At 73.9% G+C, this 49,323-nt stretch carries 43 protein-coding genes and 1 pseudogene; 15 read left to right on the top strand and 29 right to left on the bottom strand.

The annotated features are described in order from the left end of the window. Positions 1-194 precede the first annotated feature (194 nt). Positions 195-1,793, bottom strand: coding sequence for a multicopper oxidase family protein (locus ACIGW4_RS35115; RefSeq protein ID WP_399585543.1), 1,599 nt, complete (start codon positions 1,791-1,793; stop codon positions 195-197). Next, the gene (locus ACIGW4_RS35110) at positions 1,786-2,172 is read right to left on the bottom strand and encodes a hypothetical protein (RefSeq protein ID WP_359589291.1); all 387 of its coding nucleotides are present in this window, start codon (positions 2,170-2,172) and stop codon (positions 1,786-1,788) included. The genes ACIGW4_RS35115 and ACIGW4_RS35110 overlap by 8 nt, the downstream gene beginning before the upstream one ends. 106 nt (positions 2,173-2,278) lie before the next feature. Between ACIGW4_RS35110 and ACIGW4_RS35105 the strand changes: the two genes are divergently transcribed. Next, positions 2,279-3,169 (top strand): LysR family transcriptional regulator, encoded by an 891-nt coding sequence (locus ACIGW4_RS35105; protein WP_398712617.1) that lies wholly within the window; start codon positions 2,279-2,281, stop codon positions 3,167-3,169. A gap of 48 nt (positions 3,170-3,217) precedes the next feature. Here ACIGW4_RS35105 and pepN read toward each other — a convergent pair whose 3' ends face one another. From pepN to ACIGW4_RS35085, 4 genes are read right to left on the bottom strand one after another with little or no spacing between them, the layout of a single operon-like run. Further along, positions 3,218-5,719, bottom strand: a complete 2,502-nt coding sequence (pepN, locus tag ACIGW4_RS35100; protein ID WP_123451271.1) for an aminopeptidase N — start codon at positions 5,717-5,719, stop codon at positions 3,218-3,220. A gap of 51 nt (positions 5,720-5,770) precedes the next feature. Continuing rightward, positions 5,771-6,757, bottom strand: coding sequence for an asparaginase (locus ACIGW4_RS35095; RefSeq protein ID WP_399585540.1), 987 nt, complete (start codon positions 6,755-6,757; stop codon positions 5,771-5,773). Further along, positions 6,757-7,080 (bottom strand): chorismate mutase, encoded by a 324-nt coding sequence (locus ACIGW4_RS35090; RefSeq protein WP_123451275.1) that lies wholly within the window; start codon positions 7,078-7,080, stop codon positions 6,757-6,759. Before ACIGW4_RS35090 ends, ACIGW4_RS35095 begins: the two co-directional genes overlap by 1 nt. 11 nt (positions 7,081-7,091) lie before the next feature. Beyond that, the gene (locus ACIGW4_RS35085; RefSeq protein ID WP_123451277.1) at positions 7,092-7,979 is read right to left on the bottom strand and encodes an AraC family transcriptional regulator; all 888 of its coding nucleotides are present in this window, start codon (positions 7,977-7,979) and stop codon (positions 7,092-7,094) included. Between the two features lie 81 nt (positions 7,980-8,060). Between ACIGW4_RS35085 and ACIGW4_RS35080 the strand changes: the two genes are divergently transcribed. Continuing rightward, the gene (locus ACIGW4_RS35080; protein ID WP_399585537.1) at positions 8,061-9,806 is read left to right on the top strand and encodes a beta-galactosidase family protein; all 1,746 of its coding nucleotides are present in this window, start codon (positions 8,061-8,063) and stop codon (positions 9,804-9,806) included. A gap of 84 nt (positions 9,807-9,890) precedes the next feature. Here the strand turns inward: ACIGW4_RS35080 and ACIGW4_RS35075 are convergent, their stop codons facing one another. Then, a complete protein-coding gene (locus ACIGW4_RS35075) occupies positions 9,891-10,658 on the bottom strand; it encodes a trypsin-like serine protease (protein ID WP_123457259.1) in 768 nt (255 codons plus the stop codon). Between the two features lie 191 nt (positions 10,659-10,849). Between ACIGW4_RS35075 and ACIGW4_RS35070 the strand changes: the two genes are divergently transcribed. Together ACIGW4_RS35070 and ACIGW4_RS35065 are read left to right on the top strand one after the other, a co-directional pair. Continuing rightward, positions 10,850-11,734, top strand: coding sequence for a hypothetical protein (locus tag ACIGW4_RS35070; RefSeq protein WP_399585536.1), 885 nt, complete (start codon positions 10,850-10,852; stop codon positions 11,732-11,734). 46 nt (positions 11,735-11,780) lie between these two features. Further along, positions 11,781-13,250, top strand: coding sequence for an ankyrin repeat domain-containing protein (locus ACIGW4_RS35065; protein ID WP_359589287.1), 1,470 nt, complete (start codon positions 11,781-11,783; stop codon positions 13,248-13,250). A 10-nt stretch (positions 13,251-13,260) separates the two neighbouring features. Here the strand turns inward: ACIGW4_RS35065 and ACIGW4_RS35060 are convergent. Both ACIGW4_RS35060 and ACIGW4_RS35055 read right to left on the bottom strand, forming a co-directional pair. Continuing rightward, positions 13,261-13,359 (bottom strand): annotated as a pseudogene (locus tag ACIGW4_RS35060) (ribonuclease); the annotation flags it as partial. A 24-nt stretch (positions 13,360-13,383) separates the two neighbouring features. Then, the gene (locus tag ACIGW4_RS35055) at positions 13,384-14,766 is read right to left on the bottom strand and encodes an MFS transporter (protein ID WP_359591799.1); all 1,383 of its coding nucleotides are present in this window, start codon (positions 14,764-14,766) and stop codon (positions 13,384-13,386) included. Between the two features lie 113 nt (positions 14,767-14,879). On the opposite strand from ACIGW4_RS35055, the gene ACIGW4_RS35050 reads away from it, so the two are divergent. Both ACIGW4_RS35050 and ACIGW4_RS35045 read left to right on the top strand, forming a co-directional pair. After that, a complete protein-coding gene (locus tag ACIGW4_RS35050) occupies positions 14,880-15,386 on the top strand; it encodes a MarR family winged helix-turn-helix transcriptional regulator (protein ID WP_398712630.1) in 507 nt (168 codons plus the stop codon). Positions 15,387-15,644: 258 nt separating this feature from the next. Continuing rightward, positions 15,645-16,544, top strand: a complete 900-nt coding sequence (locus ACIGW4_RS35045) for a tyrosine-protein phosphatase (RefSeq protein ID WP_399585531.1) — start codon at positions 15,645-15,647, stop codon at positions 16,542-16,544. Here ACIGW4_RS35045 and ACIGW4_RS35040 read toward each other — a convergent pair. The 6 genes from ACIGW4_RS35040 to ACIGW4_RS35015 all read right to left on the bottom strand — a co-directional run bounded on the left by ACIGW4_RS35040 (position 16,469) and on the right by ACIGW4_RS35015 (position 21,708). Then, the gene (locus ACIGW4_RS35040; protein WP_399585529.1) at positions 16,469-18,211 is read right to left on the bottom strand and encodes a DEAD/DEAH box helicase; all 1,743 of its coding nucleotides are present in this window, start codon (positions 18,209-18,211) and stop codon (positions 16,469-16,471) included. The two genes, ACIGW4_RS35045 and ACIGW4_RS35040, sit on opposite strands and share 76 nt — an antisense overlap. 298 nt (positions 18,212-18,509) lie before the next feature. Beyond that, on the bottom strand, positions 18,510-19,148 hold the full coding sequence (locus ACIGW4_RS35035) for a TetR/AcrR family transcriptional regulator (protein WP_399585526.1): 639 nt from the start codon (positions 19,146-19,148) through the stop codon (positions 18,510-18,512). A 41-nt stretch (positions 19,149-19,189) separates the two neighbouring features. Next, positions 19,190-19,759 carry a pyridoxamine 5'-phosphate oxidase family protein gene (locus ACIGW4_RS35030; protein ID WP_399585524.1) on the bottom strand — a complete coding sequence of 190 codons (570 nt, stop codon included), beginning with the start codon at positions 19,757-19,759 and terminating at the stop codon, positions 19,190-19,192. A gap of 104 nt (positions 19,760-19,863) precedes the next feature. Continuing rightward, entirely contained in the window at positions 19,864-20,244 is a 381-nt protein-coding gene (locus ACIGW4_RS35025; RefSeq protein WP_359591804.1) for a VOC family protein, read from the bottom strand. Between the two features lie 158 nt (positions 20,245-20,402). Further along, positions 20,403-21,122 carry a vWA domain-containing protein gene (locus ACIGW4_RS35020; protein ID WP_399585521.1) on the bottom strand — a complete coding sequence of 240 codons (720 nt, stop codon included), beginning with the start codon at positions 21,120-21,122 and terminating at the stop codon, positions 20,403-20,405. Further along, positions 21,103-21,708 (bottom strand): PadR family transcriptional regulator, encoded by a 606-nt coding sequence (locus ACIGW4_RS35015; protein WP_398712639.1) that lies wholly within the window; start codon positions 21,706-21,708, stop codon positions 21,103-21,105. Before ACIGW4_RS35015 ends, ACIGW4_RS35020 begins: the two co-directional genes overlap by 20 nt. A gap of 86 nt (positions 21,709-21,794) precedes the next feature. Here ACIGW4_RS35015 and ACIGW4_RS35010 point away from each other — a divergent pair, with 86 nt between their 5' ends. Then, positions 21,795-22,913, top strand: a complete 1,119-nt coding sequence (locus tag ACIGW4_RS35010) for an LLM class flavin-dependent oxidoreductase (RefSeq protein ID WP_359591805.1) — start codon at positions 21,795-21,797, stop codon at positions 22,911-22,913. A gap of 100 nt (positions 22,914-23,013) precedes the next feature. On the opposite strand, the gene ACIGW4_RS35005 is transcribed toward ACIGW4_RS35010, so the two are convergent. The 3 genes from ACIGW4_RS35005 to ACIGW4_RS34995 all read right to left on the bottom strand — a co-directional run bounded on the left by ACIGW4_RS35005 (position 23,014) and on the right by ACIGW4_RS34995 (position 30,292). Beyond that, positions 23,014-24,474, bottom strand: a complete 1,461-nt coding sequence (locus tag ACIGW4_RS35005) for a glutamate synthase subunit beta (protein ID WP_123451300.1) — start codon at positions 24,472-24,474, stop codon at positions 23,014-23,016. Further along, the gene (gene gltB, locus ACIGW4_RS35000) at positions 24,467-29,029 is read right to left on the bottom strand and encodes a glutamate synthase large subunit (RefSeq protein ID WP_123451302.1); all 4,563 of its coding nucleotides are present in this window, start codon (positions 29,027-29,029) and stop codon (positions 24,467-24,469) included. Before gltB ends, ACIGW4_RS35005 begins: the two co-directional genes overlap by 8 nt. Before the next feature lie 534 nt (positions 29,030-29,563). After that, on the bottom strand, positions 29,564-30,292 hold the full coding sequence (locus tag ACIGW4_RS34995) for a VIT1/CCC1 transporter family protein (protein WP_123451305.1): 729 nt from the start codon (positions 30,290-30,292) through the stop codon (positions 29,564-29,566). A gap of 252 nt (positions 30,293-30,544) precedes the next feature. Between ACIGW4_RS34995 and ACIGW4_RS34990 the strand changes: the two genes are divergently transcribed. The 7 genes from ACIGW4_RS34990 to ACIGW4_RS34960 all read left to right on the top strand — a co-directional run bounded on the left by ACIGW4_RS34990 (position 30,545) and on the right by ACIGW4_RS34960 (position 38,835). Further along, entirely contained in the window at positions 30,545-31,540 is a 996-nt protein-coding gene (locus tag ACIGW4_RS34990; protein WP_123451307.1) for an ADP-ribosylglycohydrolase family protein, read from the top strand. A 275-nt stretch (positions 31,541-31,815) separates the two neighbouring features. Then, positions 31,816-33,300, top strand: a complete 1,485-nt coding sequence (locus tag ACIGW4_RS34985) for an ADP-ribosylglycohydrolase family protein (RefSeq protein ID WP_399585515.1) — start codon at positions 31,816-31,818, stop codon at positions 33,298-33,300. Then, complete coding sequence (locus ACIGW4_RS34980; RefSeq protein ID WP_399585512.1) at positions 33,281-34,432, top strand: ADP-ribosylglycohydrolase family protein; 1,152 nt, start codon at positions 33,281-33,283, stop codon at positions 34,430-34,432. The genes ACIGW4_RS34985 and ACIGW4_RS34980 overlap by 20 nt, the downstream gene beginning before the upstream one ends. Further along, positions 34,429-35,811: an ADP-ribosylglycohydrolase family protein gene (locus ACIGW4_RS34975; protein WP_399585510.1), complete on the top strand. Its 1,383-nt coding sequence runs from the start codon at positions 34,429-34,431 to the stop codon at positions 35,809-35,811. Before ACIGW4_RS34980 ends, ACIGW4_RS34975 begins: the two co-directional genes overlap by 4 nt. Then, positions 35,808-36,728 (top strand): ribokinase, encoded by a 921-nt coding sequence (rbsK, locus tag ACIGW4_RS34970; protein WP_399585507.1) that lies wholly within the window; start codon positions 35,808-35,810, stop codon positions 36,726-36,728. Before ACIGW4_RS34975 ends, rbsK begins: the two co-directional genes overlap by 4 nt. After that, the gene (locus tag ACIGW4_RS34965) at positions 36,725-37,963 is read left to right on the top strand and encodes a CaiB/BaiF CoA-transferase family protein (protein WP_123451317.1); all 1,239 of its coding nucleotides are present in this window, start codon (positions 36,725-36,727) and stop codon (positions 37,961-37,963) included. Before rbsK ends, ACIGW4_RS34965 begins: the two co-directional genes overlap by 4 nt. Continuing rightward, positions 37,960-38,835: an HpcH/HpaI aldolase/citrate lyase family protein gene (locus tag ACIGW4_RS34960; RefSeq protein ID WP_398712645.1), complete on the top strand. Its 876-nt coding sequence runs from the start codon at positions 37,960-37,962 to the stop codon at positions 38,833-38,835. The genes ACIGW4_RS34965 and ACIGW4_RS34960 overlap by 4 nt, the downstream gene beginning before the upstream one ends. A 69-nt stretch (positions 38,836-38,904) precedes the next feature. Here the strand turns inward: ACIGW4_RS34960 and lgt are convergent, their stop codons facing one another. From lgt to hisI, 11 genes are all read right to left on the bottom strand, one after another. Further along, a complete protein-coding gene (lgt, locus tag ACIGW4_RS34955; RefSeq protein WP_398712647.1) occupies positions 38,905-39,942 on the bottom strand; it encodes a prolipoprotein diacylglyceryl transferase in 1,038 nt (345 codons plus the stop codon). A gap of 77 nt (positions 39,943-40,019) precedes the next feature. Continuing rightward, on the bottom strand, positions 40,020-40,844 hold the full coding sequence (locus ACIGW4_RS34950; RefSeq protein ID WP_123451323.1) for a thioredoxin domain-containing protein: 825 nt from the start codon (positions 40,842-40,844) through the stop codon (positions 40,020-40,022). 64 nt (positions 40,845-40,908) lie between these two features. Beyond that, complete coding sequence (gene trpA / locus ACIGW4_RS34945; protein WP_123451325.1) at positions 40,909-41,730, bottom strand: tryptophan synthase subunit alpha; 822 nt, start codon at positions 41,728-41,730, stop codon at positions 40,909-40,911. Next, a complete protein-coding gene (gene trpB / locus ACIGW4_RS34940; protein ID WP_123451327.1) occupies positions 41,727-43,010 on the bottom strand; it encodes a tryptophan synthase subunit beta in 1,284 nt (427 codons plus the stop codon). Before trpB ends, trpA begins: the two co-directional genes overlap by 4 nt. 420 nt (positions 43,011-43,430) lie before the next feature. Beyond that, positions 43,431-43,655, bottom strand: coding sequence for a tryptophan biosynthesis modulator TrpM (trpM, locus tag ACIGW4_RS34935; protein ID WP_398712712.1), 225 nt, complete (start codon positions 43,653-43,655; stop codon positions 43,431-43,433). A 64-nt stretch (positions 43,656-43,719) separates the two neighbouring features. Then, positions 43,720-44,529 (bottom strand): indole-3-glycerol phosphate synthase TrpC, encoded by an 810-nt coding sequence (trpC, locus tag ACIGW4_RS34930; protein WP_123451331.1) that lies wholly within the window; start codon positions 44,527-44,529, stop codon positions 43,720-43,722. A 144-nt stretch (positions 44,530-44,673) separates the two neighbouring features. Next, positions 44,674-45,132: a DUF2752 domain-containing protein gene (locus tag ACIGW4_RS34925; RefSeq protein ID WP_398712650.1), complete on the bottom strand. Its 459-nt coding sequence runs from the start codon at positions 45,130-45,132 to the stop codon at positions 44,674-44,676. 380 nt (positions 45,133-45,512) lie between these two features. Beyond that, the gene (locus ACIGW4_RS34920) at positions 45,513-45,767 is read right to left on the bottom strand and encodes an HGxxPAAW family protein (RefSeq protein ID WP_123451335.1); all 255 of its coding nucleotides are present in this window, start codon (positions 45,765-45,767) and stop codon (positions 45,513-45,515) included. A gap of 134 nt (positions 45,768-45,901) precedes the next feature. Next, the gene (locus ACIGW4_RS34915) at positions 45,902-46,552 is read right to left on the bottom strand and encodes a TIGR02234 family membrane protein (RefSeq protein ID WP_123451337.1); all 651 of its coding nucleotides are present in this window, start codon (positions 46,550-46,552) and stop codon (positions 45,902-45,904) included. A 14-nt stretch (positions 46,553-46,566) separates the two neighbouring features. Then, a complete protein-coding gene (locus ACIGW4_RS34910; RefSeq protein WP_123451339.1) occupies positions 46,567-48,069 on the bottom strand; it encodes an anthranilate synthase component I in 1,503 nt (500 codons plus the stop codon). 11 nt (positions 48,070-48,080) lie between these two features. Then, complete coding sequence (hisI, locus tag ACIGW4_RS34905; protein ID WP_123451341.1) at positions 48,081-48,449, bottom strand: phosphoribosyl-AMP cyclohydrolase; 369 nt, start codon at positions 48,447-48,449, stop codon at positions 48,081-48,083. An 84-nt stretch (positions 48,450-48,533) separates the two neighbouring features. Here hisI and ACIGW4_RS34900 point away from each other — a divergent pair, with 84 nt between their 5' ends. Further along, positions 48,534-49,169, top strand: a complete 636-nt coding sequence (locus ACIGW4_RS34900; protein WP_123451343.1) for a TIGR03085 family metal-binding protein — start codon at positions 48,534-48,536, stop codon at positions 49,167-49,169. The last annotated feature ends 154 nt before the right edge of the window (positions 49,170-49,323 follow it).

Here is a 49,323-nt window from a genome sequence, read left to right as displayed (position 1 = left end):
GGTCCAGGCACAGAAGCCTCGGGCGCCGGCAGGGCGCGGGTCCGTTGTGCCCACCCGTTCCGCCCCAGCGGAACGACTGCCCACAACGGGGGCGGGCGGGGGCACCGGTCCAGCGGGCGCAGCCCACAACGGGGGGCGCGGGGGTGGGCACCGCCCCGCGGGCGCAGCACACAACGAGGGGCGGGGCGGCGGAGCTAGGTCACCTGGAGGTTGGCCATCATGCCCATGTCCTCGTGTTCCGCGTTGTGGCAGTGGAAGAGGTAGCGCCCCCTGTACCCCTCCCACCGCGTGATGATCTCCGCCGATTCCCCCGGCCGCAGCGACACCGTGTCCTTCAGGCCCCCGTCGTGCGCGAAAGGCGCCTCGCCGCCCCGGGAGAGGATGCGGAAGCCCGTCAGGTGGAGGTGGACGGGGTGGTGGACGTCCGCGACCAGGCGCCAGATCTCCACGTCGCCCAGGCGGACCGTCACGTCCGAGCGGGCCGGGTCGAAGGGGAGGCCCCCGATCAGCCAGCCGTGGCCGCCGTCCTCGCCCATGCGGCCCGCGCGGAAGGAGAAGTCCCGTGTCCGGACCGCCTCCGAGCGCCGCCAGGTGGGGAGGTCGGTCGAGAGGACGGCGGGGACCCGGCTGTCGTCGGCGGCCTTGCGCGCGACCCTGAAGGCCATCACCTCCCGCGTGCGCCCGGAGCCCAGCCGGTTGACGAGCTTGACCAGCGTGCCGACCGGGAAGCGCGAGAAGTCGACGACCACGTCGTAGCGTTCGGCCGGGGCGACGGGCAGGGCGGAGTGCTTCACCGGTGCCGCGAGCAGGCCCTGGTCGGCGCCGATCTGGACGAACTCGACCGTGCGCCCGTCGTCTTCGTCGACGAACGCCAGCTCGTAGTGCCGGGCGTTCGAGGCGTTCAGGAGGCGCAGCCGGTAGCGGGCCGCGTCGACCTCGTGGACGGGCCAGGGGGCGCCGTTGACCAGGACGACGTCGCCGAGGACGCCGGCGAGGTAGGGCTCGCGGACTCCGGGGCGGCCGCGCAGGGTGGGGTCGAGGGACGGGTAGTCGAGGCTGCCGTCGGCGGCGAACGCCCGGTCCGCGATCATCAGCGGCAGTTCCCGCGGTCCCGCCGGCAGTCCGAGGGCCTCCTCGGCGTCGTCGCGCACGATGTGCAGCCCGGCGAGGCCCCGCCAGATCGCCGGGGCGGTGAAGTCCATCCGGTGGTCGTGGTACCAGAGCAGCGTCGGCCGCTGGTCGAGGGGGAAGGTGTAGTCCCGGGTGAGGTCGGTCGTCACCGCCCGCGGGTCGTGCATGGCGTGCCCCTGTCCGTGGCCCCCGTGTCCCCCGTGGCCGCCGCTCCAGCCCTCCGGCAGCACCAGGTCCGTCGGATAGCCGTCCGACGCCGCCGGTGTGCGTCCGCCGTGCAGGTGCACGACCGTCGGAACCGGCAGTTCGTTGCGGTGCGAGACGGTGACCGGGCGGCCGCGGCGCGATTCGATCGTGGGGCCGGGGAAGGTCCCCCCGTACGTCCACAGCCGTGTCCGCACGCCGGGCAGGATCTCCGCCGTCACCTCGCGCTGGGTGATCTCGTAGCGGTCGACGCCGCCCGTGGTGGCGACCGGCTCCAGGACGGCCGGGAGCGGCAGCGGCACCCGGAACGGGGGCGGCAGCGGTACCGCGCTGCGGAGTTCGGCCCCGGTGGCGGCCGGGCGGCGGGAGAGTCCGGCGGCGGCCGTCAGCCCGCCCGCCGCCATCAGTCCGAGCGCCCCGCCGACGGCCAGGAGCCGGCGCCTCGTGAGCTCAGGCATCGACGGCCTCCAGAGCCCCCCGGCGGTCCAGCGGTCGCAGCCAGACCGCGGTGAACAGCACGACGACGGCGGCGACGGTGAACACGCCCAGGGGGATGTGCAGCCACAGCGCCCCGGCCGTCCCGGCGAAGTACTGCGCGGTCTCGGCGACCGCGAGCGCCAGCGTGACGTAGAAGGGCCAGGACCGGCGCAGCCGTGCCCAGACCACGATCGCGACGACGAGCTGTACGAGGCAGAGGGAGGTGACGACGTCGGCGCCCACCCCGTGCATGCCCAGTCCGTCGAAGTCGCCGCTCAGATAGACGCCGGCGAACACCGGCTGTCCGAAGACCGCCACCACGTGCGCCGTGACGACGGCTCGCCACACGCTCCTCAGCATGCCGCGCCCTCCCCCTTGTTGTCGGTGCGGGAACGCTCACGACGCTAGGACCCGGCCGATACCCTGTCCAAGATCAATATCGTTATCGGGCTATGTCCCCGGGGGCATGATGGATCTCCACGCGCTCAGGCAGTTCGTCGTCGTGGCCCGCCTGGAGCATCTCAGCCGGGCGGCCGAGGAACTCCGCGTGGCGCAGCCGTCGTTGAGCCGTACCGTCGCCCGCCTGGAGAGCGAGCTGGGCACGCCGTTGTTCGACCGGGTCGGCCGGCTCCGGCTGAACGACGCCGGGAAGGTGTTCCTCCGGCACGTCGAGCGCTCCCTCGGGGAGCTCGACGCGGGGCGCCGGGCCGTCGCCGCGCTCGCGGGCGGGAAGTTCGGCACCGTACGGCTGGCCTCGGAGACCTTCCTCACCCTGACCGGGCCGCTCGGGGCGTTCAAACGGGCCCACCCCGGCATCGAGGTCGAACTCCACCAGATGGCCGCCGAGGAGATGGCCCGCGGCCTGCGCGGTCAGGAGGTGGACCTCTGCGTCGCCTCGCAGCCCTTCGCGCCCGACGGCCTGGAGGCGGTGCGGCTGCTCGACGAGGCGGTGTGGGTGGTCGCGCCGCTCGACCACCCCCTGGCGGGCCGCGCCTCGGTGACCGTCGGCGAACTCGCCGACGAGCCCTTCGTCACCACCCGCACGGGCCACTGGCAGCGCAGGCTCCTCGACCGGCTCTTCACGGGGAACGGCCTGGCGCCCCCGAGGATCGTCTGCGAGGGCGACGAGCCCAGCGCGACCGCGATCCTGGTCGCCGCGGGGCTCGGCGTCGGCCTCATCCCGGACATGGCCCGGCGCAGCGCCACCCGCGCCCCCGTCTCCTGGATAGCCGTCGACAGCCCCGACTGCCGGCGCACCCTCACCCTGCTCCGGTACGCCGACGGCCACCCGACGGGCGCCGCGCGCCTGATGCACGCGGCGCTGACCGGCTGGGACTGGACGTCCGGCCCGGTCTGACCCGCCGGACTCCCCCGGGGCCCGGCCCGGCCCGCCGGGCAGACGGCGCTACTTTCCGGGTACCCCCTGGCCGCGCACGCGCAGTGCCCGGCGCAGGTCGTCCAGTTGGTCCACCAGCTTGCGGTGGAGGGCCGGGATCATGGTGTCCTCCGCGAGGTGGGACTCGCCCAGGGACAGGGACTCCTCGTCGATCGCGTACGAGGGGAAGGCGTAGCGGCCGGCGGCCTCGGCCATCGCGGGGCCCCGGCGGTCGCCGAGCGCGACGGCCGCCTCGTAGAAGCGCGGCACGTACTCCCGTACCAGCTCGGCCTGTTCGGGCTGCCAGAAGCCCTGGGCGGTGGCGGTGAAGAGGTAGTTGGAGAGGTCGTCGGAGCCGAAGAGGGACGACCAGGCCGCCTCCTTCGCCTCCGCGGACGGCAGGGAGGCCCGGCAGCGGGCCGCGCCCTCCTGGCCGGTGGCGCTGGGGTCCCGCTCCAGCTCGGCCGCGATCACGGTCTCGTCGGTGGCGCCGAGGACGGCGAGGCGGGCGAGGATCCGCCAGCGCAGCTCGGGGTCGAGCTCGGGGCCGCCGTGGACGGTGCCCTCGTCGAGCCAGGAGGCGATCTTGTCGGGGGTGGTGGCGCTGTCGATGCAGGCGCGGACGGCGGTGAGGCGCAGTCCGGGCTCCTCGCCGTCCTCGGTGCGGCGGAGCAGGGCGCGGGCGATCTCGCCGATGCCGGCGAGGGCCGCGGGGCGCTCCTCCTCGGTGACGTACCGGTCGGCGATCTGGGTGCGGGCGAAGCCGAGGATGCCCTGGACGAGGGCGAGCTCGGTCTCCTCGGGGAGGTGCGCGAGGGCGGCCTCCAGGTAGGCCGCGGGCTCCAGTTCGCCGTCGCGGACCATGTCGCGCAGAGCGTTCCAGATCACGGCGCGGGTCAGCGGGTCGGGGACGCGGGAGAGGCCGCGCAGGACGGTCTCCTCGGAGACCTCGTCGAAGCGGAGCTTGGTGTAGGTGAGGTCGCCGTCGTTGAGAACGACGAGGGCGGGGCGCGGGCCGGTCAGTTCGGCGGGCGCCTCCTGCGGGACGTCGAGTTCGCGGCGCTCGCGCAGGGTGAGTTCGCCGTCGGGCTGCCGGTCGTAGATCCCGGCCCGGATCCGGTGCGGGCGGCTGCCGTCGCGGTCGACGTGGAGCAGCCAGTGGGTGCCCTCGCCTTCGAGGCGGGGGGTGAGGGTGTCGACGCCGGTGGTGCGCAGCCACTGTTCGGCCCAGGCGTGGACGTCGCGGTCGGTGGCGGCGGCGAGGTTGTCGATGAAGTCGGCGAGGGTGGCGTTGCCGAACTTGTGGCGCTTGAAGTGGATGTTGATGCCGGCGAGGAAGTCCTTCTCGCCGAGCCAGGCGACGAGCTGGCGGAGCGCGGAGGCGCCCTTGGCGTAGGAGATGCCGTCGAAGTTGAGGAGGGCGGAGGCGGTGTCGGGGACGGCCTCCGGGTCGGGGGCGACGGGGTGGGTGGAGGGACGCTGGTCCGCCTCGTACCCCCAGGCCTTGCGGGTGACGCCGAAGTCGATCCAGGTGTCGGGGAAGAGGTCGGAGCAGGCCTCGTTGACGGTCTGGAAGCCCATGTACTCGGCGAAGGACTCGTTCAGCCAGATGTCGTCCCACCAGCGCAGGGTGACGAGGTCGCCGAACCACATGTGGGCCATCTCGTGGGCGATGACCATGGCGCGGGTCTGGCGCTCGGTGACGGTGACGGCGGAGCGGAAGACGAACTCGTCGCGGAAGGTGACGAGTCCGGGGTTCTCCATGGCGCCGGCGTTGAACTCGGGGACGAAGGCCTGGTCGTACGAGTCGAAGGGGTAGGGCTCGTCGAACTTCTCGTGGTAGCGGTCGTAGCAGGCCTTGGTGACGGCGAGGATCTCGTCGGCGTCGGCGTCGAGGTGGGCGGCGAGGGAGCGGCGGCAGTGGATGCCGAAGGGCAGGCCGGCGTGCTCGGTGCGGATGCTGTGGAAGGGGCCGGCGGCGACGCAGACGAAGTAGGTGGAGAGCAGCGGGGTGGCGGCGGCCTGCCAGCGGCCGTCGGGCTGCTGCTCGGTGATGCCGTTGGAGAGGACGGTCCAGCCTTCGGGCGCCTTGACGCCCACCTCGAAGACGGCCTTGAGGTCGGGCTGGTCGAAGGCGGCGAAGACGCGCTGGACGTCCTCCATGAACAGCTGGGTGTAGACGTACGACTCGCCGTCGGTGGGGTCGGTGAAGCGGTGCATGCCCTCGCCGGTGCGGGAGTACCGCATGGTGGTGCCGATGCTCAGGGTGTGCTCGCCCTCGGTGAGGGTCAGCGGGAGCCGGTTGCCGTCGAGGGCGGTGACGTCGAGGGGCTCGCCGTCGAGCTCGGCGGAGTGGAGGGTCTCGGGCTTGAGCTCGACGAAGGTGTCCCCCGCGGCGCGGGCCGTGAAGCGGATGAGGCTCCGTGACCCGAAGGTCTCGTCGCCGGTGGTGAGGTCGAGGTCCACGCGGTAGTGGTGGACGTCGAGGAGCTGGGCACGGGTCTGCGCTTCGTCGCGCGTCAGTACGGACATGGGCCCTATGCTGCCCGATCGCTCCGTCCCGGGGCAGGGGGTGTACGCGGCTCAGGCCAGGCCGGAGCCGTTCAGGTGGGCGAAGGCGGCGGTGATGCGGGGCCGGTCGTAGCCGTGGGGGCCCGCGGCGCCGCTGGAGATCAGGGTGTGGAGCAGGATCCGGGCCTTGGCGGGGTCGAGCGGTCCGGCCGGGATCAGTCCGTGGTGGAGCAGGTCGTGCTCGGAGCCGGGGCTGCGGTAGGTGTCGGTGAGGGTCGCGCCGCCGCCGGTGCGGGAGGCGAGGACGACGGGGATGCGCCGGGCGATCTCGGCGAGGGGTTCGACGAGCGGGGCGGGGGCGTGTCCGCCGCCGAAGGCGGCGACGACGAGGCCCTGGAAACGGTCGTCGACGGCGTCGAGGAGCTCGCCGCGGTCGCCGAGGGAGAGGGTCACGAGGGCGACCCGTACGGAGGGGTCGAGGCCGAGCGGGCAGAGCGCGGCGGGGACGGCGGGGCGGAGCAGGATCCGGGGCCGGCCCTCGACGACGGTGCCGAGGGGGCCCGCGCCGGGCGAGGCGAAGGTGGTGACGGAGGTGGTGTGGGTCTTGCGGGCGAGGCGGGCGGCGTGGATCTCGTCGGCGAGGACGACGAGGACGCCGAGGTTCCGGCAGGCGGGGTCGGCGGCGACGGCGAGCGCGGCGGCGAGGTTGGCGGGGCCGTCGGCGCCGGGCAGGTCGGGGCGGCGCATGGCGCCGGTGACGGCGATCGGCTGCTCGGTGGTGCAGAGCAGGTCGAGGAGGAAGGCGGTCTCCTCCAGGGTGTCGGTGCCCTGGACGACGACCACGCCGGAGCCGTCGGCGACGGCCTTCCGCACCTCGTCGGCGAGGGCGGCGAGGTCCTCGAAGGAGAGGGTGGAGCTGGGGACGCGGCGGAAGTCCCGCAGGACGACGTCCTCGGGGGCGCCGAGGCCGGCGAGGACCTCCCGGCCGGTCATGCGGGCCGCGTCACCGCCTCGGGCGGAGATGGTGCCTCCGAGGGTGAAGACCGTGACGCGGCTCATCAGCGTGCTCCGTCCGCAATCGTCTCGTGGTGCCGGATGACCTCGGCGATGATGAAGTTGAGGAGCTTCTCGGCGAAGGCCGGGTCCAGTTTCGCGCTCTCGGCGAGTTCGCGCAGCCGGGCGATCTGGCGGGCCTCGCGGGCGGGGTCGGCGGGCGGCAGCTGGTGGTTCGCCTTGAGGACGCCGACCTGCTGGGTGCACTTGAAGCGCTCGGCGAGCATGTGCACGACCGCGGCGTCGATGTTGTCGATGCTCTCGCGCAGTCGGGTCAGCTCGGCGGTGACGGCCGGGTCGATGGCACTGGTGTCGCTGGTGTCGCTCATGATCTGCGAGCTTAGACGGATCTCGGGGGGATCGTGGGCGGGTGTTCGGGATCCGGAACGCTGTTGCTCCAGCCGCCGTGCACGGACCTCCCCTGCTGCTCGCGGAACCGGATGGGCGCGATGCCGACGCGGCGGGTGAAGAGCCGGGAGAAGTAGGCGGGGTCGTCGTAGCCGACGCGGCGGGCGACGGCGGCGACGGGCAGCTCGGTGGCGGCGAGGAGCTCCTTGGCGCGGCCGAGGCGGACGGTGAGCAGGTAGTCCTTGGGGCTGCATCCGGCGGCGCGGCGGACGGCGGTGCGCAGTTCGGCGGGGGTCATGCCGTGCCGGGCGGCGTGCTCGGCGACGGAGAGCGGCTGGAAGGCGTCGCGGGCGAGGGCGGCGAGGACGGGGTCGCCGTCGGCGTTTGTGTCGGCGCGGGCCCGGCGCAGCGCGACGAGCAGCTCGTGGACGGCGGCGGCGGTCTCGACCTCCAGGAGGGGGTTGCCGGGGCGGGCGGCTCGGGCGATCCGGCCGATGGCGGCGCGGGCGGGCGCGGCGTCGGAGAGGGGGACGACGGGCCGGTCGGGCTCGATGTAGCCGAGTTCGGTGTAGGTGGCGGTGGCGGGTCCGGTGAAGTCGACGAAGGCCTCGTCCCAGCCGGTGCGGGGGTCGGCGGCGTAGTGGTGGGGGGTGCCGGGGGTGAGCCAGAGGAGGGCGGGGGCGGTGACGGTGGTGCGGCGGCCGTCGGGTCCCCGGTACCAGCCGCCGCCGGCGGAGACGACGACGGCGACGTGGTGGTCGAGGGTGCGCGGGCCGACGGTGGGCAGGGTGCCGTGCTGGAGTCCGACGCCGAGGCAGACGAGGCCGAGGCGGTGGTGGACGGGGCTGGGCGTGAAGTAGCGCATCCAGGTGTGGTACATCCGCCGGCCTTTCCTCAACGTCCAAACTGCGACGATCTTTGTCCATGGACGGTGCCGCCGCCAGGGGGCGAGGGTGAGGCCATGAGCACGTTCGCTGTGGGTGACGAGGACTTTCTGCTCGACGGGCGGCCGGTGCGGCTGCTCTCGGGGGCGCTGCACTACTTCCGGGTGCACGAGGGGCACTGGGAGCACCGGCTCGGGATGCTGCGCGCGATGGGCCTCGACTGTGTCGAGACGTACGTGCCGTGGAACCTGCACGAGCCGGAGCCCGGCCGGTACGTGGACGCGGACGCGCTCGGGCGGTTCCTGGACGCGGTGGGGCGGGCCGGGATGCGGGCGATCGTGCGCCCGGGTCCGTACATCTGCGCCGAGTGGGAGAACGGCGGGCTTCCGCACTGGCTGACCGGCCCGCTCGGGCGGCGGGTGCGGAGTCTGGACCCGGAGTTCCTGGCGCCGGTGGAGGCCTGGTTCCGGCGGCTGCTCCCGCAGGTGGTGGAGCGGCAGGTCGACCGGGGCGGGCCGGTGGTCCTGGTGCAGGTGGAGAACGAGTACGGGAGTTACGGGAGCGACCGGGGCTATCTGGAGTGGGTCGCGGGGCTGCTGCGGGACTGCGGGGTGAGTGTGCCGCTGTTCACCTCGGACGGGCCCGAGGACCACATGCTGACGGGCGGTTCGGTGCCGGGGGTGCTGGCGACGGCGAACTTCGGCTCGGGGGCGCGGGAGGGCTTCGCGACGCTGCGGCGGCACCAGCCGTCGGGGCCGCTGATGTGCATGGAGTTCTGGTGCGGCTGGTTCGACCACTGGGGCCGGGAGCACGCGGTGCGGGACGCGGCGGACGCGGCGGCGGCGCTGCGGGAGGTCCTGGAGTGCGGGGCCTCGGTCAATGTGTACATGGCGCACGGCGGGACGAACTTCGGCGGCTGGGCGGGCGCGAACCGGGACGGTGAGCTGCACGACGGTCCGCTGCGGCCGACGGTGACCTCGTACGACTACGACGCGCCGGTCGACGAGGCGGGACGGCCGACGGAGAAGTACCGGGCCTTCCGCGAGGTGCTCGCGGAGTACGCGGAGGGGCCGCTGCCGGAGGTGCCGGAGCCGCCGGCCCGGCTCGGCGCGCCGGTCTCCGGCACGCTGGACGAGTGGGCGCCGCTGGACGGGGTCCTGGAGGTCCTCGGCGGCGAGGAGACGGTGACGCCGGTGCCGCCGACCTTCGAGGAGCTGGGGGTGGACCGGGGGCTGGTCCGCTACCGGGTGGCGGTGCCGGGCCCCCGGCAGCCGTACCCGCTGGGGGTGACGGGGCTGCGCGACCGGGCGGTGGTGTACGTCGACGGACGCCCGGCGGGGGTCCTCGACGAGGAGGACGCGGCGCTTCCCGAGCCGGTGGCGGGCCCGGCGCTCGTGGACCTGTGGGTGGAGTCGCTGGGCCGGGTCAACTACGGGCCGCGCCTCGCGGAGCCGAAGGGGATCACCGGGGGCGTACGGCACGAGCGGCAGTATCTGCACGGAGTACGGGCCCGGGCGCTGCGCCTGGACGCCTTCGGCACGGAGACGGTCGCCAAGGTCCCCTTCGGCCCGCCCGCGGAGGCTCCGGGCCTGTACCGGGGGGCCCTCGCCGTGGCCGGGGCGGGGGACGCCCGGCTGCGGCTGCCGGGCGCGACCCGGGGCTTCGTGTGGGTGAACGGCTTCTGCCTGGGCCGCTACTGGTCGGCGGGTCCGCAGGAGGCGCTGTTCGTGCCGGGGCCGGTGCTGCGGGAGGGCGCGAACGAGGTGTGGGTGCTCGAGGTGGAGGGCGGGGGGCCGTCCTCGGTGGAGCTGGACGTCCTCTGAGTCCTCACGGCGGACGACCTGGTCGAGCACGTGAAGGTGCCCCGGAGCCGAGGCCGCTCCGGGGCACCCGTTCAGGGCGGGCGGCTACAGCGTGGCCGCGGCCGACTTGATCGCGGCGGCGAAGGTCGAGACCTCCGTGTAGACGCCGGGGTAGCCGGCCCGCGCGCAGCCCTCGCCCCAGCTCACGATGCCGACCTGGACCCAGGCTCCGGCGTCGTCCTTGCGGAACATGGGGCCGCCGGAGTCGCCCTGGCAGGTGTCGACCCCGCCCTGGCTGTAGCCGGCGCAGATCTCCTCGGCCGGGACCAGGTCGCTGCCGTAGGCGGCCTGGCAGGTGGCGTCGGAGACGAACGGGACGTTCGCCTTGAGCAGGTAGCGCTGCTGCGCCCCGCCCTCGCGGGCGGCGCCCCAGCCGGCGACGGTGAAGGTGCCGCTGTTGTACGCGGTGGTGTCGGCGATCTTCAGGTTGGGCAGCGAGGTGATCGGGCTGGCGAGCTTGATCAGCGCCCAGTCCTTGCCCTGGCCGTTGTAGCCGGGGGCCTGGAGGACCTTGGTGGACCTGACCTTGATGGCGCTGCTCGACTGGAGGTCGACGACTCCGGCGGTGGCGGTGATGCTCGTGTTGGTGCCGGAGCCGCTCACGCAGTGGGCGGCGGTGAGGACGACCTGAGGGGTGATCAGGGAGCCGCCGCAGCCCATGGAGAGCCTGACCATCCAGGGGAACTCGCCCTGGGCGGCGCGGGTGCCGCCGACGACGGGGGCCGGGGCGGCGGAGGCGGTGGTGGGCTGGAGGCTGACGGCCGCCAGGACGACGGCGCCGGCGGCTGCCAGCTTCTGGAGGGCACGGACCATGCGGTTCTGCTTCACGTGTCTTCCTTCTCTCGTGGGGGGTCGGCCTCGACGGAGGGATGACATGAACGCGATGACATGCGCTCGTCAAGGCATGTCCGGATTATGAGCAGCGGCCAACCGGCGCCACAAGAAAGCCTTTTCGGCCAGACCCGGTGGGGGGACCGTACAGTGGACGCGAAGGGGGATCCGGCATGCCGAACCGTCATGGGGCCGACCGTGTCATCCACGGCTTTCCGCACCGCGCCACGGTGCGGGCCTCGCTCACCGCGCTCTACCGCCGCCTCTCCCCCGACGGCGTGCACCGCTACCCGGCCAGCGTGACCGCCGACGACGTCGCCCTCGACGACGAGGAGGACCTCCACCTCGGCGCCCAGCGGGTGGCCCACGCCCTCGTCCGGCACCTGCAGCTGCCCGAGGCGCGCGTCGTGGTGAGCTTCCGTCCCATGGAGTACGCGGCGGCCGTCGAGCTCACGGCCGGACCCGAGTACTTCGTGGAGCTCAACGACCGCTTCCGCACCCGCCGCAGGGACATCGGCGCGGCCCTCGCCCACGAGATCACCCACGTCCTGCTGCACCGGCTCGGCCTCGGCCTCCCCTCCACCTCGGAGAACGAGGTCCTCACCGACGTGACCACCGCCTACCTGGGCGCCGGCTGGCTGCTGCTCGACGCGTACCGGCAGGACGGCGTCGAGAGCCAGAAGCTCGGCTACCTCACCCCGGAGGAGTTCGGCTACGTCCTCGCCAAGCGGGCCGAGGTCTTCGGCGAGGACCCCTCGCCCTGGTTCACCAGCGCCGTGGCGTACGAGGCGTGGGTACGGGGCCGGGCGGAGGCCGCGCGGGAGCGGACCGCGCCGCCGCTCGCCGGGGCGGGCTGGGCCGAGCGCCGCCGGTACGCCCTGCAGCGGCACCGGGGCCGGGCCTCCGAGGACGCTCCGTACGCCTTCGCGGGCGGGGCCCCGGCGACCGCCGTCTCCTTCTCCTGCCCGGTCTGCCTCCAGCGCCTGCGGGTCCCGACGGGACGCACCCTGCGGGCCCGGTGCGGGGTGTGCGGCTCGGTCCTGGAGTGCACGGCCTGAGGCAATCGATTTGCGCCACGCGCCGACGGCGGGTCAGGGTCGTTGCATGAGCACGTTGTTCGACGCCATCCGGGACGGGGACGAGAACGGGGCCGTGCGGCTCCTGCGGGACGGGGCGGACCCCGAGGGGCGGGAGGACGGGGAGACCGCGCTGTACCGCGCGGCCGTCGGCGACGAGGCCGGCATCGTGCGGGTGCTGCTCGCCGCCGGGGCCGACCCCGCCCGGGGCAGCGGCGAGGACGACGGGGACCTGCCGCTGTGCGGGGCGGCCTGCGGCGGGCACACCGAAGTCGTGCGGGCGCTGCTCGCGGCGGGCGCGGCGGCCGACCAGGAGGAGGCGTACGGCTTCACCGCCCTCGCCTGGGCCCTGCGCCTCGGCCACGCCGACACCGCCCGGGTCCTCCTGGAGCACGGCGCCGACCCGGACCGGCCCGGCCCCGACGGGGTCCTCCCGCTCGTCGCCGCCGCGCGGCGCGGCTCCACCGGCTGCGTGCGGGCGCTCCTCGACCACGGGGCGCGGGCCCGGGAGGCGGCCCTGCGGGAGGCCCGGCGGTGGATCGGCGTCGACATCGCGGCCGAGCTGCGGCGCGGGCTCGTCGCCGGGAACGAGGGCGGGCAGACGTACGAGGCGGCCGTCCGGCGGATCCGGGAGGACGGCGGGATCACGGTCGTCGTCGAGCTGCTGCGGGAGGACGGGGCGCCCGGGCGCGGTGACGACCGGGGAACCGGTCACGCGGCGATCGCCACACTCCTGGAGGCGGCGCTCGGGCTGCGCACCCCGCACGAGGAGCTCGCGGCGCGGGCGCTGCGCCGCGGCGACCCGGAGCTCGACGACTGGACGACGGCGGTGGCCGAGCTGGCGGGCCGGGCCGACGAGGAGACGTTCGTGGCGGCGGCCGGGTGGTGCGCCTACCGCGATCCGCTGCGCCGGGCGCTCGGCGCGCGGGTGCTCGGCGCGCTGCCGGGCTTCGGGCCGAGCGCGGTCCCGGTGCTGCGGCGCCTGGCGGCGGAGGCGGTGCCCCCGGCGCGGGAGCCGCTGCTCTCGGCGGTCCTCGCCCTCGGGGAGTGCGGGGACGCGGCCGCCGTGCCCGAACTGCTCGCGGCGGCCGGGCATCCGGACGCGGTGGTGCGCCGGGCCGTCGCGGCGGCCCTCGCCGGGATCGTGCCGGCCGGGCACGTCGAGGCGCTCGGGGTGCTGCTCGCGCTGAGCCGGGACGGCGACCCCCGGGTGCGGGACTGGGCGACGCTGGCGCTCGCCGAGCTGCCCGACGACACCCCGCTCGTACGGGAGGGGCTCGCCGAGCGGCTCGGCGACTCCGATCCGGAGACCGCGGCGGAGGCGGCACGGGGGCTGGCGATCCGTCAGGATCCGCGTGCCGTCGACGCGCTGGCGTCGATCCTCGCGGACGGGGAGGCGGACGGGGCGCCGCGCGAGACGGCGCTCGCCGCCCTGGAGCACGTCCGCGACCCGCGGGTCAGGACCCGTCTGGAGTGGACGACCCCACGCCGCTCCTGACGACGGGCCGTCAGCAGGCGTGGTCGATCAGGTCGAACGTGGCGTAGTGGTCGGAGGTGTAGTAGTCCTCGTCGGCCGTGCTGCCGGTCACGATGCGGCGGGGGCCCCGGCGCGCGCCGTCCGTGAGGGTGCCTCACCGTCCGCCGGCCGGGAGCCGCAGGCTCAGCAGGGCGGTGCCGGCGTAGGCCGCGAGGACCCAGGGCATCGCGGCGGAGAGGGAGAGGTCCGCGAAGTACGCGGTGCCGATCGCGGCCGCGCCGAGGGCGCCGCCGAACTGCTGGGCGGTGGAGAAGACCCCGGAGGCTCCGCCGGCGAGTTCGGCCGGGGCGGCCGAGAGGACGATGCCGACGAGCGGGACGACGAGGAGGCCGAGGCCGGCGCCCGCGACGGCGAGGCCGGGGGCCAGGGGCCAGGCGCCGGTGTGGACGGGGGCGGCGGCCTCCATCGCGTACCAGACCCAGCCGTACCCCCCGGCCATCAGGAGCGCGCCCGCCACCGGGACGTACCGGCCGAGCTTGACGGCGAGCGGTTCGGCGGCCGGGGCCGTGAGGAAGCCGCCCGCCGAGAAGGCCGCCATCAGGACGCCCGCCTGGGTCGGGGTGTAGCCCTGGCCGCCCTGCAGCCAGATCGCGAGGACCAGGAAGAAGCCCTGCATCCCGAAGGCGAAGAGCAGCTGGACGGCCAGGCCGTACGAGAAGGCCGGGACGGTGAAGACGCGCGGGGGCAGCACCGAGCCGCGCACGGCGACCGCGGCCACCGCGAGGGCGCCGGCCGCGAGGAGGCCCCAGCCCCAGAGCGGCCAGCCCCAGCCGCGGCCCTGGACGAGCGGCAGGACGACGGCGACGAGTCCGGCGGCGAGGACGAGGCTGCCGAGCACCGGGGGCCGGGTGGCGGCCCGCTCCCGGGTGGCGGGGACGAGGACGACGGCGGCGGCGAGAGTGAGGGCGGCGACGGGCACGTTGACCAGGAAGACGCTGCGCCAGCCGAGCCCGAAGAGGTCGGCGTCGGTGAGGACCCCGCCGAGCAGCAGCCCGATCGCGGAGGCGAAGCCGGCCACCGCCCCGTACATCCCGAAGACCTTGCCGCGGTCCCTGCCCCGGAAGAGGCTCTGGAAGGAGCCGAGGACCTGCGGCATGAGCACGGCGGCGGCGACGCCCTGCGCGGCGCGGGCGGCGATCAGCTGGCCGGGGCTCTGGGCGATGCCGCAGGCGAGGCTGGCGAGGCCGAAGCCGGCGGTGCCGGCGAGGAAGAGCGCCTTGCGGCCGTACCGGTCGCCGAGCCGCCCGGCGACGACGAGGGTCGCGGCGAAGCCCAGGAGGTAGGCGGAGACGGTCCACTGCAGGGCGCTCTCGGAGGCGCCGAGCCCGTGCCCGAGGGAGGGCAGGGCGACGTTGACGATGGTGACGTCCACGAGGTCCATCAGGGCGGCGACCATCATGACGACGGCGGCGGCCCAGCGGCGCGGGTGGACGAGGAACGGGTCGCCGGTGGCGGCGGTCGTGGCGGTCGTGGACATCTCCACCCTCCATTTATTTCGTTCGGGCGAACGAAATAAAAATGACACGCACGCTCCCTGGATCGCAAGTGTTTCGTTCGGCCGAACGAAATGAATTTTGCTAGGCTGCCGCCATGAGCGAGCGGGACAGCGGGCGGAACGGCGAGCAGGACCGGGACGGGCAGGACCGGGAACGGAGCGCGGTCGTCGCCGCCCTCACCGCCGCCGGCCGGGACTCCAGCGCCGCCTCCGTCGCCTTCCACTCGGCGATCGCGGCCCAGCAGGACCTGGGCGCCACCGAGACCAAGACGCTTGACCTGCTCGAACGGCACGGCCCCCTCACCGCCAAGGAGCTGGCCGAGCACTCCGGCCTGGCCCCCGCCTCCGTCACCGGACTCGTCGACCGCCTGGAGCGCAAGGGCTTCGTGCGCAGGGTGAAGCACCCCACGGACAAGCGCCGGGTGCTCATCGAGCCCCGCCCCGAGAAGCTCGCCGAGCTCGCCCCGCTCTTCGACGACTGGGCGCGCGAGGTGCACGAGCTCTACGAGGAGTTCACGACCGAGGAACTGGCGACGATCACCCGCTTCCTGACGGGCGCGACCGAACGCCAGCGCGCCGCGACCAAGCGCCTCGTGGAGTAGCGACCCGGAACGCCTCGCCGCGCGGGCCCGCACACCCGGGCCGCGCACCGGGGCCCGCACGCCCACGTCCGTACGCCCACGTCCGCACACCCCTCCCCTTCGGCCCGTCCGGCTGCTACCTTCCTCGCCAGCACGTCACCTAACTAACGTTAGGTGGAGGAGTGTTCCGCGGGCCCGTCCGCCCACGGCTGCCCCACCGAGTCCGTCTGCCGTACGGCCACCGGCCGCACGTCCGTCAGTCCGCAAGGGAGCCCAGCCATGCCCCTGTCCCGACGCGCCCTGCTCACCACCGCCGGCGCCGCGCTGTTCCTCGGCGCCGCGCCGCCCGCGCTCGCCCGCCCCCGCCCCGCGGCCGCCACCGCGATCCGGCAGATCCCGCTCCAGGGCGCGGTCAACGTCCGCGATCTCGGCGGATACGCCACCTACGACGGCAGACGGGTCCGGCACGGTCTCGCCTACCGCGGCGACCACCTCGCCAAGCTCACCGACGCCGACCTCGCCACCCTCGCCGGGCTCGGCCTCGGCACCGTCGTCGACCTGCGGATCCCGCTGGAGGTCGGCCACGACGGCGCCGACCGGCTGCCCGCCGGCGCGGTCCCGGTGGCCCGGCCCGTCACCGACCACGGCCTCTTCGGACAGCTGACGGCCGCGATCGGATCCCGCGACCCGGTGCGGCAGGAGGAGATGCTCGGCGGCGGGAAGGCCGCCGCCTTCATGCGCGAGGTGTACCGCACCTTCGTCACCGACCCCGCGAACCGGGCCGCCTTCGCGGCCACCCTGCGGGACCTGGCCGATCCCCGCCGGGGGTCGCTGCTCCTGCACTGCACCTCCGGCAAGGACCGCACCGGCTGGACGAGCTGGCTCCTGCTCACCCTGCTCGGGGTGCCGGAGCCCTCCGCCCGCGCGGACTACCTCGCCTCCAACACCTTCCGCGCCGCGTACGACGCGCGGGTCCGGGAGGGGCTGAAGCAGGGCGGGCTCATGCAGAACCCGGACCTCATCGTGCCGCTGCAGGAGGTGCGGGCCGAGTACCTGGACACCGCCCTCGACCAGGTCCGCACCTCGTACGGCAGCGTCTTCCGTTACGTGTCGGTCGGCCTCGGCCTGGAGCTGCGCGAGCTCGCGGCGCTCCGCGAACGGCTGGTGCCCGAGGCCTGACGCCCGCCCCGGCCGGCGCCCGCCCCGGCACCGGAACCCGCGCCCCGGCCCGCGGCCGAGCCGCGCCCCGCACCGCCCGCACCGCGTCCGGAGCCGCCCGACGCGCCGGAACCCCGGCCCGTCGGGGTCCCGGAGGAGGAACCCCGGGACGTGGTGCCCGAGCCGGGCGCCCGCCCGGTGGACGGGCCGGAGGCGCGGCCCGGGGCCGGCGCGCCCGTCCCCGTACCTCCGCCGGTCGAACCGCCGGAGGCCGGACGGCGACGGCGACGGCCGCCGCCCGTGCCGTTCCCGGCGGCCGTCGCCTTGCGCGGCGGGGTCGGCTGCGGGACCTCGATGACGACGGGGACGCCCGAGGGCTCCCGGGCACCGGTGAGCTCGGCGAGCTCCTCGTCGCTGGACTTGATCTGCGCCGTGCGGGGGCTGATCCCCGCGTTCGACATCAGCCGGCCCATGTCCCGCTTCTGCTCGGGCAGCACCAGCGTGAAGACGCTGCCGGACTCGCCGGCGCGGGCGGTGCGGCCGCCCCGGTGCAGATAGTCCTTGTGGTCCATCGGCGGGTCGACGTTCACGACCATGTCGAGGTCGTCCACGTGGATGCCGCGGGCCGCCACGTTCGTCGCGACCAGCGTGGTGACCTGGCCGTTCTTGAACTGGTCCAGGGTCCGGTTGCGCTGCGGCTGCGAGCGGCCGCCGTGCAGCCCGGAGGCCCGGACGCCGTTGGCCAGGAGCCGCTTGACCAGCCGGTCCACGGACCGCTTGGTGTCCATGAAGAGGATCGTCCGGCCGTCGCGGGCCGCGATCCGCAGCGTGACGGCCTTCTTGTCGGTCTCGTCCTGCACGTACAGCAGGTGGTGCTCCATCGTGGTCACCGCGCCGGCCGAGGGGTCGACGGAGTGCACGACCGGGTCGTCGAGGAACATCTTGACGAGCTTGTCGATGTTCCGGTCGAGGGTCGCGGAGAACAGCAGCCGCTGCCCGCCCGGCTCGACCTGCTTCAGCAGCTTCGTGACCTGCGGCAGGAAGCCCATGTCGGCCATCTGGTCCGCCTCGTCGAGGACGGTGACGGCGACCTGGTCCAGACGGCAGTCGCCCCGCTCGATGAGGTCGTGGAGCCGGCCGGGCGTGGCGATGAGGACCTCGGCGCCGCGCCGGAGGGACGAGGACTGCCGGGAGATCGACATGCCGCCGACCACCGTGGTGATCCGCAGCCGCAGCGCGGAGGCGTACGGGGTGAGGGCGTCGGTCACCTGCTGGGCGAGCTCGCGGGTCGGCACCAGGACCAGCGCGAGGGGCGCGGTCGGCTCGGCGCGGCGGCCGGCGGTGCGGGCGAGGAGCGCGAGCCCGAAGGCGAGGGTCTTGCCGGAGCCGGTGCGCCCCCGGCCGAGGACGTCGCGCCCGGCGATCGAGTTCGGCAGGGTCGCGGCCTGGATCGGGAAGGGCTCGGTGACGCCCTGCTCGGTGAGCGTCCGCAGCAGCGCGGCCGGCATGTCCAGGTCCTCGAAGGAGGCCACGGGCGGCAGCGCGGGCGTCACCGTCTCCGGCGGAGTGAACTCCTGCGGCGGCGGGGGCGCAGCGGGACGACGGCCGGCGCGGCCCTTCGGCTGGGACGTGGACTTCGCCTGGGCGGTGCGGGGGCCGCGCTTGTGGGGGCGTTCGGAGCGGGTCATTCGTGCCTTTCTGGCCGGTGCGCGGCGCAGCCGGGGCCCGCACCTGCGCGATGCGGGCCCCGGCTGTACCGCCCGGAACACGAGATACGGGCTCCGGCTGTCTCTCCCGGAGCGCGAGACACGGCCCCGGCTGTCTCTCCCGGGACTCGCGATACAGGTCCCGGATGTCTACAGGAACAATAGTGCGCCCCAGGACCTTCCCGCCCCGGCCCCCCGTCCCCGGTCGCCTCGGGACCCTTCCGTCCTGCTCCGTTCCGGACGTCTCAGGGCCCTCCCGTCCTGCCCCGTCCCGGACGTCTCAGGGCCCTCCCGCCCCGGGGCCGCGTACGGCGATTCCGTCCAGGACCATGGACAGGTACTGGCGGGCGATCTCCTCCGGGCTGTGCTGTCCGCCCGGCCGGTACCAGGACGCGGCGACCCACACGGTGTCGCGCACGAAGCGGTAGGTCAGGCGGACGTCGAGGTCGGCGCGGAAGACCCCGTCCGCGACGCCGCGCTCCAGGGTTCCGAGCCAGGCCTCCTCGAACCTGCGCTGCGAGTCGACGAGGTAGCCGAAGCGGGGCTGGTCGACGAGGTGCTGGGACTCCTTCTGGTAGATGGCGACGGCGGCGCGGTGCCGGTCGATCTCCCGGAAGGACTCGGTGACGAGGGCCTCGATGGTCTCGCGGGGACCGAGTCCGGCGCCGAGGACGGCGTCGTACCCCTCCCACAGCTCGTTCAGAAAGGTGGAGAGGATCTCGTCGAGCATCGACTCCTTGGAGTCGAAGTGGTAGTAGAGGCTGCCGGCGAGCATCCCGGCGGCGTCCGCGATCTTGCGGACGGTGGTGGCGTTGTACCCCTGGGCGGCGAACACCTCGGCCGCCGTGTCGAGGAGTTCACGGCGCCGCTCGGGCCCCCCGCTCACTTGGGTCTTCTTCTTGCTTGCAGTGTTCGGCACGCGCCCATTCTGGTCCCCCCGCGCACCGGCCCACCCGGGAGTCAGGGCTCCTGGCGCGGCGGGCTGTCGTCGTTGCCGCGCCGGAGCGTCCGCGTCGGGCGTCCCGGCGCCCAGCTGCGGAAGCAGATCTCCTCGCCCTCCACCCAGGTCCGTACGACCTCGGTCGGCTCCACCCGGAAGAGGTGGAAGGGCTGCGGCGCACCCGTCTCCGCCGCGTACCGGTCCAGGATCCCGGGGTCGGTGACCTCGACCGCGCGGCCGGAGATCCGGACGTCCCCGCCGCCCATGTCGGTGCCGGGGCCCGGGTTGGCGAGCAGCGCGAACCGGGGGTCGCGGCGCAGGTCGAGCGCCTTGCGGGAGTTCGGCATCATGCCCAGCCAGAGCTCCCCGCCCCGGAAGTCGGCCTCGATGCCGCTGAGACGCGGCGAGCCGTCCTTCCGGACGGTGGCGAGGGCGTGGTGGGTGTACTGGCCGAAGCGCTCCCGCACGGTCGCGGCGAGCTCGGGTTCGGCGGCCTCGAAGGCCGGCCAGGTGGTCCCGGTGTCTCGCACGACCGCGCCGCGCGGAGCCGTGCCCCGCGCGGCCGTGTCTTCCACGGCCGTGTCTTTCATGGCTGTGTCTTCCATGGCCGTGTCTTCCATGGCTGTGTCTTCCATGGATCCAGGAGACACCGGATACCCGACAACCACTGTCCGGATTACTCCGGTGACGCGTCTCAGGCGGTGGCGGCGCGCTCCGCCGCGCTGCGCTCCACGCAGAACTCGTTGCCCTCCGGGTCCGCCATGGTGGCCCAGCCGGTGCCGTCGGCGTTCCGTCGGTCGTCGATCAGGGTGGCGCCGAGGCCGAGCAGCCGCTCGACCTCCTCGTCACGGGTGCGGTCCTGCGGCTGGAGGTCGAGGTGGACGCGGTTCTTCACCGTCTTCCCCTCGGGGACCCTGATGAAGAGGAGGTTCGCACCGGGCGACTCGACGAGCGCCTCCGGGTCGCCGGGCTTGTCGTCGTCGGAGAGCTCGGCGTCGAGGACGGCGGCCCAGAAGCTCCCCAGGGAGTAGGCGTCGGCACAGTCGATGGTCACGTGTCGCACGAGAGAGGTCATGGCCCCATGATCGCCTGCGGCGACATCGGGGGCGAGCGGATTACCTTTCTCCGTACCGGAGTTGACGTCCCTCCGTCACCGCCCCGAGCGCCGCGGGCGAGGAGCGGTTCGCCCGCCTCGACGAGGAGCGGTTCGCGCGCCTGGGAGCGGTCTCGGGTTCATGACCGTACGACGCCCTGGGCCCGGGCGGCGGCGAGCCAGGCCGGGAACTCGGAGACGAGCCGGTCGTACAGCTCGGCGTCCGGGACCCGGTTCGGGTCCTGGCCCGCGTGGAAGAAGCCGGCGTTGTCGAGGGGGCGCTTGGCCGGCACGGCCAGGTCGTCGAGCCTGCGCAGGAACTCGAACTGCCGGCTGCCGGGGTCGCCGAAGCCGACGAACTGCCAGAAGATCGGCAGCCGGGCCGCCTTGCAGACGTACCGCTCGGCGGCGAGCCTGTTGATCGGCCCCCCGTCGGTCTGGAAGACGACGAGCGCGGGCGCGGTGGATCCGCTGTCCAGGTAGTGGTCGATGACGGCGTCCATGGCGAGGTGGTAGCTCGTCTTCCCCATGTGGCCGAGACCGGCGACGATGCGGTCGATCCGGCCGGTGTGGTCGTCGAGCCGGATCTCGGTCTCCGCGTCGACGTCGGTGGAGAAGAAGACCACCGGCACCCGTCCGTCGTCGTCGAGGTGCGCGGAGAGCCCGAGGACCCGGTCGGCGAGGGCCTGCACGGTGCCGTTCGCGTAGTACGGCTTCATGGAGCCCGAGTAGTCGATGACGAGGTAGACGGCGACCCGCTGTCCGCCGATCCCGTGCCGCGCCAGCGACGCCCCGGCCTCCTTGTAGAGGCTCACCAGGGCGGGTGCGGTCTCCTCGACCTTACGCAGGCTCAGTGCCATGGCCGTTCCCCTCCAACTCCTCGATGTCCGCGAGCATGGCGTCGGCCAGGTCGCGTTCGGCCGCGTAGTACCGCTCGGCCCACGCGAGGGTCAGCCGGGGGTACGCCCACGCCTCGTCCGCCCCCGCGTCCGCCACGTCCGCCTCGGCGCGCCGCCGCATCCGCTCGGCGTACTCCCGGTGCGCGGCCAGGATCTCGCGCATCCGCTCGGGTTCGAGGAGGTGGCCGAGCCAGAGCCGGAGCATCGGCCCGTGCTTGAGGACGGGCGGGTCGAGGGGGGCGGTGCGGGCCCAGGTGCGGACGGCGTCGAGACCCTCGCCGGTGATGCGGTAGACGCGCTTGTCGCGGGTGCCGGCCTCGGGGGCGACGAGCCGCGAGGTGGCGTAGCCGCTGTTCTCCAGGCGTTTGAGCTCGCTGTAGACCTGGCTGAAGGACGGGCTCCAGTAGAAGAGGCCGAGGGACCGGTCGGCCCACTTCTTGACGTCGTAGCCGGACAACTCCCGCCCGTGGGACAGCAGTCCGAGCACGGCCCAGCTGGTCGCGGGAAGTCCCGGCACGCCTTCTCGGTCCACCACGGAGTCCACCACGGTCGGCAGTCTACGGCCCTTCCCCCCTCCCTCTATGCCTGCTAGAAGTATTTCGATTAGGCATAGACGCCTGGGGAGGAGCTCCCGTGAAGTTCTCCATGATCTTCGAAGCACAGCTCGTCGACCCGACCCCCGCCCGCGAACGCCAGGTCCTCCACGACTGCGTCGAACAGGCCGTCCTCGCCGAGGAGATGGGCTTCGACCGGATCTGGGCGGTCGAGCACCACTCCCTCGTCCAGTACGCCCACATGAGCGCGTCCGAGATCTTCCTGACCTGGGTCGCCGCCCGCACCCGGACCATCCGCGTCGGCCACGGCGTGGTCACCATGCCCTTCGGCTACCAGCACCCGGTCCGGGTCGCCGAACGCGCCGCCATGCTCGACGTGCTCTCCGGCGGCCGGGTCGACGTGGGCGCCGGCCGGGGCGCGACCCGCCAGGAGACCCGGATGTTCGGGGTGCGCCCGGAGGACACCCGCCCGCAGACCGAGGAGGCCCTGCGGATCTTCGCCGCGGCCTGGCGGGAACCGGAGCTGGAGTGGCACGGCACCCTCGACATCGGCCCCGGCGCGGTCCTGCCCCGCCCCGTGCAGACGCCCCACCCGCCGCTCTTCATGGCCTGCTCGCGGCACGAGTCGCTCCGGCAGGCCGCCGAACTCGGCATCGGCGCCCTGGTGATGGGCTTCGCGGGCGCCGAGGACGTCCGGGCGATGCGCGCGGTGTACGACGAGGCGATCGGCGCCAGGGACGGATCCCGGTTCGTCTCCACCGAGGTCAACGACCACTTCTCCGCCCTCTGCCCGACGATCGTCCTCGACGACGCCGCCCGCGCCCTCCGGCTCGGCACCCGGGGCCAGCGCTTCTTCGCCGAGTCGATCGCCCACTGGTACGGCGGGGCCCCCGCCCCCACGGGCCACGCGGAGGACGAGGACCACACCGGGGCGCTCGACGAGCAGCGCCAGAAGCTGATCGCCCGCCTGCACGAGGCGGACGTCCCCGCGCGGCCGGTCGACACGGGCACGTACAACACCGACCACGCCTACGGGGACGCGGCCACCGCGATCGCCTACGTCGAGCGGCTCCGGGAGATCGGCGTCGACGAGGTGATGTGCCTGATCCAGATGGGCACGGTGCCGCAGGAGGTCTGCCTGGAGACGATCCGGCAGTGGGGCGAGCACGTCATCCCGCGTTTCCGCGGGCCCCGGTAGGAACGCGCCGCAGCGCCCCCAGGTCGTCCGGTCGGGGACATTCAGGGGGCGCTGCGCTCAGTTCCGCACGTCGTTGTGCGGGACGTTCGGAGGGGCCGGATCAGACCGTCAGGGCACGGTCCGTCGGGCGGATCGGGGCCGGCAGGGAGCTGGCGCCGGTCAGGTAGCGGTCCACGCCGCGGGCGGCGGAGCGGCCCTCGGCGATGGCCCAGACGATGAGGGACTGGCCGCGGCCGGCGTCACCGGCGACGAACACGCCGTCGACGTTGGTGGCGAAGTCCGCGTCGCGGGCGATGTTGCCCCGCTCGTCCAGCTCCAGGCCGAACTGCGCGACCAGGCCGTTCTCCACGTCCGTGCCGGTGAAGCCCATCGCGAGCGTGACCAGCTGGGCGGGGATCTTCCGCTCCGTGCCCGGCTTCTGGGTCAGCTTGCCGTCGACGAACTCGACCTCGACGAGGTGGAGGAACTGGACGTTGCCGTCCTCGTCGCCCTCGAAGTGGGTGGTGGAGACGGAGTAGACCCGCTCGCCGCCCTCCTCGTGCGCCGAGGTGACCTTGTAGAGCATGGGGAAGGTCGGCCAGGGCTGGCCGGCGCTGCGCTCCTCGCCCGGCTTCGGCATGATCTCCAGCTGCGTGACCGAGGCCGCGCCCTGGCGGTGCGCCGTGCCGACGCAGTCCGCGCCGGTGTCGCCGCCGCCGATGACGACGACGTGCTTGCCCTCGGCGGTGATCGGCGGGGCCACGAAGTCGCCCTCGACGACCTTGTTGGCGAGCGGCAGGTACTCCATCGCCTGGTGGATGCCGTTCAGCTCCCGGCCCGGGACGGGCAGGTCGCGGGCGGTGGTGGCACCGGCGGCGATGACGACCGCGTCGTACCGGTTGCGCAGCGCCGTCGCCGGCATGTCGCGGCCGATCTCGACGCCCGTGCGGAACTTGGTGCCCTCCGCGCGCATCTGCTCGATGCGGCGGTTGATGTGCCGCTTCTCCATCTTGAACTCGGGGATGCCGTAGCGGAGGAGACCGCCGATGCGGTCGGCCCGCTCGTAGACGGCGACCGTGTGTCCGGCCCGGGTCAGCTGCTGGGCGGCGGCGAGACCGGCCGGGCCGGAGCCGATGACGGCGACGGTCTTGCCGGAGAGGCGCTCGGGCGCCTGCGGCTTGACGTCGTTCGCGTCCCAGGCCTTGTCGATGATGGAGACTTCGACGTTCTTGATGGTGACGGCCGGCTGGTTGATGCCGAGCACGCACGCGGACTCGCACGGTGCCGGGCACAGACGGCCGGTGAACTCCGGGAAGTTGTTGGTGGCGTGCAGGCGCTCCTGCGCCGCCGACCAGTCCTCGCGGTAGGCGTAGTCGTTCCACTCGGGGATCAGGTTCCCGAGGGGACAGCCGTTGTGGCAGAACGGGATGCCGCAGTCCATGCAGCGGCCGGCCTGCTTGCTGATGATCGGCAGCAGGGAGCCGGGGACGTAGACCTCGTTCCAGTCCCTGACGCGCTCGCCCACCGGTCGGGTCTGGGCGACTTCGCGCCCGGTGGTCAGGAAGCCCTTGGGGTCAGCCATGGGACGCAGCCTCCATCATCTTCTCGGTGGTCTCGGCCTCGGAGAGACCGGCGAGCTCAGCGGCGTCCTTGGCGGCGAGCACGGCCTTGTACGTGGTGGGGATGATCTTGCTGAACCGGGCCGCCGCGGCGTCCCAGTCGGCGAGGAGCTTCTCGGCGACCGTGGAGCCGGTCTCCTCGAAGTGGCGGCGCACGACGTCGTGCAGCCAGGTCCGGTCGGTGTCCGACAGGGCCTCGACCGCCTCCAGGTTGCCGGAGTTGACGTTGTCCCGGTCGAGGTCGATCACGTAGGCGACACCGCCCGACATGCCGGCCGCGAAGTTGCGGCCGGTCTCGCCGAGGACGACCGCCGTGCCGCCGGTCATGTACTCGCAGCCGTGGTCGCCCACGCCCTCCGAGACGACCAGGGCGCCGGAGTTGCGGACGCAGAAGCGCTCGCCGGTGCGGCCGCGGAGGAACATCTCGCCGCCGGTCGCGCCGTAGCCGATGGTGTTGCCCGCGATGGTCGAGTACTCGGCCAGGTGGTCGGCGCCCCGGTCCGGGCGGACGATCACACGGCCGCCGGAGAGGCCCTTGCCGACGTAGTCGTTGGCGTCGCCCTCCAGGCGGAGGGTGACACCGGCCGGCAGGAAGGCGCCGAAGGACTGGCCGGCGGAGCCGGTGAAGGTGATGTCGATGGTGTCGGCCGGGAGGCCGGCGCCGCCGAACTTCTTCGTCACCTGGTGGCCGAGCATGGTGCCGACCGTGCGGTTGATGTTGCGGATCGCGACCTGGGCGCGGACCGGCTGGGCCTCCTCGGCGGAGGGCGCGTTCAGGGCCTCGGCGGCGAGCTGGATCAGCTCGTTGTCGAGGGCCTTCTCCAGGCCGTGGTCCTGCTCGATCAGGGCGTGGCGGACCGCGCCCTCGGGCAGCTCGGGCACGTGGAAGAGGGGCTCCAGGTCGAGGCCCTGGGCCTTCCAGTGCGTGACGGCCTTGCTGGTGTCGAGCAGCTCGGCGTGGCCGACGGCCTCTTCGAGGGTGCGGAAGCCCAGCTCGGCGAGGAGCTCGCGGACCTCCTCGGCGATGAACTCGAAGAAGTTGACGACGAACTCGGCCTTGCCGGAGAAGCGGTCGCGCAGGACCGGGTTCTGGGTGGCGATGCCGACCGGGCAGGTGTCGAGGTGGCAGACGCGCATCATGACGCAGCCGGAGACGACGAGCGGCGCGGTCGCGAAACCGAACTCCTCGGCGCCGAGCAGCGCGGCGATGACGACGTCGCGGCCGGTCTTCAGCTGGCCGTCGGTCTGGACGACGATCCGGTCGCGCAGGCCGTTGAGCAGCAGCGTCTGCTGGGTCTCGGCGAGGCCGAGCTCCCAGGGGCCGCCCGCGTGCTTCAGCGAGGTCAGCGGGGAGGCGCCCGTTCCGCCGTCGTGGCCGGAGATGAGGACGACGTCCGCGTGGGCCTTGGAGACACCGGCGGCGACCGTGCCGACGCCGACCTCGGAGACCAGCTTCACGTGGATGCGGGCGACCGGGTTGGCGTTCTTGAGGTCGTGGATCAGCTGGGCCAGGTCCTCGATGGAGTAGATGTCGTGGTGCGGCGGCGGCGAGATGAGGCCGACGCCGGGCGTCGAGTGACGCGTCTTGGCGACCCACGGGTAGACCTTGTGGCCGGGCAGCTGACCGCCCTCGCCGGGCTTGGCGCCCTGGGCCATCTTGATCTGGATGTCGTCGGCGTTGACCAGGTACTCGCTGGTGACGCCGAAGCGGCCGGAGGCGACCTGCTTGATCGCGGAGCGGCGCGCCGGGTCGTACAGGCGCTCCGGGTCCTCCCCGCCCTCACCGGTGTTGGACTTGGCGCCCAGCCGGTTCATGGCGATCGCGAGCGTCTCGTGCGCCTCGCGGGAGATGGAGCCGTACGACATGGCGCCGGTGGAGAAGCGCTTGACGATCTCGGAGACCGGCTCGACCTCGTCGATGGAGATCGGGGTGCGGCCCTCGGTGGCGAAGCCGAAGAGGCCGCGGAGCGTCATGAGGCGCTCGGACTGCTCGTTCACCCGCTCCGTGTACTTCTTGAAGATGTCGTACCGCTTGGTGCGCGTGGCGTGCTGCAGGCGGAAGACGGTCTCCGGGTCGAACAGGTGCGGCTCGCCCTCGCGGCGCCACTGGTACTCGCCGCCGATGTCCAGGGCGCGGTGCGCCGAGGGGACGCCGGAGACGGGGTACGCCTTGGCGTGGCGGGCGGCGACCTCCTTGGCGACGACGTCGAGGCCGGCGCCGCCGATCTTGGTGGCCGTGCCGTTGAAGTACGTGGCGACGAAGGCCTCGTCGAGGCCGACGGCCTCGAAGACCTGGGCGCCGCGGTAGGAGGCGACGGTGGAGATGCCCATCTTGGACATGACCTTGAGGACGCCCTTGCCGAGGGCGTAGATCAGGTTCCGGATGGCCTGCTCGGGCTCCAGGCCCTCGATGAAGGTGCCGGCGCGGACCAGGTCCTCGACGGACTCCATGGCGAGGTACGGGTTGACCGCCGCGGCGCCGTAGCCGATGAGCAGGGCGACGTGGTGGACCTCGCGGACGTCACCGGCCTCGACCAGCAGGCCCACCTTGGTGCGCTGCTTGGTGCGGATGAGGTGGTGGTGGACGGCCGCGGTGAGCAGCAGCGAGGGGATCGGCGCGTGCTCGGCGTCGGAGTGCCGGTCGGAGAGGACGATCAGGCGGGCGCCGCCCTCGATCGCCGCGTCGGCCTCGGCGCAGATGGCCTCGATGCGGGCGGCGAGGGCCTCGCCGCCGCCGGAGACCCGGTAGAGGCCGGAGAGGGTGACGGCCTTCATGCCGGGCATGTCGCCGTCGGCGTTGATGTGGATGAGCTTGGCCAGCTCGTCGTTGTCGATCACCGGGAAGGGCAGGGTGACGCTGCGACACGAGCCGGCGGTGGGCTCGAGCAGGTTGCTGCCGGGGCCGAGCGAGGAGCGCAGCGAGGTCACCAGCTCTTCGCGGATGGCGTCCAGCGGCGGGTTCGTGACCTGCGCGAAGAGCTGCGTGAAGTAGTCGAAGAGCAGCCGCGGGCGGGACGACAGGGCCGCGATGGGCGAGTCCGTGCCCATGGAGCCGATCGGCTCGGCGCCGGTGCGGGCCATCGGCGCGAGGATGACGCGGAGCTCTTCCTCGGTGTAGCCGAAGGTCTGCTGGCGGCGGGTGACCGAGGCGTGGGTGTGCACGATGTGCTCGCGCTCGGGGAGGTCGGAGAGCTCGATCTCGCCGGTCTCCAGCCACTCCGCGTAGGGGTGCTCGGCGGCGAGGGCGGCCTTGATCTCGTCGTCCTCGACGATGCGGTGCTCGGCGGTGTCGACGAGGAACATCTTGCCGGGCTGGAGGCGGCCCTTGCGGACGACCTTGGCGGGGTCGATGTCGAGGACGCCGACCTCGGAGGAGAGGACGACGAGGCCCTCGTCGGTGACCCAGTAGCGGCCGGGGCGCAGGCCGTTGCGGTCGAGGACCGCGCCGACCTGGACGCCGTCGGTGAAGGTGACGCAGGCCGGGCCGTCCCAGGGCTCCATCAGCGTGGAGTGGTACTGGTAGAAGGCGCGGCGGTCGGGGTCCATGGTCTCGTGGTTCTCCCACGCCTCCGGGACCATCATCAGGACCGCGTGCGGCAGGGAGCGGCCGCCGAGGTGGAGGAGTTCCAGGACCTCGTCGAAGGAGGCCGAGTCGGAGGCGTCGGGGGTGCAGATCGGGAAGATCCGCTCCAGCGAGCCCTCGCCGAAGGCGGTGGAGTCGAGCTGCGCCTCGCGGGCGGTCATCCAGTTCCGGTTGCCCTTGACGGTGTTGATCTCACCGTTGTGGGCGACGAAGCGGTACGGGTGGGCCAGCGGCCAGCTCGGGAAGGTGTTGGTGGAGAACCGGGAGTGGACCAGGGCCACGGCGGTGGCGCAGCGGCGGTCCGACAGGTCCGGGAAGAAGGGCTCCAGCTGGCCGGTGGTCAGCATGCCCTTGTAGACGATGGTGCGGGCGGAGAGCGACGGGAAGTACGTCGCGGCCTCGCGCTCGGCGCGCTTGCGCAGGACGAAGGCCTTGCGGTCGAGCGCGATGCCGGTGCTGGTGCCGTCGGCCACGAAGAGCTGGCGGAAGACGGGCATGGTGGCGCGGGCGGAGGCGCCGAGCAGCTCGGGGGCGACGGGGACCTCGCGCCAGCCGAGGACGTTCAGGCCCTCTTCGGCGGCGATGGCCTCGATCGCGGCGACGGTCTCGTCGGTGCCGTCCTCGGGGAGGAAGGCGATGCCGACGGCGTACGCGCCGGCCTCGGGGAGCTCGAATCCGGCGACCTCGCGCAGGAAGGCGTCCGGGACCTGGAGCAGGATGCCGGCGCCGTCGCCGGAGTCGGGCTCGGAGCCGGTGGCGCCGCGGTGCTCGAGGTTGCGCAGTACGGTCAGCGCCTGCTCGACCAGCGCGTGGCTGGCTACACCGGTGAGGGTGGCCACGAACCCGACACCGCAGGCGTCGTGTTCGTTACGGGGGTCGTACATCCCCTGAGCAGCGGGGCGACCGTCCATGGGCGACCAGGCGTCGGAACGCATCGGCTCTCCCGTCGTCGTCGTGGCATATGCAACTGCCGAGGGACGACGTTGGCCCTCCGCGAAATTTCGTGCAGGTTACATGATGGCTGGCTTCTCGCGAAGTGGATAGCTCATTCCAACATGCGGACATCGCCGATACGCAGCGATGGTGTGGGTTCACCTATGGGGTTCACCTGTGGGGGTGCGGCGACAGGAGCTGTCCCGCGGGGACGGATCGAGCCCGGAGGTTCTTCGGGACTCCGGTGACCCGTCACTGGGAGTGGGCTTCGTTGCCCGATGGCGCTCAGGCCTCTTTCCCGTTGGTCACGGGTTCGAAACCGCCGAGTAACCGGCTACTTATGTGGCGTCCCGCATAGTGTCTCATCGCCTCGGTGGATCGGACCAGGGATATACGTCACAGCTGCTTCGAGAGCATATGTGCCGAAAAGGCACCCTGAAAAGACCGAGAGGCCCCCCTCGGGGGCCTCTCGGTCTTCTCCGGAGGTGCGGAATCCGCACCCGTCGGCCACGGAATCCGCACCTGCCCCGGTGGGGCTACAACGCGGCCCCGAAGAGCATGCCGAGCCCGTACGTGACGGCCGCGGCGGCACCGCCCAGGACGAGCTGGCGCATACCGCTGAAGAGCCAGCCGCGGGCGGTCACCCGGGCCACCAGGGCGCCGCAGGCGAAGAGCCCGACGAGCGCGAGCAGCACGGCCGGCCAGAGCGCGGTCGCCCCGAGCAGGTACGGCAGGACGGGGAGGAGCGCGCCGAGCGCGAAGGAGCCGAAGGACGAGACGGCGGCGACCATCGGTGACGGCAGGTCCTCCGGGTCGATGCCGAGCTCCTCGCGGGCGTGGATCTCCAGCGCCTGCTCGGGGTCCTTCGACAGCTGCATCGCGACCTCGCGGGCGAGCGCGGGCTCGACGCCGCGGGAGACGTAGAGGGCGGCGAGCTCCTCCATCTCGTCGACCGGGTGCTTGCGCAACTGGCGGCGCTCGACGTCCAGTTCCGCCTGGACGAGCTCGCGCTGCGAGGCGACGGAGGTGTACTCGCCGGCCGCCATGGAGAAGGCGCCGGCCGCGAGCCCCGCGAGGCCGGTGATGACGACGGTCCCCGAGGAGACCGCGCCGCCGGCGACACCGGTCATCAGGGCGAGGTTCGAGACGAGGCCGTCCATCGCGCCGAACACCGCCGGGCGCAGCCAACCGCCGTTCACGTCGCGGTGCGTGTGGTTGTCGCGGTGGGCCTCGTGCAGTGGTGCCTGAGCTTCGATGATGGACATGGCTCTCCCCTCGTTCCGGCGGGCCGGGTCGCACCCGCCGCCCCCAACACCTCGAAAATACGCCCGATGTAAGGGGCGCGCCAGCAAGCCAGGCCGTACTTACTAAGGCCCGCCTCAGTGAGGGCAACCCAACCTGGCGGGGTGTCAGCCGGGTGACAGAGACGTTTCTTCGGCGAGTTCGCGGCCCGTGGTGGCACAGATCCAGGCATCGGGGCGCCGCTGTCGGCGCCCCCGTCGAGGAAGGGGCGCGAGATGGTGACCAGCACGGCCTGCGACACGCGTGAACGGGCGAGAGGAGCGCTCCTCGGCCTCGCCGTCGGCGACGCGCTCGGCGCGCCCGCCGAGAACATGCGGCCCTCCGAGATCCGCCGCCGCTGGGGCCGCATCGAAGGGTTCGTGACGGACAGCCCGGCGGGCACCGACGACACGGAGTACGCCGTCTTCTCGGGCCTGCTCCTCGCCCGGCACGGCTCCGCCCTCACCGTCCACCACGTCGAACGGGCCTGGCACCACTGGATCGCCGACCTCGACGAGGGCCCCTTCCGCGGGGCGGGCTTCTCCGAACGCGGCACCCTGGAGAACCTCCGCCGCGGCCTGGCGGCCCCCATCTCCGCCCAGCACCGCCACGCGTGGAGCGACGGCCTCGCGATGCGCGCCGCACCCTTCGGGGTCTTCGCCGCCGGACGCCCGGCGGAGGCGGCCCGGCTGGTCGCGATCGACGGCAGCGTCAGCCACGACGGCGAGGGCATCTACGGCGGCCAGGCGGTGGCGGCGGGCGTGGCGGCGGCGATGGCGGGAGCGACGGTCACCTCGGTGATCGCGGCGGCCCTGTCCGTGGTCCCCATGGACTCGTGGACGGCCCGCTCGCTGCGCCGCGCGGTCGTCGCGGCCCAGCGCGTCCAGCCGGACCCGCTCACCCGCGAACGCCAGGTCCGCTCGGCGGTCGTCATCGGCGGCTACCCGTGGACGGACCTGGCGCCGGAGGCGGTGGGCCTGGCGTTCGGCGCGTTCGCGGCGGCCCGGGGCGACTTCCGCACGGCCGTCCTCACCGCCGTCAACATGGGCCGCGACGCCGACACGACGGCGGCGGTGGCGGGCGCCCTGGCGGGCGCGGCGGGCGGGACCGGCGCCATCCCGGAGGAATGGGCCTCGGCCATCGCCCCGGTGACGGGCAGTTGCCTCCCCTCGATGCGCGGCTACCACGTCCTGGACATCGCGGACCTGCTCACGTCGGAGGGAGAGTCCTGATGAACGCGGACCTCAGAACGACGGACGGCGTCGACACCGGCGCCGCAGCCACTGCCGCCGTCACCCCGACTGCCGCGGACACCTCCGCCGCCGCATCGAGCGCCACCCCTGCGACGAGCAACGCCGCCGCCTCCGCTGCGGGCGCCACCCCTGCTGTGGACACCACCTCCGCCGTGGACGCCACCCCCGCTGTGGGCAATCGTCCCGCAGGGCGAGGGGGGTCCCCCCTGCTCGAGCGAAGCCGAGAGCTTGGGGGAGGGTGGGCACAGCCCCCGGTGCCGGGCACCGTCCCGGCGGTCGACGCCCTGCTGCCGGGCACCGTCCCGGCGGTCGACGCCCTCCTGCACCCGGCCCCGGTGCCGGACGGCACACCGGCGACCGACGCCCCGCGGGACCCGGTCCCGGTGCCGGGCACCGCCCCCATGGTCGACGCCCTCCTGCACCCGGCCCCGGTGCCGGGCGGCACGCCGGCGGTCGACGCGCTCCAGCCCCTGGCCCCGGCACCGGCCCCCGGCAGCGCCCCGGCCGTCGACGCGTTCCAGGCCCCCGCACCCGTACGGGGAACCGGCTCCTGGGGCGGCGCCCACGAGGTCCCGGCGCCGGCCGCCCGGGCCAGACCGACCCGCGACAGGGTCGAGGGCCTCCTCCTCGGCATCGCCGCAGGCGACGCCGCCGGCTGGCCCGCCGCACGGCACCGCGCCGCCCGCATGCCCGAATGGACCCGCCGTCTCACCCGCGAACTCGACACCTTCGCCGAGGAGAACGCGACGACCACCCTCCCCGTCCCCATCGCCCTCAACCAACCCCCCGAGCCCCTCCGCCTCGGCCCCTCCGACGACGCCGAGTGGGCGGCCTTCACCGCCGAGGCCGTCCTCGCCGCAGCCGGCCCGGTCTTCGCCGGCCTCCCCCAGGACCGCCGGCTCCGCGCCGCCGTCGACCTCGCCTGGAACGCCCTCGCCGGGCAGATCGCCGCCGCGGCCGACCGCGCCCCGGAGGTCGAGTCGGCCGTGCTCCCCCTCCGCGCCCGGATCTCGGTGCGCGCGGGCCTCGGCAACCTCGCCACCGGCCTGCGCCCTCCGGCGACCGGCCACGACAACCCGCACTACTTCGACGACGCGGCCTGCGTCCGGGCCGCCGTCCTGGCCCTGGTCCACCCGGGCGCCCCCGGCGCAGCCGCCGAACTCGCCGAGTTCGACGCCCGGTACACGCAGGACGGCGACGGCGTCCACGGCGCCCGGGCGACGGCGGCGGCCGTCGCCGCGGCCCTCGGCGGGGCGGCGGTCGACGAGGCCGTCGCGGCGGCGCTCGCCGAACTCCCGCCCGCCACCGAGATCGGCCGCAACGCCCGGCACGCCGTGGAGCTGGCCCGGGCCGCCGACTCGGCCTTCGAGCTCGTCCCGCTCCTGGAGCACCAGATCGTGGACCACGTCTACAGCTACGGCATCGCCGCCGCCGAGACCGTCCCGGTCGCCCTGGCCCTCGCCACCGCCGCCCGGGGCGAGATGACGGCGGCGGTACCGGCCGCCGCCTGCCTCTCCCGGGTCGCCGACTCGGCCCCGGCGCTGGCGGGCGCGCTCACCGGCGCGCTGGGCGGCGGCCGTTCGGTCCCGGCGAGCTGGCGCGAGGCGTGCAGGACGCTCGCGGGCTGCGCGCTGCCCCGGCTCGCGGGCACGGACCTGGTGGAACTCGCCGGGCTGCTGGGAGCCACGGAACCGGCCGCCCCAGGTGGACAATTCCGACATGACACCCACACTGGATGACCGGATCACCGGAAGCCTCCTCGGGGCCGCCGTCGGCGACGCGCTCGGCGGCCCCGTCGAGGGCTACACCCCCGAGCAGATCCTGGAACGCCACGGCGGCCGCGTCACCGGGATCGTCGGCCCCTGGAACGGCGGCGACTGGCGCACCGCCCGCCCCATCGCGCCGTACCACAAGGGCGACGGGCACGTCACCGACGACACCTTGATGACCCACGCGCTGATCCGGGTGTACGAGAAGGTCCGCGGCCACCTCGACGCGTACGCGGTCGCGGACCACCTCGTCCCCGAACTCATGGGCGCCCCCGTCTGGATCCCGGAACTGGAGGCCGAGGCGCTGCCCCTCCAGCGGATCTTCCTCGCCGAGAAGTGGATCGTGACCCGGCTCCACTACGGCCACGTCGACCCGCGCGAGGCCGGCAACGGCAACGTCGTCAACTGCGGGGCGGCGATGTACATGGCGCCCGTCGGCCTGGTCAACGCCGCCCACCCGGCGGCCGCCTACGCCGAGGCGATCGACCTGACGGGCGCGCACCAGTCCTCGTACGGCCGGGAGGCGGCGGGTGTCTTCGCGGCGGCGGTCGCCGCGGCGTGCGCGCCGGGCGCGACACCGGCGTCCGTGGTCGAGACGGCCCTGTCCCTGGCGAAGGACGGCACGCGCGCGGCGATCGAGGCGGTCGCCGAAGTGGCCTCCGTCCACACGGACTTCGAGTCCGCCCTCGCCCCCCTCCGCAGGGCGGTGGCCCCCTTCGACACGGTCGGCCCGGACTACCGCTCCCCCTCCCTCGGCGCCCGCCGCCCCTCCCGTCTCCACGCGATCGAGGAACTCCCGATCGCCCTCGGCATGCTGCTCGTCGGCGAGGGCGACTTCCGGCGTACGGTCCTGGGCGCGGTCAACTACGGCCGCGACTGCGACTCGATCGCCACGATGGCGGGCGCGATCGTGGGCGCGTTGTACGGCGAACAGGCCGTCCCCTCCGAGTGGGCGAAGCAGGTGGCGGAGGCGAGCCGTCTGGACCTGCACGCCCCGGCGAGGGCACTGGCCGCGGTGGCCCGCGAGATCTTCGCCTCGGACACCGCCGCCCGCCGAGCCCACGCATCGGCCTTCGCGACGCTGACGAGCGCGGACCGATGACCCTCCGCGTGACCTGGGTCCAGCCGGAGGACCTGGTGGGCCACGAACTCCGCCAGGCCGCGGAGGACGGGCGGGACGCGGGCGCGGCGGCGGCCCGCTGGAGGGCGGCGGGCGGCCCCCCGGCCCCGGAGTCGGCCGGGGCGTCCCCGACCCCCCGCCCGGACCTCCGCCCCCTGGCGGAAGACCTCCTGGACACCTTGGCGACCCTCCCCTCCCCCCTGTCGGCCCAGGAGCCGACCCCCCTCGCCGAGATCCAGGCGGCAACGGCCCACGACGGACGGCGGGGCGCGGGCCTGCCCGTGGGGCCGGAGCCGGGGGACACCGCCCTGCGCGACCGCCTCCACGCCGCCTGGCTGGGTCGCGCCGTCGGGTGCCTGCTCGGCAAGCCCGTCGAGAAGCTCCCCCTGGCAGCCCTCCGCGCCCTCGCCCGCGCCGCCGGCAACTGGCCCCTCACCACCTGGTTCACCGCCCGCGGCGTCCCTCCGGAGCTGCTCGCCGCGCATCCCTGGAACCGTCGCTCCGCCGCCACCTCCCTCGCCGAGAACATCGACGGCATGCCCGAGGACGACGACCTCAACTACCCCCTCCTCAACCTGCTGCTCCTCCAGCGGTACGGCCGCGACTTCACCACCGCCGACGTCGCCCGCCTCTGGCTCGACGAACTCCCCGCCGGCCGCACCTTCACGGCCGAGCGCGTCGCCTACCGCAACCTCCTGGACGGCGTGGAACCCCCGCTGACCGCCGTCCGCCGCAACCCCTTCCGCGAGTGGATCGGCGCCCAGATCCGGGCCGACGTCCACGGCTGGACCCACCCGGGCGACCCGGTGGCCGCCGCCGCGCAGGCGCACCGGGACGCGGTGCTCACGCACACCGCGAACGGCGTCTACGGTGCCATGTTCGTCGCCGCCGCCCTCGCCGCCGCGGCCACCGGCACCGCCGACGTCCACCAGGCGCTCGCCGCCGGCCTCGCCGTGATCCCGCCGCGCTCGCGCCTGGCGGCGGCCGTCCGGCGGGGCATCGCGTACGCCGAAGCGGAGACCGACTTCGACACCGTCGTCGACCGGCTGCACGCCGAACTCGGCGGGTACCACTGGGTGCATGCCGTCCCCAACGCCGCGCTGCTCGCCGCCGCCCTCACCCACGCCGACGGCGACTTCTCCCGATCCGTCTGCGCGGCGGTCTCGGGCGGCTGGGACACCGACTCCAACGGCGCCACCGCCGGCTCGCTCGCCGGGCTGCTCGCCGGGCATCCGGACCGGCTGCCGGAGCGCTGGACCTCCCCCCTCAAGAACCGGCTCGCGACCTCGGTGCCGTCCTTCGACGGCATCGGCTTCGACACCCTGGCCGAACTGACACACCTGGAGGCAGTACGCCCATGACCAGCATCGTCGTGCTCGGCAGCACGAACATGGATCTCGTCGTCTACGTGCCGAAGGCCCCCGCCCTCGGTGAGACGGTCACCGGCCGCTCCTTCCGTACGATCCCCGGCGGCAAGGGCGCCAACCAGGCCGTCGCCGCCGCCCGCGCGGGCGGCGAGGTGGCGATGATCGGCGCGGTCGGCGCGGACGAGTTCGGGCCCCGGCTCCGCGCCACCCTGGAGCACTGCGCGGTGGACACCGATCTCCTGCGCACCTCCGAGGGCCCCTCCGGCACCGCCCACGTCGTCGTCGACGACGAGGGCCGCAACGCGATCGTCGTCGTCCCCGGCGCCAACGGCACCGTCACCTCCCTCACCCATGGCGACGAGGCCCTCATCGGCACCGCCGACGCCCTGCTCCTCCAGCTCGAACTCCCCCTCTCCGTCGTCGTCGAGGGCGCCGTCACCGCCCGTCGGCTCGGCGTCCGCACCGTCCTCACCCCCGCTCCCGCGCAGCCGCTTCCGCCGGAACTCCTCGCCGCGACCGATCTGTTGGTGCCGAACGAGCACGAGGCCACCGCCCTCACCGGGCTCACCGACCCGCGCGAGGCCGCCCGGGCCCTGCTGCGGGACGTCCCCGAGGTGGTCGTCACGCTGGGCGCGGCCGGCAGCCTGTACGCGGTGCGCGGGGCCGAGCCGATCGCCGTGCCCGCGCCCCGGGTCCGGGCCGTGGACACCACGGGAGCGGGCGACACCTTCGTCGGCGCCCTCGCGGTGGCCCTCGGCGAGGGCCGTCCCGCCCCGGAGGCCCTGGCCTGGGCGCAGACGGCCGCCGCGCTCTCCGTCCGGCGCGAGGGCGCGTCGACCTCGATGCCGTACCGCGTCGAGATCGAGGACGCCTTCCGCTCCCCCGGCACCCTGGAGGCCGACGCCGTATGACCGTCCACGCCCCGGCCACCCCGCCGGACCCCACCGCCGCCGCGCACCCCGCGGCGCCCCTGCACGGACTGCGCGTCCTGGATCTCGCGACCCTCTTCGCCGGCCCCCTCGCCGCCATGATGCTGGGCGACTTCGGGGCCGACGTCGTCAAGGTCGAGCATCCCCGCAAGCCGGATCCGTCCCGTGGCCACGGCCCCGCCAAGGACGGCGTCGGCCTGTGGTGGAAGGTCCTCGGCCGCAACAAGCGGGCGATCACCCTCGACCTGTCCTCACCGGGCGGCCGCGACACCCTCCTCGCCCTCGCCGCCGACGCGGACGTGATCGTGGAGAACTTCCGGCCGGGCACCCTGGAGCGCTGGGGTCTGGGCTGGGAGGAGCTGTCCGCCGTCAACCCGCGTCTGGTCCTGGCCCGGGTCACCGGCTTCGGCCAGTTCGGTCCGTACGCCCACCGTCCCGGCTTCGGCACCCTCGCCGAGGCGATGAGCGGCTTCGCCGCGATCACCGGCGAGCCGGACGGCCCGCCGACCCTGCCTCCCTTCGGCCTCGCCGACTCGATCGCCGCCCTCGCCACGGCGTACGCGGTGATGACCGCGCTCACCGCCAGGACGACGACCGGGCGCGGCCAGGTCGTCGACATGGCGATCATCGAACCGATGCTCTCCGTCATCGGACCCCACCCCCTCTGGTACGACCAGCTCGGTTACGTCCAGCCCCGGACCGGCAACCGCTCCCGCAACAACGCCCCGCGCAACACCTACCGGACCGCCGACGGCTCCTGGGTCGCCGTCTCCACCTCCGCCCAGTCGATCGCCGAGCGGGTGCTGCGGCTCGTCGGCCGTCCGGAGCTGATCGACGAGCCGTGGTTCGCCGACGGCACGGGCCGGGCCGAGCACGCGGACGTCCTCGACGAGGCGGTCGGCGCCTGGATCGCCCGGCGCACCCGCGACGAGGCGATGGCGGCCTTCGAGAAGGCGGAGGCGGCCATCGCCCCCGTCTACGACGTCCGGGACGTCGTGGAGGATCCCCAGTACCGGGCGCTCCGCACCGTGACCGAGGTGGAGGATCCCGAACTCGGCACGATCAAGATGCAGAACGTCCTCTTCCGCCTCTCCGAGACCCCCGGCGCCATCCGCTGGGCCGGCCGGCCGCACGGAGCCGACACCGGCGCCGTCCTCTCCGAACTCGGCCTCACCCCCGCCGAGATCGACGCCCTCCGCGAGCAAGGAGCGGTATGAGCCCCCTCAGCGGCCCCGCGGAGGACGAACGGACGCGTGCCGGCGAACCCGCCGGCGCGCCCTCCCCGGCACGCCCCCTCGCCCCCCTCACCTGGCTGTACGCCCCCGGCGACCGCCCCGAGGTCGTCCGCAAGGCCCTGTCCTCCGGCGCCGACGTCGTGATCGTCGACCTGGAGGACGCGGTGGCCCCGCAGCGCAAGGCGTACGCCCTCGACGCCACGGCCGATCTCCTCGCGGACGTCCACCCCGTCCCGGTCCACGTCCGCGTCCACACCCCGCGCGACATCCCCACCCTGGCCCCCCTCCCCGGCCTCTGCGGTCTCCGTCTACCCAAGGTGACACACGCCACTGACATCCACCGGATCGCCCGCCTCGCCCCGGGCCTGCCCCTCTACCCGCTCCTGGAGAACGCCCTCGCCGTGGAGCACGCCCACGCCATCGCCACCGCCCATCCCTCCGTCCGCGGCATCGCCCTCGGCGAGGCCGACCTCCGCGCCGACCTGGGGGTGCGGGAGGACACCGGCCTGGACTGGCCGCGCGGTCGCGTGGTGGTCGCGGCCCGTGCGGCCGCCCTCCCCCCGCCGGCCCAGTCCGTCCATCCGGACGTCCGCGACCTGGAGGCGCTGGCGGCCGGCTGCGCCCGGGGCCGGGCCATGGGCTTCTTCGGCCGGGCGGCCATCCATCCCCGTCAGCTCCCGGTCATCGAACGCGCCTACTTCCCCACCCCGGAGGAGGTGGAGGCGGCCCGTGAGGTGGTCGAGGCGGCCGCGACCGGGCAGGGCGCCCTCGCCCTGCCCAACGGCCGCTTCGTCGACGCCGCGGTGGTGGAGGGCGCCCACCGGGTCCTCTCCCTCGCCGCCCGCGCCGGCTGACCCGTACCCCCGCACGCGAAAGGGCCGCCGGAACCTCTCGGTCCCGGCGGCCCTCGACGTGCGGCCCGGTCAGCTCTTGGCGGCCGACCCGGCACCGTGACCGGCGCCGTCCCCCTCGGTCTTCCTGGCCTCGTCCTCGGACCCGGCGGTCTTGTCCCCGGGCCCGTCGGCCCGGTCCTCGGCGGTCCCGCCCGTGTCGGCGGTCCCGGTCTCGTCGGCGGCCTCGGTGACCTCGGCGGTCCCGGCGCCCTCGACGGCGTCCGTCTTCCCGGCGGTCCCGGCGGTCTTCTCGGCGGCCCTCGGTTCCACGATCTCCTCGCGGCCCGGCCGGAGGCGGGCCGAGACCACCAGGTAGACGACGGCCAGCAGGCCGACGACGATCGCGGTCCACACGTTGAGCCGCAGGCCCAGGATGTGGTGCGCCTCGTCGACGCGCAGCGCCTCCGTCCACACGCGGCCCGAGCAGTACGCGGCGACGTACAGGGCGAAGGCCCGCCCGTGGCCGAGCTTGAAGCGGCGGTCGGCCCAGATGACGAGGAAGCCGACGGCGACGTTCCACAGGGATTCGTACAGGAAGGTCGGGTGGTAGAGCCCGGCCTCGCGGTTCGTCCCCTCGGTGATCTTCAGGGCCCACGGCACGTCGGTCGGCTTGCCGTAGAGCTCCTGGTTGAACCAGTTGCCCCAGCGGCCGATGGCCTGGGCGAAGGCGATGCCGGGGGCGATGACGTCCGCGTAGACGGGCAGGGAGATCCCGCGCCGACGGCAGCCGATCCAGGCGCCCACCGCGCCGAGCGCGATGGCGCCCCAGATGCCGAGGCCGCCCTCCCAGATCTTGAAGGCGTCGACCCAGTTCTCACCCTCGCTGAAGTACAGCTGGTAGTCGGTGATCACGTGGTAGAGGCGTCCGCCGACGAGGCCGAAGGGCACCGCCCAGACGGCGATGTCGGCCACGGTGCCGGCGGTGCCGCCCCGGGCGATCCAGCGCTTGTTGCCGAGCCAGACGGCGACGAAGACACCGATGATGATGCAGAAGGCATAGCCGCGCAGCGGGATCGGTCCGAGGTGGATCACGCCGGTCGACGGGCTGGGAATGTAGGCAAGGTCCATGACAGGACCGACGCTACCCTGCCGGGAGGGCGGGACGGCAGCCCGCCCGGCAACTTCTGGGTAACCAATCCGGCGCGTCAGCCCGCCGACGGGGAGGCGGTGCCCGGCTTCTTGCCCTTGTTGGCCTCGGCGACCCACTTCTTCAGGTTCGCCGGGGAGATCTGCTCGTTCCCCTTGGTCGGGAAGATCGATTCTCCGTTGAGGAGGACGGACGGGGTGCCGCGGAAGCCGCCGTTCTGGAAGGCCTCGTGCGACTTCTTCACCCAGCCGTCGTGCGTGCCGTCGTTCACGCAGCTGCGGAAGGCCGGCGTGTCGAGCCCCGGCACCTTCGCCGCCAGCTCGATCAGCTTGGCGTTCTTCCCGTAGGCGTCGTCCGTCTCCGGCGGCTGGTTGACGTAGAGCGTGTCGTGGTACGCGGTGAACTTCCCCGCGTCCTGGGCGCACGCCGCCGCGTTCGCCGCGCGCAGCGAGCCGCTGCCGCCCATGTTCCCGTCGATGAGGGTGGCGAGGTGGTAGTCGACCTTGAGCGCGCCGGAGGCCTCCAGCTCGTGGATCGAGTCCCGCATGACGTTCTCGAACTGGGCGCAGGCCGGGCAGCGGAAGTCCTCCCAGACCGCGAGCGTCGACGGGGCGTCCGCCTTGCCCGTGGGGATGGCGGGCTTGCCGTCCTCGTCCGTCGCCGCGGTCGGCGCGACCACCGGTCCCGCCTTGTCCGATCCGCTGTTCTTGTCGCCGCCCGCGGCGATCACGCCGACGACGGCGGCCAGGCCGAGGACGCCGACCACGGCCGCCGACACGATCAGGACGCGTCGCTGCTTCTCACGGGCCTTGTCGCGCTCGCGCTGCTGCTGAAGGCGCTCCCGCGCGCTCCGGTTACCGTCACCACGGTTCTTCTCGCTCACGCCCCAGGCAACGAACCGGGGAGGCACATCCGCGCCTCCCCGGTCCCAGATCCACCCGATCGGGCTACGGGGCGCGGCGGACGCCCTCGGCGAGTTCGGCCGCCAGTTCCCTTACGGCGGTGAGTCCGGCCGCCTCGTCGCCGTCGGCGTCGAGGATCCGCTGCACGAAGGCGGAGCCGACGATGACGCCGTCGGCGAAGCCGGCGACCTCCTTCGCCTGGGTGGCGTTGGAGACGCCGAGCCCGACGCACACCGGCAGTTCGGAGGTGGCGCGGGTGCGGCGGACCAGGTCGGCGGCCTGCTCTCCGACCGACTCGCGGGTGCCGGTGACGCCCATGAGCGAGGCGGCGTAGACGAAGCCGGAGCCGGCGGCGGTGATGGTGGCGAGGCGCTCGTCCTTGCTGCTGGGCGCGACGACGAAGACGGTCGCGAGACCGTGCTTGTCGGCGTGCTCGCGCCAGACGGCGGACTCCTGGACCGGCAGGTCGGGCAGGATGCAGCCCGCGCCGCCGGCCTCGGCGAGCTCCTCGGTGAAGCGCTCGATGCCGTACCGGTCGATCGGGTTCCAGTACGTCATGACGAGGACCGGCTTGCCGGTGGCCTCGTGGGCCTCGCGGACCGTCCGCATGACGTCGGCGATCTTCACGCCGCCGCGCAGCGCGATGTCGTCGGCGGTCTGGATGACCGGCCCGTCGAGGACCGGGTCGCTGTGCGGGAGCCCGACCTCGACCACGTCGGCGCCGCCGTCGAAGACGGCCTTGATCGCGGCGATCCCGCCGTCGACGGTCGGGAAGCCGGCCGGCAGGTACGCGATGAGCGCGGCCCGGTTCTCGGCCTTGGCCTTGGCGAGGGTGTCGCTGAGCAGCTGGATGTTTCCGGTGGTCACTTGGCGTCCCCCTCGATCTCCGCGACGTCGGCGGCGTTCGCGGCCACCTCGGCGTCGGTGTCGTACAGCCCGAAGTAGCGGGCGGCCGTGTCCATGTCCTTGTCGCCGCGCCCGGAGAGGTTCACGAGGAGCAGGGCGTCCTTGCCGAGCTCCTTGCCGACCTCCAGGGCCCCGGCGAGGGCGTGCGCCGACTCGATGGCCGGGATGATGCCCTCGGTACGGGAGAGCAGCCGCAGCGCCTGCATGGCGGCGTCGTCGGTGACGGCGCGGTACTCGCCGCGTCCGCTGTCCTTGAGGTACGCGTGCTCGGGGCCGATGCCGGGGTAGTCGAGTCCGGCGGAGATCGAGTACGGCTCGGTGATCTGGCCCTCCTCGTCCTGGAGGACGTAGGAGCGGGACCCGTGCAGGATGCCGGGCTCGCCGGCGGTGAGGGTGGCCGCGTGCTCGCCGGTCTCGACGCCGTGGCCGGCCGGCTCGCAGCCGATCAGGCGCACGTCCGCGTCCGGGACGAAGGCGTGGAAGAGGCCGATGGCGTTGGAGCCGCCGCCGACGCAGGCGACGGCCGCGTCGGGCAGCCGTCCGGCGCGCTCCAGGATCTGGCGGCGGGCCTCGACGCCGATGACCCGGTGGAAGTCGCGGACCATGGCGGGGAAGGGGTGCGGGCCGGCGACGGTGCCGAACAGGTAGTGCGTCCGGTCCACGTTGGCGACCCAGTCGCGGAAGGCCTCGTTGATGGCGTCCTTGAGGGTGCGGCTGCCGGACTTCACGGCGACGACCTCGGCGCCGAGCATCCGCATCCGGGCCACGTTGAGGGCCTGGCGCTGGGTGTCGATCTCGCCCATGTAGATGGTGCAGTCGAGGCCGAAGAGGGCGCAGGCGGTGGCCGTGGCCACGCCGTGCTGGCCGGCGCCGGTCTCGGCGATGACCCGCGTCTTGCCCATGCGCTTGGTCAGGAGGGCCTGCCCGAGCACGTTGTTGATCTTGTGCGAGCCGGTGTGGTTGAGGTCCTCGCGCTTGAGGAAGATCCGGGCGCCGCCGGCGTGCTCGGCGAACCGGGGCACCTCGGTGAGGGCGCTCGGGCGGCCGGTGTAGTCGACCATCAGGGCGTTGAGCTCGCGGGCGAACTCGGGGTCGGCCTTGGCCTTCTCGTACTCGACGGCGACCTCGTCGACGGCGGCGACGAGGGCCTCCGGGATGAACTTGCCGCCGTAGGCGCCGAAGTAGCCCTCCGGGCTGGGGACCTGGCCTTCCAGGTCCGGGATGAAGAACTCGCTGGACATGCGGATGCTCCTCGCGGGGCGGGTGCGCCCCGGATACGTGGGGTTGGTGGTCACGGTATGCGCGCGACGCACTCACGTACGGCAGCCTCGTCCGTTGTGGACGTGCGTTCCGCCGGGCGGTGCCCGCCCTGGCCCCCGCCCGTTGTGGGCAGTCGTTCCGCTGGGGCAAGGGGGTCCCCCCTGCTCGAGCGAAGCCGAGAGCTTGGGGGAGGGTGGGCACAACGGACCCGCGTCCTTGCCGGCGCCAGAGGCTCCCGCGCCCCGACCCGCACCGGGCTGTGTGCCGCACGTGGGGTGCGGGTTCAGGCGCGGGACGCGGAGGCGCCGCTGAAGGGCGCCGTCCCGTGTGCCCACCCGTCCCGCCCTGCGGGACGATTGCCCACACGGGGGGGGTGGACGGGGGCGCCGCCCGGCGGGGGGCTAGGTGGCGTACGTGAGAATGCGCGCGAGGCGCGGGCGCCATCGCATCCCGTTGACCTGCCCCGGCTCGGAGCCGATCACATAACGGACCCGGCGGCCGTGGACGCGGCGGGCGGGTGCCCGGCAGCCCCGCGGCCGACAGCCGCGGGCCAGCGGGGCGTGCTTGGAGACGGGAGCCGCAGCGGTACGGAGCCGGCTGCGGCGGCCCGGGGCGCCCGCGGGCACGACCGCACCGCCCGGGGCGGTGCCCCGGACGGTCGGCGTGACGCGGACGACGGTCATGGTGCGGTCAGCTCCGCCCGTGGCGGAGCGCCGGGTGGGCGCCGGCGGCGACGAGGTCGGCGACGGCGGCCTTCGGGTCGCGGCCGGTGACGAGGGACTCGCCGACGAGGACCGCGTCGGCGCCCGCGTTGGCGTAGGCGATGAGGTCGTGCGGGCCTCGGACGCCGGACTCGGCGACCTTGACGATGTGCGCGGGGATCTCCGGGGCGACCCGCTCGAAGGTGGAGCGGTCGACCTTGAGGGTCTTGAGGTTGCGCGCGTTGACGCCGATGATGCGGGCGCCCGCGTCGACGGCGCGCTCGACCTCCTCCTCGTCGTGGACCTCGACCAGCGGGGTCAGCCCGATGGACTCGGCACGCTCGATGAGGGAGACCAGCGCCTCCTGCTCCAGGGCGGCGACGATGAGGAGCGCGAGGTCCGCTCCGTACGCCCGCGCCTCCCAGAGCTGGTACGCGGTGACGATGAAGTCCTTGCGCAGCACCGGGATGTCCACCCGGGCGCGGACGGCCTCCAGGTCGGCGAGCGAGCCGCCGAAGCGGCGCTGCTCGGTGAGGACGGAGATGACGGCGGCGCCGCCCGCCTCGTAGTCCGCGGCGAGACCGGCCGGGTCGGCGATCGCGGCGAGCGCCCCCTTGGACGGGCTGGAGCGCTTGACCTCGCAGATCACCTTGACGCCGTCGCCGCGCAGTGCGGCGACTCCGTCCTTGGCCTGCGGCGCCTTTGCGGCGCGCTCCTTGAGCTCGTCGAGGGTGACCCGCGCCTGTCGCTCTGCGAGGTCGGCGCGCACGCCTTCGATGATCTCGTCGAGCACACTCACGCGAGGGGCCCCCTTCCGGGACGGTGACGGTGATGATGAACCAGGTTCAGCCACTTCGATCCTATCCGCAGGACGGCCCGGGAATCGCATCGGCCGGAGACGCGTCCCATCTGCTGGGACTCCCCGGGGGATCCCCGCAGGTGCTCACGGGGCCAGGGCGGAGCCGAAGGGAAGGTTCCGGACCAGGGTGAAGAGGGCGAGGACGACCCCGATCCCCCACCACAGGACCGGGGAGACCGCGAGGCGCATGGGCACCGCGCGGACGGCGCGAACCAGCCAAACGGCCATGACGACGGCGAAGACCACGTAGCCGACGACGGCGAGGGCGTTGTCACCGAGGGCGGTCGGGAGGTCGCCGTGGGCGAAGGCGTGGGCGCTGCGGAGCCCGCCGCAGCCGGGGCAGTAGAGGCCGGTGAAGCGGAAGAGCGGGCAGACGGGGTAGTGCCCGGGTTCGTTGGGGTCGACGGCCCCGACGTAGACGAACGCGGCGACGACCCCGGCGAGGGTGGCGACGGGCGCCGTCAGCCGCCGCGGAAGCGACCGCGCGGGGCCCGTCGGAGGGGCGGGCACGTGGCCCCACCGGGCAGCGGGCTCCTGCGACACGGGCTCCCCGTGCCGACCCCCGGGCCCGAGCGGCACGGGCTCCCCGTACCGGACGCCGGTCCCCGGCGGGGCGGGCGGCCTGTTCGACGTCGTCGGCGATGTCGTCGGAGGCGGACCCGCAGCGCCCGTCAGGGCTGCCCCCTGCGGCGCGGGCGGCGTGGTCGGCGCCGGGGCCGTCAGCGCGGCCCCCGGTGGTGCGGGCGGCGTCTCGGTCCCCCGGGGTGGTGTGGCCGGATTCGGATGGGGGGGTTCACCCGGGCGGGTGGGGGGAGTCTCGGCTTCGGTCGTCGGCTGCGCGTCCACGCGGTGATTCTCGCCGCTGACGCGCGAGGGCGCAGCCCGGCATCGCCGGACCGCGCCCTCGGATGCGGCGTGTCGCGTCAGGCGCGGGCCCGGGCGGTCGTGGTGGCGGCCTCGCGGGCGGCGGCGACTTCGGCGGACTCCTTCGGCATGCCGAGGCCCGCCGCCTTCATCGCGCCGCCGACGATGCCGCCGAGGACGATGACGCCCACACCGGCCCAGAAACCGGGCACGTTGGCGGCCACCATGAAGACGCCGGCGATGCAGAAGCCGATGAAGGAGATGATGACACCGGTCCAGGCGGCCGGGGTGTGTCCGTGGGCGCTGCCCGCCATGAGTTGCTCCTCGTTGCAGTTGCTCGATGGTGAGGTCTCGCGTGCGCGGACACTCGGCGCTCATTGTCCCGCACGCGGGCGCGCGAGGATGAATCGGGGGTGCCCGGACGATCACGCGTCGCGAGCGGAACCGTTCACGCGCCCTGGGTGGGGTCCTCGCCGCGGTCCAGGGCCTTCCACAGGTCCTCGGGCCGGTCGGGGTCGGTCGTGGGGGCCTTGCGGCCGGCGCGCGGGGTGCCGGAGCGCTCGTAGCGGCCGCCCATCGCCGGCCAGTTCTTGCCGAAGCGGAGGGCGAAGAGGCCGGCGAGCAGGATGAGGAGGGCGCCCGCGGCCGTCACGTACGGCCAGACGGTGTGGGTGAGCCCGGCGACGGCGGCGGCGGTGTCGCCGCTGATGCGGGCGGCCTCGGCGTCGAGCGCGGCGCTGTCGGAGGCGCCGAGGAGCGCGGCGAGCGCGGCGCCCGCGCCGCTGAGCGCGAGGAGCGCGGCGACGAGCGTGCGCCCGGTGCGGCGGACGGCGAAGACGGCGAAGAGCGCGGCGAGGCCGACGATCGCGAGGGCGGTCGGCACGCCGGTGACGGTGCCGCCGTCGGCCTCGACGGGGACGCTGCCGCCGCCGACGGACGCGGTGCCCTCCGCCCAGATCTGGCCGGCGGAGAGCAGGACGACGGTGGCGCCGAGGGCGCCGAGGAGGAGGGCCGCGGCCAGGCTGCGGCGGCCGCCGGTGGGGACGGCCGCGCGGGCGGCCCGGGGCTGGGGTACGGGTACGGCACTCACGTACCCCACTATCCCTTACGTGCTCACTTGTCGTTCATCCGGTTGGCGGTGTGGACGGCGCGGAGCACGGCCGCGGCCTTGTTGCGGCACTCGTTGTCCTCGGCGACCGGGTCGGAGTCGGCGACGACACCCGCTCCGGCCTGCACGTACGCCGTTCCGTCGCGGAGCAGGGCGGTGCGGATGGCGATGGCGGTGTCGGCGTCCCCGGCGAAATCGAGATAACCGACACACCCGCCGTAGAGGCCGCGCCGGGAGGGTTCGAGCTCCTCGATGATCTGCATGGCGCGGGGCTTGGGCGCGCCGGAGAGGGTGCCGGCGGGGAAGCAGGCGGTGAGGACGTCGAAGGCGGTCCGGCCCTCGGCGACCTCGCCGGTGACGGTGGAGACGATGTGCATGACGTGCGAGTAGCGCTCGATCGACATGAAGTCGACGACTTCCACGGAGCCGGGCGTGCAGACCCGGCCGAGGTCGTTGCGGCCGAGGTCGACGAGCATGAGGTGCTCGGCGCGTTCCTTGGGGTCGGCGAGGAGTTCCTCGGCGAGGTCGTGGTCCTCCTGCGGGGTGGCGCCGCGGTGCCGGGTGCCGGCGATGGGGTGGAGCATGGCCCGCCCGTCCTCGACCTTGACGAGGGCCTCGGGCGAGGAGCCGACGACGTCGAAGCCGTTCTCGAAGCGGAAGAGGTACATGTACGGGGACGGGTTGGTGGCCCGCAGGACCCGGTACACGTCGAGCGCGGAGGCGGTGCAGGGGGTCTCGAAGCGCTGCGAGGGCACGACCTGGAAGGCCTCGCCCGCGCGGATGCGCTCCTTGATGTCCTCGACGGCGTCCTGGTAGGCCTTTCCGCCCCAGAGGGCGGAGAACTCGGGGAGCTCGGAGGGCGGCAGGGCGGCGGGGGCGGTCTCGGCCGGGCGGGCCAGGTCGGCCTCCATGGCGTCGAGGCGGGCGACGGCGTGCGCGTACGCCTCGTCGACGCCGGTCTCCAGGTCGTTGTGGTTGATCGCGTTGGCGATCAGCAGGACCGAGCCGTCCCAGTGGTCGAGGACCGCGAGGTCGCTGGTGAGGAGCATGGTCAGCTCGGGGAGCTTCAGGTCGTCGCGGCCGTGCTCGCCGATCCTCTCCAGGCGGCGGACGATGTCGTAGCCGAGGTAGCCGACCATGCCGCCGGTGAAGGGCGGCAGACCGCCACCGAGCACTCTGTCGAGGTCGCGCGGGGTGTGGAGGGTCTCCACGGTGGCGCGCAGGGCGGCGAGCGGGTCGCCGTCGACGGGGACGCCGACAGGCGGGGTGCCGAGCCAGTGGGCCTGCCCGTCCTCGACCGTCAGGGTCGCGTCGCTGCGGACCCCGATGAAGGAGTAGCGGGACCAACTGCGGCCGTTCTCCGCGGATTCGAGGAGGAAGGTGCCGGGACGTTCGGCGGCGAGCTTGCGGTAGAGCCCGACCGGGGTGTCGCCGTCCGCGAGGAGCCTGCGGCTGACGGGGATGACGCGGCGATCTGCCGCCAGCTTGCGGAAGGTCTCGAGATCCATGGCACCGGACCTTACTGGGAGACGGGGAGCACGTCGGCGTCGAAGCAGGTGCGGGCGCCGGTGTGGCAGGCGGCGCCGACCTGGTCGACCTTGACGAGGAGGGTGTCGGCGTCGCAGTCGAGGGCGACGGACTTGACGTGCTGGACGTGCCCGGAGGTGTCGCCCTTGACCCAGTACTCGTTGCGGCTGCGGGACCAGTAGGTGCAGCGGCCGGTGGTGAGGGTGCGGTGGAGGGCCTCGTCATCCATCCAGCCCAGCATCAGCACCTCACCCGTGTCGTACTGCTGGGCGATGGCGGGGACCAGGCCGTCGGGGCTGCGCTTGAGGCGGGCGGCGATGGCCGGGTCGAGGTCACTGGGGGTCCGGGGCGTGCTGCTCATGGGGCCATTGTGCCGCGCTCCGGGGCGGTGTCCGGCCGGGCGTCCACTGGGCGGACCGGGCGGGCCGGTCGTACGCTGGCGGGCATGTCGACCCATGCGAAACGTGAACGGCTTCTGCTCGCCGATCTGTTGGAGGCGGCGGGCCCGGACGCCCCGACGCTCTGCGAGGGCTGGCGGACCCGGGACCTCGCGGCCCACGTGGTGGTGCGGGAGCGGCGTCCGGACGCGGCGGCGGGGACGCTCGTGCCGGTGCTGAAGGAACGGCTCGACCGGGTGCAGGCGGAGTTCGCCGACAAGCCGTACGAGGAGCTGATCCGGCTCATCCGTACGGGCCCGCCGCGGTTCTCGCCGTTCACCATCAAGCAGGTGGACGAGGGGGCGAACGTCGTCGAGTTCTACGTGCACGCGGAGGACGTGCGCCGTGCCCAGCCCGACTGGTCGGCCCGTGAGCTGGACCCGGTCTTCGCGGACGCCCTCTGGTCCCGGCTGGAGCGGATGGCCCGGATCCTCGGCCGCAGGGCCCCGGTGGGCCTGGTGCTGCGCCGTCCGAACGGGCAGACGGCGGTGGCGCACCGGGGCACCCCGGTGGTGACGGCCTCCGGGGAACCGGGCGAGCTGATGATGTACCTGTACGGCCGCCAGGACGTGGCGAAGGTGGCGCTGGAGGGCGAACCGGAGGCGATCGAGCGGCTGCGGGAGACGAAGCAGCTGGGGATCTAGGGGCGCCCGGCCCGATCGGCGGGGCACCCTCCGGTGGGGGGGGTTGGGGGGGGGGGGGGGGCGGCGGCCGCCCCCCCCCCGCCCCCCCCCCCCCCCCCGGGGGGCCCCCGGGCGGGGGGGGGGGGGCCGCGCGCGGGGGGCGCCCCCCCCGCGG

The sequence above is a fragment of the Streptomyces sp. NPDC053513 genome (assembly GCF_044544765.1).
Lineage (GTDB): Bacteria > Actinomycetota > Actinomycetes > Streptomycetales > Streptomycetaceae > Streptomyces > Streptomyces litmocidini.
Note: the sequence above shows the minus strand (reverse complement) of the source record. Positions and strands in the feature narration are given on the sequence as shown.

Excerpts from the sequence above, each read along its gene's own strand:
- ACIGW4_RS35115 (WP_399585543.1), bottom strand. The coding sequence starts at position 1,793 with ATGCCTGAGCTCACGAGGCGCCGGCTCCTGGCCGTCGGCGGGGCGCTC.
- ACIGW4_RS35110 (WP_359589291.1), bottom strand. The coding sequence starts at position 2,172 with ATGCTGAGGAGCGTGTGGCGAGCCGTCGTCACGGCGCACGTGGTGGCG.
- ACIGW4_RS35105 (WP_398712617.1), top strand. The coding sequence starts at position 2,279 with ATGATGGATCTCCACGCGCTCAGGCAGTTCGTCGTCGTGGCCCGCCTG.
- pepN (WP_123451271.1), bottom strand. The coding sequence starts at position 5,719 with ATGTCCGTACTGACGCGCGACGAAGCGCAGACCCGTGCCCAGCTCCTC.
- ACIGW4_RS35095 (WP_399585540.1), bottom strand. The coding sequence starts at position 6,757 with ATGAGCCGCGTCACGGTCTTCACCCTCGGAGGCACCATCTCCGCCCGA.
- ACIGW4_RS35090 (WP_123451275.1), bottom strand. The coding sequence starts at position 7,080 with ATGAGCGACACCAGCGACACCAGTGCCATCGACCCGGCCGTCACCGCC.
- ACIGW4_RS35085 (WP_123451277.1), bottom strand. The coding sequence starts at position 7,979 with ATGTACCACACCTGGATGCGCTACTTCACGCCCAGCCCCGTCCACCAC.
- ACIGW4_RS35080 (WP_399585537.1), top strand. The coding sequence starts at position 8,061 with ATGAGCACGTTCGCTGTGGGTGACGAGGACTTTCTGCTCGACGGGCGG.
- ACIGW4_RS35075 (WP_123457259.1), bottom strand. The coding sequence starts at position 10,658 with ATGGTCCGTGCCCTCCAGAAGCTGGCAGCCGCCGGCGCCGTCGTCCTG.
- ACIGW4_RS35070 (WP_399585536.1), top strand. The coding sequence starts at position 10,850 with ATGCCGAACCGTCATGGGGCCGACCGTGTCATCCACGGCTTTCCGCAC.
- ACIGW4_RS35065 (WP_359589287.1), top strand. The coding sequence starts at position 11,781 with ATGAGCACGTTGTTCGACGCCATCCGGGACGGGGACGAGAACGGGGCC.
- ACIGW4_RS35055 (WP_359591799.1), bottom strand. The coding sequence starts at position 14,766 with ATGTCCACGACCGCCACGACCGCCGCCACCGGCGACCCGTTCCTCGTC.
- ACIGW4_RS35050 (WP_398712630.1), top strand. The coding sequence starts at position 14,880 with ATGAGCGAGCGGGACAGCGGGCGGAACGGCGAGCAGGACCGGGACGGG.
- ACIGW4_RS35045 (WP_399585531.1), top strand. The coding sequence starts at position 15,645 with ATGCCCCTGTCCCGACGCGCCCTGCTCACCACCGCCGGCGCCGCGCTG.
- ACIGW4_RS35040 (WP_399585529.1), bottom strand. The coding sequence starts at position 18,211 with ATGACCCGCTCCGAACGCCCCCACAAGCGCGGCCCCCGCACCGCCCAG.
- ACIGW4_RS35030 (WP_399585524.1), bottom strand. The coding sequence starts at position 19,759 with ATGAAAGACACGGCCGTGGAAGACACGGCCGCGCGGGGCACGGCTCCG.
- ACIGW4_RS35025 (WP_359591804.1), bottom strand. The coding sequence starts at position 20,244 with ATGACCTCTCTCGTGCGACACGTGACCATCGACTGTGCCGACGCCTAC.
- ACIGW4_RS35020 (WP_399585521.1), bottom strand. The coding sequence starts at position 21,122 with ATGGCACTGAGCCTGCGTAAGGTCGAGGAGACCGCACCCGCCCTGGTG.
- ACIGW4_RS35005 (WP_123451300.1), bottom strand. The coding sequence starts at position 24,474 with ATGGCTGACCCCAAGGGCTTCCTGACCACCGGGCGCGAAGTCGCCCAG.
- gltB (WP_123451302.1), bottom strand. The coding sequence starts at position 29,029 with ATGCGTTCCGACGCCTGGTCGCCCATGGACGGTCGCCCCGCTGCTCAG.
- ACIGW4_RS34995 (WP_123451305.1), bottom strand. The coding sequence starts at position 30,292 with ATGTCCATCATCGAAGCTCAGGCACCACTGCACGAGGCCCACCGCGAC.
- ACIGW4_RS34990 (WP_123451307.1), top strand. The coding sequence starts at position 30,545 with ATGGTGACCAGCACGGCCTGCGACACGCGTGAACGGGCGAGAGGAGCG.
- ACIGW4_RS34980 (WP_399585512.1), top strand. The coding sequence starts at position 33,281 with ATGACACCCACACTGGATGACCGGATCACCGGAAGCCTCCTCGGGGCC.
- ACIGW4_RS34975 (WP_399585510.1), top strand. The coding sequence starts at position 34,429 with ATGACCCTCCGCGTGACCTGGGTCCAGCCGGAGGACCTGGTGGGCCAC.
- rbsK (WP_399585507.1), top strand. The coding sequence starts at position 35,808 with ATGACCAGCATCGTCGTGCTCGGCAGCACGAACATGGATCTCGTCGTC.
- ACIGW4_RS34965 (WP_123451317.1), top strand. The coding sequence starts at position 36,725 with ATGACCGTCCACGCCCCGGCCACCCCGCCGGACCCCACCGCCGCCGCG.
- ACIGW4_RS34960 (WP_398712645.1), top strand. The coding sequence starts at position 37,960 with ATGAGCCCCCTCAGCGGCCCCGCGGAGGACGAACGGACGCGTGCCGGC.
- lgt (WP_398712647.1), bottom strand. The coding sequence starts at position 39,942 with ATGGACCTTGCCTACATTCCCAGCCCGTCGACCGGCGTGATCCACCTC.
- trpB (WP_123451327.1), bottom strand. The coding sequence starts at position 43,010 with ATGTCCAGCGAGTTCTTCATCCCGGACCTGGAAGGCCAGGTCCCCAGC.
- ACIGW4_RS34920 (WP_123451335.1), bottom strand. The coding sequence starts at position 45,767 with ATGGCGGGCAGCGCCCACGGACACACCCCGGCCGCCTGGACCGGTGTC.
- ACIGW4_RS34910 (WP_123451339.1), bottom strand. The coding sequence starts at position 48,069 with ATGGATCTCGAGACCTTCCGCAAGCTGGCGGCAGATCGCCGCGTCATC.
- hisI (WP_123451341.1), bottom strand. The coding sequence starts at position 48,449 with ATGAGCAGCACGCCCCGGACCCCCAGTGACCTCGACCCGGCCATCGCC.
- ACIGW4_RS34900 (WP_123451343.1), top strand. The coding sequence starts at position 48,534 with ATGTCGACCCATGCGAAACGTGAACGGCTTCTGCTCGCCGATCTGTTG.